This is a genomic window from Streptomyces sp. NPDC004629 (assembly GCF_042873595.1).
Lineage (GTDB): Bacteria > Actinomycetota > Actinomycetes > Streptomycetales > Streptomycetaceae > Streptomyces.
Window position 1 is genome coordinate 1 of sequence record NZ_JBIALO010000043.1, and the last position, 57,671, is coordinate 57,671.

At 71.2% G+C, this 57,671-nt stretch carries 47 protein-coding genes (1 of these 47 running past the window's edge); 26 read left to right on the plus strand and 21 right to left on the minus strand.

The annotated features are described in order from the left end of the window. Nucleotides 1-509 precede the first annotated feature (509 nt). The 3 genes from ACFYTE_RS38320 to ACFYTE_RS38330 all read left to right on the plus strand — a co-directional run bounded on the left by ACFYTE_RS38320 (nucleotide 510) and on the right by ACFYTE_RS38330 (nucleotide 3,865). Nucleotides 510-1,748 (plus strand): amidohydrolase, encoded by a 1,239-nt coding sequence (locus ACFYTE_RS38320; RefSeq protein ID WP_388720988.1) that lies wholly within the window; start codon nucleotides 510-512, stop codon nucleotides 1,746-1,748. Between the two features lie 321 nt (nucleotides 1,749-2,069). Then, nucleotides 2,070-2,663, plus strand: a complete 594-nt coding sequence (locus tag ACFYTE_RS38325; RefSeq protein WP_388720991.1) for a DUF5819 family protein — start codon at nucleotides 2,070-2,072, stop codon at nucleotides 2,661-2,663. After that, a complete protein-coding gene (locus tag ACFYTE_RS38330) occupies nucleotides 2,660-3,865 on the plus strand; it encodes an HTTM domain-containing protein (protein WP_388720994.1) in 1,206 nt (401 codons plus the stop codon). Before ACFYTE_RS38325 ends, ACFYTE_RS38330 begins: the two co-directional genes overlap by 4 nt. 59 nt (nucleotides 3,866-3,924) lie before the next feature. Here the strand turns inward: ACFYTE_RS38330 and ACFYTE_RS38335 are convergent, their stop codons facing one another. Continuing rightward, entirely contained in the window at nucleotides 3,925-5,244 is a 1,320-nt protein-coding gene (locus tag ACFYTE_RS38335) for an XRE family transcriptional regulator (protein WP_388720997.1), read from the minus strand. Between the two features lie 223 nt (nucleotides 5,245-5,467). On the opposite strand from ACFYTE_RS38335, the gene tgmA reads away from it, so the two are divergent. The 4 genes from tgmA to ACFYTE_RS38355 all read left to right on the plus strand — a co-directional run bounded on the left by tgmA (nucleotide 5,468) and on the right by ACFYTE_RS38355 (nucleotide 8,199). After that, entirely contained in the window at nucleotides 5,468-5,695 is a 228-nt protein-coding gene (gene tgmA, locus ACFYTE_RS38340) for a putative ATP-grasp-modified RiPP (RefSeq protein ID WP_388721000.1), read from the plus strand. Further along, a complete protein-coding gene (gene tgmB, locus ACFYTE_RS38345; RefSeq protein ID WP_388721003.1) occupies nucleotides 5,692-6,669 on the plus strand; it encodes an ATP-grasp ribosomal peptide maturase in 978 nt (325 codons plus the stop codon). The genes tgmA and tgmB overlap by 4 nt, the downstream gene beginning before the upstream one ends. Further along, entirely contained in the window at nucleotides 6,666-7,772 is a 1,107-nt protein-coding gene (locus tag ACFYTE_RS38350; protein ID WP_388721006.1) for a protein-L-isoaspartate(D-aspartate) O-methyltransferase, read from the plus strand. The genes tgmB and ACFYTE_RS38350 overlap by 4 nt, the downstream gene beginning before the upstream one ends. Nucleotides 7,773-7,917: 145 nt before the next feature. Next, a complete protein-coding gene (locus ACFYTE_RS38355) occupies nucleotides 7,918-8,199 on the plus strand; it encodes a type II CAAX prenyl endopeptidase Rce1 family protein (RefSeq protein WP_388721130.1) in 282 nt (93 codons plus the stop codon). Nucleotides 8,200-8,213: 14 nt separating this feature from the next. Here the strand turns inward: ACFYTE_RS38355 and ACFYTE_RS38360 are convergent, their stop codons facing one another. Beyond that, nucleotides 8,214-9,053: an SDR family oxidoreductase gene (locus ACFYTE_RS38360; protein ID WP_388721008.1), complete on the minus strand. Its 840-nt coding sequence runs from the start codon at nucleotides 9,051-9,053 to the stop codon at nucleotides 8,214-8,216. On the opposite strand from ACFYTE_RS38360, the gene ACFYTE_RS38365 reads away from it, so the two are divergent. Both ACFYTE_RS38365 and ACFYTE_RS38370 read left to right on the plus strand, forming a co-directional pair. Continuing rightward, a complete protein-coding gene (locus tag ACFYTE_RS38365) occupies nucleotides 9,042-10,115 on the plus strand; it encodes an AraC family transcriptional regulator (protein WP_388721010.1) in 1,074 nt (357 codons plus the stop codon). The genes ACFYTE_RS38360 and ACFYTE_RS38365 overlap by 12 nt on opposite strands. Before the next feature lie 183 nt (nucleotides 10,116-10,298). Further along, nucleotides 10,299-12,266, plus strand: coding sequence for an Ig-like domain repeat protein (locus ACFYTE_RS38370; RefSeq protein WP_388721013.1), 1,968 nt, complete (start codon nucleotides 10,299-10,301; stop codon nucleotides 12,264-12,266). Between the two features lie 12 nt (nucleotides 12,267-12,278). Here the strand turns inward: ACFYTE_RS38370 and ACFYTE_RS38375 are convergent, their stop codons facing one another. After that, nucleotides 12,279-13,337, minus strand: coding sequence for a hypothetical protein (locus tag ACFYTE_RS38375; protein ID WP_388721016.1), 1,059 nt, complete (start codon nucleotides 13,335-13,337; stop codon nucleotides 12,279-12,281). A 62-nt stretch (nucleotides 13,338-13,399) separates the two neighbouring features. Continuing rightward, nucleotides 13,400-14,587, minus strand: a complete 1,188-nt coding sequence (locus ACFYTE_RS38380; RefSeq protein ID WP_388721019.1) for a PP2C family protein-serine/threonine phosphatase — start codon at nucleotides 14,585-14,587, stop codon at nucleotides 13,400-13,402. Nucleotides 14,588-14,722: 135 nt separating this feature from the next. On the opposite strand from ACFYTE_RS38380, the gene ACFYTE_RS38385 reads away from it, so the two are divergent. After that, complete coding sequence (locus tag ACFYTE_RS38385) at nucleotides 14,723-15,163, plus strand: hypothetical protein (protein ID WP_388721022.1); 441 nt, start codon at nucleotides 14,723-14,725, stop codon at nucleotides 15,161-15,163. Nucleotides 15,164-15,546: 383 nt separating this feature from the next. Beyond that, on the plus strand, nucleotides 15,547-16,557 hold the full coding sequence (locus tag ACFYTE_RS38390) for a hypothetical protein (RefSeq protein WP_388721025.1): 1,011 nt from the start codon (nucleotides 15,547-15,549) through the stop codon (nucleotides 16,555-16,557). Nucleotides 16,558-17,323: 766 nt separating this feature from the next. Here the strand turns inward: ACFYTE_RS38390 and ACFYTE_RS38395 are convergent. Continuing rightward, nucleotides 17,324-19,390, minus strand: coding sequence for a PhoX family protein (locus tag ACFYTE_RS38395; RefSeq protein ID WP_388721028.1), 2,067 nt, complete (start codon nucleotides 19,388-19,390; stop codon nucleotides 17,324-17,326). Nucleotides 19,391-20,015: 625 nt separating this feature from the next. Here ACFYTE_RS38395 and ACFYTE_RS38400 point away from each other — a divergent pair. Together ACFYTE_RS38400 and metG are read left to right on the plus strand one after the other, a co-directional pair. After that, nucleotides 20,016-21,455, plus strand: coding sequence for a VWA domain-containing protein (locus ACFYTE_RS38400; RefSeq protein ID WP_388721031.1), 1,440 nt, complete (start codon nucleotides 20,016-20,018; stop codon nucleotides 21,453-21,455). 178 nt (nucleotides 21,456-21,633) lie between these two features. Next, nucleotides 21,634-23,349 (plus strand): methionine--tRNA ligase, encoded by a 1,716-nt coding sequence (gene metG, locus ACFYTE_RS38405; RefSeq protein ID WP_388721034.1) that lies wholly within the window; start codon nucleotides 21,634-21,636, stop codon nucleotides 23,347-23,349. A 164-nt stretch (nucleotides 23,350-23,513) separates the two neighbouring features. On the opposite strand, the gene aspS is transcribed toward metG, so the two are convergent. After that, entirely contained in the window at nucleotides 23,514-25,277 is a 1,764-nt protein-coding gene (aspS, locus tag ACFYTE_RS38410) for an aspartate--tRNA ligase (RefSeq protein ID WP_388721037.1), read from the minus strand. Nucleotides 25,278-25,434: 157 nt separating this feature from the next. On the opposite strand from aspS, the gene ACFYTE_RS38415 reads away from it, so the two are divergent. Beyond that, a complete protein-coding gene (locus ACFYTE_RS38415; protein WP_388721040.1) occupies nucleotides 25,435-27,570 on the plus strand; it encodes a SpoIIE family protein phosphatase in 2,136 nt (711 codons plus the stop codon). A gap of 78 nt (nucleotides 27,571-27,648) precedes the next feature. Here ACFYTE_RS38415 and ACFYTE_RS38420 read toward each other — a convergent pair whose 3' ends face one another. Further along, nucleotides 27,649-28,626, minus strand: coding sequence for a pirin family protein (locus tag ACFYTE_RS38420; RefSeq protein ID WP_388721042.1), 978 nt, complete (start codon nucleotides 28,624-28,626; stop codon nucleotides 27,649-27,651). A 121-nt stretch (nucleotides 28,627-28,747) separates the two neighbouring features. Further along, the gene (locus tag ACFYTE_RS38425) at nucleotides 28,748-29,221 is read right to left on the minus strand and encodes an SseB family protein (protein WP_351731154.1); all 474 of its coding nucleotides are present in this window, start codon (nucleotides 29,219-29,221) and stop codon (nucleotides 28,748-28,750) included. A 410-nt stretch (nucleotides 29,222-29,631) separates the two neighbouring features. Between ACFYTE_RS38425 and ACFYTE_RS38430 the strand changes: the two genes are divergently transcribed. The 4 genes from ACFYTE_RS38430 to ACFYTE_RS38445 all read left to right on the plus strand — a co-directional run bounded on the left by ACFYTE_RS38430 (nucleotide 29,632) and on the right by ACFYTE_RS38445 (nucleotide 33,968). Next, complete coding sequence (locus ACFYTE_RS38430; protein ID WP_388721045.1) at nucleotides 29,632-31,458, plus strand: acyl-CoA dehydrogenase; 1,827 nt, start codon at nucleotides 29,632-29,634, stop codon at nucleotides 31,456-31,458. A 197-nt stretch (nucleotides 31,459-31,655) separates the two neighbouring features. Further along, nucleotides 31,656-32,954, plus strand: coding sequence for a M18 family aminopeptidase (locus ACFYTE_RS38435; RefSeq protein WP_388721048.1), 1,299 nt, complete (start codon nucleotides 31,656-31,658; stop codon nucleotides 32,952-32,954). A 165-nt stretch (nucleotides 32,955-33,119) separates the two neighbouring features. Continuing rightward, nucleotides 33,120-33,377, plus strand: coding sequence for a DUF6458 family protein (locus tag ACFYTE_RS38440; protein WP_388721051.1), 258 nt, complete (start codon nucleotides 33,120-33,122; stop codon nucleotides 33,375-33,377). 96 nt (nucleotides 33,378-33,473) lie between these two features. Then, nucleotides 33,474-33,968 carry an LURP-one-related/scramblase family protein gene (locus ACFYTE_RS38445; protein ID WP_388721054.1) on the plus strand — a complete coding sequence of 165 codons (495 nt, stop codon included), beginning with the start codon at nucleotides 33,474-33,476 and terminating at the stop codon, nucleotides 33,966-33,968. A 65-nt stretch (nucleotides 33,969-34,033) separates the two neighbouring features. On the opposite strand, the gene ACFYTE_RS38450 is transcribed toward ACFYTE_RS38445, so the two are convergent. After that, entirely contained in the window at nucleotides 34,034-34,831 is a 798-nt protein-coding gene (locus tag ACFYTE_RS38450) for a carbon-nitrogen family hydrolase (protein ID WP_388721057.1), read from the minus strand. Between the two features lie 217 nt (nucleotides 34,832-35,048). Between ACFYTE_RS38450 and ACFYTE_RS38455 the strand changes: the two genes are divergently transcribed. Together ACFYTE_RS38455 and ACFYTE_RS38460 are read left to right on the plus strand one after the other, a co-directional pair. Continuing rightward, nucleotides 35,049-35,873, plus strand: a complete 825-nt coding sequence (locus tag ACFYTE_RS38455) for a maleylpyruvate isomerase family mycothiol-dependent enzyme (protein WP_388721060.1) — start codon at nucleotides 35,049-35,051, stop codon at nucleotides 35,871-35,873. Nucleotides 35,874-35,993: 120 nt separating this feature from the next. Beyond that, on the plus strand, nucleotides 35,994-36,788 hold the full coding sequence (locus ACFYTE_RS38460) for an SAM-dependent methyltransferase (RefSeq protein ID WP_388721063.1): 795 nt from the start codon (nucleotides 35,994-35,996) through the stop codon (nucleotides 36,786-36,788). 276 nt (nucleotides 36,789-37,064) lie between these two features. Here the strand turns inward: ACFYTE_RS38460 and ACFYTE_RS38465 are convergent, their stop codons facing one another. After that, entirely contained in the window at nucleotides 37,065-38,360 is a 1,296-nt protein-coding gene (locus tag ACFYTE_RS38465) for a nitrate/nitrite transporter (protein ID WP_388721065.1), read from the minus strand. Beyond that, nucleotides 38,357-39,028, minus strand: a complete 672-nt coding sequence (locus ACFYTE_RS38470) for a GntR family transcriptional regulator (RefSeq protein WP_388721068.1) — start codon at nucleotides 39,026-39,028, stop codon at nucleotides 38,357-38,359. The genes ACFYTE_RS38465 and ACFYTE_RS38470 overlap by 4 nt, the downstream gene beginning before the upstream one ends. A gap of 266 nt (nucleotides 39,029-39,294) precedes the next feature. Here ACFYTE_RS38470 and ACFYTE_RS38475 point away from each other — a divergent pair, with 266 nt between their 5' ends. Beyond that, on the plus strand, nucleotides 39,295-40,170 hold the full coding sequence (locus tag ACFYTE_RS38475) for a D-alanyl-D-alanine carboxypeptidase family protein (protein WP_388721070.1): 876 nt from the start codon (nucleotides 39,295-39,297) through the stop codon (nucleotides 40,168-40,170). A 78-nt stretch (nucleotides 40,171-40,248) separates the two neighbouring features. Here ACFYTE_RS38475 and ACFYTE_RS38480 read toward each other — a convergent pair whose 3' ends face one another. From ACFYTE_RS38480 to pdhA, 3 genes are read right to left on the minus strand one after another with little or no spacing between them, the layout of a single operon-like run. Next, complete coding sequence (locus ACFYTE_RS38480; protein WP_388721073.1) at nucleotides 40,249-41,643, minus strand: dihydrolipoamide acetyltransferase family protein; 1,395 nt, start codon at nucleotides 41,641-41,643, stop codon at nucleotides 40,249-40,251. 10 nt (nucleotides 41,644-41,653) lie between these two features. Next, nucleotides 41,654-42,634, minus strand: coding sequence for an alpha-ketoacid dehydrogenase subunit beta (locus ACFYTE_RS38485; RefSeq protein WP_388721132.1), 981 nt, complete (start codon nucleotides 42,632-42,634; stop codon nucleotides 41,654-41,656). A 17-nt stretch (nucleotides 42,635-42,651) separates the two neighbouring features. Further along, nucleotides 42,652-43,857, minus strand: coding sequence for a pyruvate dehydrogenase (acetyl-transferring) E1 component subunit alpha (gene pdhA, locus ACFYTE_RS38490; protein WP_388721076.1), 1,206 nt, complete (start codon nucleotides 43,855-43,857; stop codon nucleotides 42,652-42,654). A 545-nt stretch (nucleotides 43,858-44,402) separates the two neighbouring features. Here pdhA and ACFYTE_RS38495 point away from each other — a divergent pair. Next, the gene (locus tag ACFYTE_RS38495; RefSeq protein ID WP_388721079.1) at nucleotides 44,403-45,419 is read left to right on the plus strand and encodes a phosphotransferase; all 1,017 of its coding nucleotides are present in this window, start codon (nucleotides 44,403-44,405) and stop codon (nucleotides 45,417-45,419) included. A 212-nt stretch (nucleotides 45,420-45,631) separates the two neighbouring features. Here the strand turns inward: ACFYTE_RS38495 and ACFYTE_RS38500 are convergent, their stop codons facing one another. Beyond that, on the minus strand, nucleotides 45,632-47,203 hold the full coding sequence (locus tag ACFYTE_RS38500; protein WP_388721082.1) for a protein kinase: 1,572 nt from the start codon (nucleotides 47,201-47,203) through the stop codon (nucleotides 45,632-45,634). 328 nt (nucleotides 47,204-47,531) lie between these two features. Here ACFYTE_RS38500 and ACFYTE_RS38505 point away from each other — a divergent pair, with 328 nt between their 5' ends. Further along, nucleotides 47,532-49,178, plus strand: coding sequence for a protein kinase (locus ACFYTE_RS38505; RefSeq protein ID WP_388721085.1), 1,647 nt, complete (start codon nucleotides 47,532-47,534; stop codon nucleotides 49,176-49,178). A 62-nt stretch (nucleotides 49,179-49,240) separates the two neighbouring features. On the opposite strand, the gene ACFYTE_RS38510 is transcribed toward ACFYTE_RS38505, so the two are convergent. Beyond that, nucleotides 49,241-49,777 (minus strand): bacterial proteasome activator family protein, encoded by a 537-nt coding sequence (locus tag ACFYTE_RS38510; protein ID WP_388721088.1) that lies wholly within the window; start codon nucleotides 49,775-49,777, stop codon nucleotides 49,241-49,243. Between the two features lie 133 nt (nucleotides 49,778-49,910). Here ACFYTE_RS38510 and ACFYTE_RS38515 point away from each other — a divergent pair, with 133 nt between their 5' ends. After that, nucleotides 49,911-50,507 carry a hypothetical protein gene (locus ACFYTE_RS38515; RefSeq protein ID WP_388721091.1) on the plus strand — a complete coding sequence of 199 codons (597 nt, stop codon included), beginning with the start codon at nucleotides 49,911-49,913 and terminating at the stop codon, nucleotides 50,505-50,507. 270 nt (nucleotides 50,508-50,777) lie between these two features. Here ACFYTE_RS38515 and ACFYTE_RS38520 read toward each other — a convergent pair whose 3' ends face one another. After that, the gene (locus ACFYTE_RS38520) at nucleotides 50,778-51,761 is read right to left on the minus strand and encodes an NAD(P)H-quinone oxidoreductase (protein WP_388721094.1); all 984 of its coding nucleotides are present in this window, start codon (nucleotides 51,759-51,761) and stop codon (nucleotides 50,778-50,780) included. Between the two features lie 152 nt (nucleotides 51,762-51,913). Here ACFYTE_RS38520 and ACFYTE_RS38525 point away from each other — a divergent pair, with 152 nt between their 5' ends. Further along, nucleotides 51,914-52,930, plus strand: a complete 1,017-nt coding sequence (locus tag ACFYTE_RS38525; RefSeq protein WP_388721097.1) for an ATP-binding cassette domain-containing protein — start codon at nucleotides 51,914-51,916, stop codon at nucleotides 52,928-52,930. Next, nucleotides 52,927-53,775 carry an ABC transporter permease gene (locus ACFYTE_RS38530; protein WP_388721100.1) on the plus strand — a complete coding sequence of 283 codons (849 nt, stop codon included), beginning with the start codon at nucleotides 52,927-52,929 and terminating at the stop codon, nucleotides 53,773-53,775. Before ACFYTE_RS38525 ends, ACFYTE_RS38530 begins: the two co-directional genes overlap by 4 nt. Nucleotides 53,776-53,798: 23 nt before the next feature. Here the strand turns inward: ACFYTE_RS38530 and ACFYTE_RS38535 are convergent, their stop codons facing one another. The 4 genes from ACFYTE_RS38535 to ACFYTE_RS38550 all read right to left on the minus strand — a co-directional run. After that, a complete protein-coding gene (locus tag ACFYTE_RS38535; RefSeq protein WP_388721103.1) occupies nucleotides 53,799-54,905 on the minus strand; it encodes a potassium channel family protein in 1,107 nt (368 codons plus the stop codon). Continuing rightward, nucleotides 54,893-56,257 (minus strand): molybdopterin molybdotransferase MoeA, encoded by a 1,365-nt coding sequence (locus ACFYTE_RS38540; RefSeq protein WP_388721106.1) that lies wholly within the window; start codon nucleotides 56,255-56,257, stop codon nucleotides 54,893-54,895. Before ACFYTE_RS38540 ends, ACFYTE_RS38535 begins: the two co-directional genes overlap by 13 nt. After that, on the minus strand, nucleotides 56,254-57,174 hold the full coding sequence (locus ACFYTE_RS38545; RefSeq protein ID WP_388721109.1) for an NTP transferase domain-containing protein: 921 nt from the start codon (nucleotides 57,172-57,174) through the stop codon (nucleotides 56,254-56,256). The genes ACFYTE_RS38540 and ACFYTE_RS38545 overlap by 4 nt, the downstream gene beginning before the upstream one ends. A 99-nt stretch (nucleotides 57,175-57,273) precedes the next feature. Then, nucleotides 57,274-57,671, minus strand: partial view of a dihydrolipoamide acetyltransferase family protein gene (locus ACFYTE_RS38550; protein WP_388721112.1) — the 3' end only. 1,273 nt of this gene lie beyond the right edge of the window; 398 of the gene's 1,671 nt are visible here — the last part of the coding sequence; its start codon lies beyond the right edge, outside the window; its stop codon occupies nucleotides 57,274-57,276.

Here is a 57,671-nt window from a genome sequence, read left to right on the forward strand (position 1 = left end):
GGCGCCGCGACGAACCGCCAACTCACGCAACCTGACACAGCATCGGCAACACACTCACACCTTGACCGAGCCGCCTAAACGATCGACGTTGGCCCCTGGTCGGAGTGGACCGCCACTGGCCAGAATTCGGGGCCGTCTGGGACCCACGCCGTGGTCCCGCTGAACTACGGCGCCCCGCGCACCGCCGCCGACCTCGCCGCACGCGCCCGCCGCAGGCCGGGAACACACCCAGCGCCGCAGCGCTCGCAGCAGCCGTCGGCTCGCGAGTCCTGGCCGCCACCGGTGACCGGCGCGGCGCCCTGAACGCCGTCCGCGCAAGCCCGAGGAACGATCGAACAACTCGGCCGAACCGGGCTGGCCGACACCTGGTTCGGCTACCCGCCCAGAAGCACAGCGTGCACCTCTCCCAGGCATTCACCCGAGTTCGCGGATGTGCACCGTGTAGCGGAGCGTAACCGAGCCATTCCGGTCAGGTGGGGGAAACCACAGAACCGACCTACGCTGCTGTTGTGACCCCCGCCGCCCGCACTGCCCTGGACCTGACCGCCGACCTTCCCGTCCCCGACCTGGAGGACTTCTACCGGGATCTGCACAGGCACCCGGAGTTGTCCCGGCGCGAGCACCGGACCGCCGGCAAGCTCGCGGAGCGGCTACGCGCGGCTGGGTACGAGACGGCTGAGGGAATCGGCGGCACCGGGGTCGTCGGCGTACTGCGCAACGGCGACGGGCCGACCGTACTGCTCAGGGCCGACATGGACGCGCTTCCCGTCCAGGAGGAGACCGGACTGCCGTACGCGTCCCGGACGGACGGCGTCATGCACGCCTGCGGTCACGATCTGCACGTCACCTGGCTGGCCGGTGCCGCCGCCGCGCTGGCCGCGGGCCGGGAGACGTGGACGGGGACGCTGCTGGTACTGGGGCAGCCCGCGGAGGAGAACGGGCAGGGCGCCGCGGGCATGCTCGCCGACGGCCTGTACGACCGCTTCCCCCGGCCCGACGTACTGCTGGGCCAGCACGCGGCACCGGGTCTCGCGGGCCTGTACCCGCATGTGCCGGGGCTGGTGCTGTCCGCCGCGACGGACGTCGACATCGTGGTGCACGGGCGCGGCGGGCACGGCTCGCGGCCCGAGACGACGGTCGACCCGGTGGTGACGGCCGCCTACCTCGTCACCCGGCTCCAGAGCGTGGTCTCGCGGGAGATCGCCGCGCGGGAGCAGGCCGTGCTGACCGTCGGCCGTATCGAGGCGGGCGCCCGGCACAACATCATCCCGTCCGAGGCGCGCATCGCCCTGAACCTGCGGACCCAGTCGGAGGAGGTACGGGAGCGGATGCTGGCCGCGATCCGGCGCATCGCGCACGGGGAGTGCGTGGCCGCAGGCTGCCCGCGGGAGCCCGAGGTGACGCTGGGGGACAGCTTCCCGGTCACGGTGAACGACGCGGAGACCGACCGCAGGGTCGCCGCCGTGCACGGGGAGATGTTCGGCCCTGAGCGGGTCTTCGACCCGGGCCCGGCGATGGGCAGCGAGGACTTCGGCCGGCTGGCGCTCGGCTCGATCCCGTACGCGTACTGGTTCGTGACGACCACCCCGGCGGAGGTCTGGGAGCAGGCACCCGGCACGGACTTCTCGGAGAAGTTCCAGTCGGTCCCCAGCAACCACAGCCCCCACTTCGCCCCGGACCTCTCCACGATCGCCCCCGGCACCCAAACCCTGGTCGCGGGGGCCCTGACCTTCTTGTCGGCACCGTAGGCCGCGGCCTGTCCGTCCCCGGTCGACACTCCGGCGAACCCGAGGGACGATGAAGGGACGGGGCGCTTCCAGCCTTCTGTTCGCCGGCGGGATGACGCGGCGAGCGGAGTTCCAGGTGACGCGCCCCCGTCCGCGTCCAGGGCAACGCGCAATGCGGCGCGCAAGGCAACGTCCCGGGGCAACGTGGGGTGAGGCATGCGGCCCAGAAGTGACAGGCGCGCGCCGACCGGAGAAGCTGCGGGAAGCGTGGGCCACCGCACCGGATCGTCTTTGGAGCATGTCGACAGGGCGAGCCGTAAGCTCGGTCTCTCCTCTGTGTCGGTGAGCATCATCGCGCTCACGGTGGTGGGTGTCGTGGTCGCGGCCACCGCGCACCTGGCCATGCTCTTCCTCTACAACGCCCCCTCGAACTCCTTCTCCCAGCGGCACGCCGCGAACATCGACAAGTACGTCTCCCCCGAACTCGTACAGGAATGGCAGCTGTTCGCCCCCAATCCGCAATCGGTGAACACCCATGTGCAGGCTCGCACGAAAGTCCAGATGCCAGACGGACGTCTCACCGACACCGGCTGGGTGGACCTGACCGCGATGGATCAGAAGCGGATCGTGCACCATCCCCTCCCCAGCCACGCGCACCAGGACGAACTTCCGCACGCCTGGGCCAACTTCGCCGACTCGCTCGACACCGAGGGACGTCCGGTCGGCCTGTACGGGGAGCTGATGCGGCAGTACGTGCTGCGCATCGCCGCCCATCGTCTGGGACCGGAGGTCAACGGCGGCACCGTGCGGCTCATCCAGGTGCGCTCGGCCAACACACCGGTGGGAGAGCCCCCGTGGAGTGGTCAGCAGGCCGACACGCGGACCGGCTATGAGGTCCAACCGTGGTGGCCCGTCACGGCGGAGGACTTCAAGTGACCGCACACTCTCCACCGTCCCCGTCCCCGTCCCCGTCCGCCCGGCCGTCGCGTCGCATCGGCGCCGCTGTCAGGCGAGGTGTCGCGCGTATCACCGGCGATGCCATCGCGCCGTACCAGTCGGCCGTCGCTCGCATCGGCTTCTCCTTCACCTGGCTCGCCCTGCTGCTGCGCGAGTGGGTGCACCGTGACGAGCTGTACGGGGTGGACAGCCCGTGGAACTGGGCCATGGCCCGCGAATGGAACGCGACGAACCAGGCGTTCACCGTGCTCATGTGGCAGGACAGCCGATGGTGGTTCGAGATCGTCTACGTGGCGGCGATCGCCGCGTCGGTGATGCTGCTCCTCGGGTGGCGGACCCGCACCGCCTCGCTGCTCTTCATGATCGGCGTGCTGGCGCTCCAGAACCGCAACCCCTTCATGGGGGACGGCGGCGACAACGTCCTCCACCTCATGGCGATCTACCTGGTGTTCACCCGCTGCGGCCGGGTCTGGTCGCTGGACGCGCGACGTGCCGCACACGGCCGCGACGGTGGCCGGGACATGGTCGGGATCGTGCTGTGGGTTGTCCTCACCGCCGTGCTCGCCCTGGTCACCGGGCTGGGCAAACCGGACGCCGGCTGGGCGCTGTTGCTCTGGGGTTTCGTCCTCGCGCAACTGGCGTGGTGGCTGGTGCGACGCCATCGCCCCGGGGAGCCCCGCGCCGTCATGGAAATGGTCGGCAACGTGGTGCACGCGGGCGCGATGTTCGTGATCGCGGCCCAGGTGTGCCTCATCTATGCCGCTTCCGGCTGGTACAAGATCCAAGGCTCCCTCTGGCAGGACGGAACGGCGCTCTACTACGTGCTGCACCTCGACGACGTCACCCCGTGGCCCGCTGTGTCCCACGCCGTCGCCAGTAGCAGTCTGATCGTCCTGCTACTGACCTACGGCACGGTGATCGTCGAAGTCGCCTTCCCCTTCACGCTTTTCAACAGCCGCCTGAGAACCGTCATGGTCGCGATCATGATGTCCATGCACGCGGGCATCGGGATCCTGCTCGGCCTCCCCTTCTTCGCGTTGGCGATGATCGCCGCCGACGCGCTCTTCCTCCCCACCGCACTGCTGCGCCGGGCAGGCGACGGCGTGACGCGCACGGCCTCCCGAAGCCGACCCGCGCCCCCGACACCGCGACGCTCACCTTCCCGGACAGCAAGGCCCTAACGCCTGAACCGAAGCCCACCATCCCGCCTTCATGCACAGCACCGCCGGAGGAGACGGGCTCAGCTTGCGTGGACACGCTCCAGGAGATCGTCGACCCCGTCTGCACCGGCGTACTGCTTGAATCCGGGCGCGAGGTCGCGTACGAGGGCTACGCAGCGTGGGGCGCCGATCTTCTGGGCCAGGGTCAGCGACTGCATCGCGGCAGCTGCGGCCTGGTCGGCTTCGCCTGTCCGGAGGAAACTGCCGGCCTCGTAGCTGAGGAACACGGCCCTGGTCTTGTCTCGGGCGCCGGGGAGCAGAGCCGTGCCCTCCTCGATCAACGTGCGGGCGCGCTCGGGATCGCCGAGATCGAGCAGGCATTGCCCGGAGTCCACCAACAGGTCGGCGGGCGAGATCCACGCGCACCATGCCGGCGGTTCGCCCGCGGTTCGCGCCAGCTCTTGTTCGGCTGTGGCCAATGAGCGGCGGCAATGGTGTGCCTCGCCGAGCGCGGCCTGGGCACGGGCGAGGCGCAGGTGCAGCAGCGAGCGAGCGGCGGGGTGTTCCGTGCGCAGGACGGCGCTTTCCAGGATCTCCGTGGCGGTCTTCGGATCCTTCAGCCAGGTGGCCTGGTAGGCGAGGTCCGACATGATGCCGGCGCCGAGGTCTCGGTCTCCGGAGGCGTGGGCGCTGTGCAGGGCTCCGTGCCAGAAGCGGCCGGCCGCGGCGTGCTTGCCCTGGTCGAAGCGGTGCCAGCCGACGGTGGAAGACATGCGTGCCGCCAGGGTGTGCAGGCGCTGACCGACGGGTTGGGTGTAGGTGCCGCCGTCGATCAGGTCGGTGACGGTCGTCAGGTGGGCGTCGAGGAGCGTGCGCGTGTGCTGGCGCTGTTCGGTGACGAGGCCGGTGAGTTTCTGCCCGGTGGCTTCCAGCAGGTCGACGAGTTCGGCGTCGACGGGCTTGCCGTCCAGGGCGGCGGCCAGGGCCTGCGGTTCGGTGGACGCCCACTGGTGGGCGATGCCGACCAGTGCGGCGGAGCTGTAGGTCAGGAAGGTACGGCGGTCCATGGAAGTTCGCAGAGCCTCTCGAAGTGCGGGAACGGTGCTGTTGGGCCCGAGAGGTATCGAGCTGTCGCGTCCGGGCAGCCAGTGGGGCCAGCCGAGGGGGGCAACGAGGCGCTGGTCGATCTCGAACACGTCGGCGAGGAGCATCTGGGAGTCGTCATCGGGGGTGGCCCGGTTGTTCTCCCAGTTCCAGATCCGCTGCCGGTCCACGCCGGAGCGAAGTCCGCGCCGCAAGGCGGCCGTCCGCACCCGGCGGGCGAGTTCGGGCTGGGTCCATCCGCGCCCGGTCCGGGCGTGGGCGAGCGGGTGGCGGATCAGGTCGTCCACGAGGGCCATCCCATCATCCTGCGTGACCGGAAGCGTACTGCGCGTGGCGCGGGCCTACACCGGGACTACGCCCAACTCCTGTCCCTGGTCGAACTGTTGAGCTGTACTCCTGGCAGGTCCCCGCAACGGCTCCCCTACCGGGGGCGGAGCGGCCCGCAAGGCCCTCGTCCGACGCACCCGCGCCGGGCGAGACACGGAACAGTCCGAGCACCATCGCGAGGAGGAGGCAGACATGCCTACGGCAACGCTCGTCCCGTTCGGCGCCCGCGCCGAACGCACCCCGTACACCGTGACCCTGGAGGCGGGCTCGTTCGCGTACGACCCGGCTCGGCAGGTCAACGTGCTGACCGACGGCTCCGGGGCCCTGTGGAGCCGGTCCACGTATCTCGCCGGGAGTTGCACGAACACGAACTGGGACAGCAAGAACGACGACACGGCCGACCCGTACCTGATGCGGTGACCAAGCTCCTGTCCGGCGGCCCGGTGCTGGTCGTCACCAAGGAACTGGACCCCGCGGCGGACCTGGTGGTGGACGAGCTGACGATCCGGCGCGTGCCGGTGATGCGGTTCGACATGGGGGACTTCCCCCGGTCCATGGCCCTGTCCGTCGAGCATGTCGCAGCACCCTGGTCGGGGGTCCTGGCCGACGAGTACCGCTCCGTGCGGCTGGAGGAGGTGAGGGCCGTCTACTACAGGCGGCCCCGCCTTCCCGCCGTGTGCGAGCAACTGGCGGAGCCTCACCACACGTGGGCCAACGAACAGGCCCTGGCCGGCCTCCTCGGCATGCTGTACGCGCTGCCGGTGACCTGGGTGAACCGGCCGGAGGTCGACGGCATGGCCTCCCACAAGCCGGGACAGCTCCCGGTGGCCGCGGCGCACGGGCTCCACACCCCTCGCTCCCTGATCACGACGGACCCGGAGGCTGCCCGGAAGTTCTGCCACGCGGTGGGCGGCCGGGTGGTCTGCAAGCCGCTCATGGGCGGCCCGCTGGAGCACCCGGACGGCCGCCGCACCGGAGTCCCGACCCACCTGGTCGACCCCGACACCATCGACGACTCCGTGTCGCTGACGGCGCACCTGTTCCAGGAGTGGATCGCCAAGAGCCACGAGGTGCGGCTGACCGTCGTGGGGACGGAGATGTTCGCCGCGGAGATCCACGCGGGCAGCGACGCGGCCCGGGTGGACTGGCGTAGCGACTACGACGCACTCACCTACGACGTGGGCAAGGTACCGAACGACGTACGTGCGGGCGTGCTTGGCTGGCTGGAGCACTTCCGGCTCGACTTCGGCGCGTTCGACTTCGCCGTCACCCCCGCCGGCGTCTGGGTGATGTTCGAGTGCAACCCGTCCGGAGAGTGGTCCTGGATCCAGAACCGCACGGGCCTGCCCATCGCCGCGCACATCGCCGGCCTACTCGCCAGGGGACGACCATGACCATGCACACCGAGGAGCGTGCCGCCGAGCTGCGCGCGGCGCTCGCCGACGACCTGGAGGCCGGCGGCCGGCTCACCGACCCGGCGTGGCGCAAGGTGTTCGAGACCGTTCCGCGCCACCCGTTCGTGCCGGAGTTCTGGACCCTCGCAGGCGGCGAGCAGCGGCGCGTGACGTCCGCGGATCCGGACTGGCTCGACCTGGTGTACACAGATGACGCGCTGGCGACGCAGCTCACGAACAGCGTGGCCACCTCGTCCTCGACGGCTCCGGGGCTGATGCTCGTCATGCTCCAGGCCCTCGATGTCTCCGATGGACACCGAGTGCTGGAGATCGCGACCGGCACCGGCTACAACGCGGCGCTGCTGTCGGAGCGGCTGGGCAGTCACCAGGTCGTCACCGTCGAGGTCGACCCCGTGCTGGCGCGGCTGGCCGGGTCGCGGCTGCGGCGCAGCGGCTACACCCCGCTCGTCCGGGCCGGGGACGGCCGCGAGGGGTACCCGGACCGGGCACCGTACGACCGGCTCATCGCCACCTGCGGTTTCAGCACGATCCCGGCGGTGTGGCTGGAGCAGGTACGGCCAGCCGGCCTGATCGTGTGCCCCCTCGGCTGGGGCACGGTGCGACTGGTCGTGGCCGACGACGGCAGCGCCGAGGGCCGGTTCCTTCCCGCCGCCTCCTACTTCATGACCGTGCGCGACGCGGGCACCACCGGCGCCCCGGCCCACCCCGGCAGGCCGGAGGAGACGAGCGGCCGACTCACCGGCCTGGACCTGGCCACCGTCGCCGAAGACGAGGCGTTCCGCTTCGTCCAGTCCCTCGTCGCCCCTGACACCGCGTTCGCTTTCGAGCGCGCCGAGGACGGCAGCGTGACGGCCGTGGAGCTGTGGGGCGCTGACGGCGCGTGGGCACGCGCGGAGCACGGCAAGGCGCGGCAGGCCGGGCCCCGGCTGCTGTGGGACGCGGTGGAAGCCGCACACGAGCTGTACCTGGACAACGACCGACCCGGCCGGGATCGCTTCGGTGTGACCGTGACCCCCGAGGGGCAACGCACCTGGCTGGACTCTCCGAGCCGCCCGATGCCGAACGTGCCTGCCTCGGCCTGAGAGACCGGGTCAGGCCGCCTCGGCATAGAGGGGCGCCTCGAAATAGAGGGCCGCCTCGATATAGAGGGGCGCGCGCCACTCGATGAGCCGGCCACGGGCCACCGCGCTGCGGGCAAGCCGCCGGGAGCCGGGCGGTCAGGAGACGATGCGCTGGGCGAGCCGGTGGAGGGCCGTTTTCGCCGCGGGCAGATCGACGCGGTCGGGGAAGAGGCTGGTCAGTGTGCTCGTCGGCGGCGTGGTTTTTGCGATCGGGCGCGGCCTCGATCCGGTGCTGCCCGTCGCGTTCGTGGTCGGCGTCGTCGACGCCCTGCTGCTGCGGCGTACCGGCTCGGTGTGGCCCGGCGTCGTCGTCCACGGCGTCGACAACGCGCTCGCCATGTCGGTCCCCGTGAATCATCACGCCGGCGAGCAAGTGAGCCGCGACTGAATGGCCTTGCGTTGTCATCCAGCGGTGTACGTCGAAAGCGCCCAGTTGTTGTAGTCCTTCTCCGAGGTCTCCCGTCGCATCGAAGCCGCCACCTCGGTGTCCTCGCCGACCACGTAGCGAAGGTGCGTCGTGTTGTCCGACGCGGCGGTGACGATGGCGTCGGCCACCGTGCCTTCCGTTGCCAGCCGGTACGGAGAATCCTCCTGGAATCGGGCCACGATGCGGCGTACGTAGCCTTCGTAGGCGGGTGGGACGGGCACTGCTCGGGAGGTCTCGGCCGTGCGCTGTACGAAGTTGGTGTCCGGCACCAGGCCGGGCTCGACGAGCTTGACCACGACATTGCGGATGGCGAGTTCGTAGCGGAGGGATTCGGTGAAGCCCTCGACGGCGAACTTGGTCGCGGCATAGACCGACATGAGCGGCTCGGGCACGATGCCGGAGCCTGAGGACACATTGACCACACGGCCCTCGCCCTGCGCCGCGAAGTACGGCAGAACCGCGTGCGTGACCCGCATCATGCCGAAGACATTGGTCTCGAACAGTTCCCGCACGGCCGTCATGGGTGTGGCCTCGAAGACCGAGAGCAGCCCGGCTCCCGCGTTGTTGACCACGCAGTCCAGCCGGCCGAACCGCTCGACCGCCCGCTCGACCGCGGCGGCGACGGAGTCGGCGTCCCGTACGTCCATGGCACAGACCAGGAGGTTGTCGGCGGGTCCCTGCTGCCCTTGGGCACTCGGCTGCCGCGCGGTGGCGGCCACGTTCCACCCCTGTGCCAGGAACGACGCGAGCGCCGCCCTGCCGAAACCGGAGGAGCCGCCCGTCACCAGAACCGTCTTGCGCTGTTGATCAGTCATGTCTCCAGGGTGCGGCGGCACCGCGGGACTGTCTATCATCAATCGTCCGTCGATGATGAGCGAGTGTCCGACATGGCTGACCCTCTGGCTGACCTGATGCGCCTTATACGCCCTCATGCGGTCCTGTGGAAACGGATCGAAGGCGCCGACCGATGGGCGATCCGATTCCCCGCCAATAGCGACATCACCTTCGGGACGGTGACGCGGGGCCACTGCCTTCTCCTCGGCTGCGGCCCCGCACTCGAACTGGCCCAGGGAGACTTTCTCCTGCTCTCCGGGCCGCAGGCCGCCTTCACCTTCTCCAGCGACCCGGACACCGCACCCGTAGACGGTGAGATGCTGATGGCTCAAGCCCCCGACAAGGCGGTCACCGTCGGCGCCGGAGCCGGGCGCACCTGCCAACTGGTCGGTGGCCACTTCCTGATCGACGCAACCAATGCCCACCTCCTGCGCGCCCTGATCCCGGGCAGGATCCATTGCCGAGGCGCCGACCCCGGCACCGGACGCATCTCGCATCTCCTCGACCTGATCGGCGATGAGGCGGCTTCAGATCGTCCCGGCGCCGGCTACGTCCTCCCGCGCCTGGTCGAGGTGATGCTCGTCGAGGCACTGCGCGGCCATGGCCCTTCGGGACCGGAGATCCGTTCCGAGGGTCTGCTCAGCGGCTTGGCCGACCCACAGGTCTCAGCCGCTCTGCATGCCATGCACGCCGAAGTCCGCCGTCCGTGGACCGTGGCCGAGCTGGCGGCGACGGCGCACATGTCGCGCTCGGTGTTCGCGGAACGCTTCTCGGAACGGGTCGGCACCACACCGATGGAATATCTGCTGGCCTGGCGCATGGCGCTGGCCAAGGACGCTCTCCGCCGCGGCGACCAGACGCTCACCGGCATCGCCCATGCCGTGGGATACGGATCAGCGAGCGCCTTCAGCAACGCCTTCCGCCGCTCGACGGGCCTCCCCCCGGGCCGCTACGCCACCGCCCAGCGCACCCCCACGCCCCGAAACGCCGCCCACACCGGCGAGGATCCACACGGGACAACCCGTGGAGGAACAGAACGGTGACCACCTCGACGGTCGGACCCGGCGTCCGCGCCCTCGGCTTGGCGGCACCGGCCCTTTTGTCGGTGGCATGACCTAGTCGTCGGGCCCTAGTCTTCACACACACGCCACACCTGGCTCACAGACTGACCACAAGAGCCGGCACGTGGCGTCCACATCTCTTCGTTCCGGGGGGTTCGAATCAGCGTGCGTATGCGCACCCTTCCCGCCGCCACCGCCCTGGCGGTCCTGTTCAGTTCGGCGGCGCTCGCCGCCACCACTCCGGCGTACGCCGATTCCACCAGGATCCTGCCGGTCAGGTCGGCCGGCGACATCGTGGTGGACTCCGCCCACCAGCGGGTCTTCGTCAGCGATCCGACCGGCGGAAAGATCGTCGTCACCACCTACAGCGGGACCGTCGTGCAGCAGCTGACCGCCCTGCCGGGCGTCGCCGGCCTGGAGCTGTCGGCCGACTCGGCGACGCTGTACGCGGCGGTCGGCGGCGACGACGCGATCGTGGCCGTGGACACCGCGACCGGCACCGAGTCCGCCCGCTACGCCGTGGGCGACCAGCCGCGAAGCGTCGCCGTGGCCGGCGGCCGGATCTGGTTCGGCTACGGCGCCTCGGGCTACGGCGACCTCGGCTCGGTGGACCTGACGGGCGAGCAGCCCGTGATCACGCTGGGGCAGGCGACGCGCTCCTGGTACGGGGCGCCGATCCTGGACGCGGCCCCGGACTCGGGCGTGCTGCTGGCCGGCGAGACCGACAGCAGCCCGTCCTCGCTGGTCTCGTACGACGTCACCACGGGCGCCCCCGTGCGGCTCGCCGCCACCACCGCGGGCTCGTTCATCCGGGACGTCGCGGTCACACCGGACGGCCAGAACGTCATCACGGCCAGCGGATCCCCGTACCACCACCCGGTGTTCAAGACGGCCGACCTCACTCCGAACGGCAGCTACGCCAGCAACGCGTACCCGAACGCCGTGGCCATCGCCCCCGACGGCACGGTCGCGGCGGGCATCGACGGCTGGTACGACCCGGACGTCTACATCTACCGGCCCGGCGACACCACGGCGGTGCACGAGTACGACTTCCCGAACACGGGCGACACGACCGGCTCCGACGTGCTCGCCGACTCCGGCCTCGCCTGGACCACGGACGCCTCCCGCCTGTTCGCGGTGACGTCCAACAGCAACGACGTCTTCTCCCTGCGCGTGCTGACCAGCCCCACCAAGGCGGCCACAGCTGTCAAGGTCGACGCCCCCGCCACCGCGCCCCGCGCCAAGAAGCTCACCGTCAAGGGCAAGGTCACCTCAAGGGTGCCGCTCCCGGCCGGGTCCCCGCTGACGGTGACCCGCACCGACCTGGAGTCCCCGAGTGGCAGACAGCTGCCCCCGGCGACGGTGAAGGGCGACGGCACGTACTCCTTCACCGACACCCCGACGGTCGGCGGCAAGGTCACCTACAAGGTGACATACGCCGGTGACGCCGGGCACGCGGCAGGCTCGGGCAGCGACTCCGTCGACGTCTCCCGTGTCAAGCCGGCGCTGACCCTCACCAACAACGGCAAGGTGTATGCGTACGGCGCCGACGTGAAGTTCACGGCGCATCTCGGCACGACGTACAAGAACCGCAAGGTGGAGATCTGGGCCGACCCGTTCGGCGGGGACAAGCCGAACAAGCTGGTGAAGTCCGGCACGGTCAATTCCAGCGGGAACCTGTCCGTCACCCTGGACCTCAAGCGGGACACCAAGGTCACGGCGAAGTTCGCGGGCGACGCCCGCTACCAGCCGCGGACCGTGGCCAGCACGGTCGGCGCCCGGGTGAAGGTGTCCACGTCGGTCAGCGGCCACTACAAGACGAAGAGCACGTGGGGCCACACGTACTCCTTCTTCCGCAAGTCCAAGGACCCGCTGTTCACCACCACGATGTCGGCCTACCCGGGCCGCAAGCAGCGGCTCACGTTCCAGCTGTACTACAGCGGCCACTGGTACGACATCGGCACGGACTACTTCGCGCTCAGCTCCGCGGGCGTGTCCCAGGTACGGCTGGAGGGCACCCACGACACCGGCTGGCGCTTCAGGGCCCGCTCCTCCTACGTCAACGGCGGCTCCGGTGACACCGTGAACTCGACCACGCACGGCGCCTGGAAGTACTTCACCTTCACCAGCTGACGGACCGGGCGGTCAGCCCTGGGTCTGCAACTCCCGCAGATGCTGCCGGACATGGTCCAGGGCGCCCTGTCTGCGGCCCGGGACGCGATGGCGCAGGTCCGCGAGGGCGGGGCCGAGTTCCCGGGCGTGGGCCGCGTCGGCGATGCGGCCCCACTGGTGGTGGGCCCGGTCCACGGCCGCCTCCACCGCGGGCGCGTCGGCGGGCTGCCCGACGGCCAGCCGGGCCCCGGCCACGGTCAGCCAGGTGCGGCAGCTGCGCACCGCGTCGCCCGCGAACATCGCGAGGTCCGCGCGGACCTCGGCCCAGTGCAGCGCGCCCTCGGAACCCGGGCCGTGCGCGCGCACCGCGGCCTGCTCCCAGCGCGCGGCCAGTGCGTCCGCCTCGGCGTGCCGGCCGGCCTGTACGGCGGCGGCGATCGCGGCGTGCGGATCATCGCCCGCCGGGGCGGGCGCGGCCAGCAGGATGTTGCCGGCCGCCTCCTCGCCCAGCCGGGCCACCACCTGCTGGTGCAGCTGCTCAAGCGGCGGCCGGTGCCCGCTGCGCAGCACCGTCGCCACCGCCTTCATGTACGACGGCACGGCGATGGCGCGGCGGGCCGGGGGCGGCGCTATCCGGCCGTAGACCGGGTTGTTGCGGCCCGAGTCGAGCGGTGTGGTGCGCAGGTGCTGCCAGGTTTCGGCGTCCGCGTGCAGATCGACGACGAGGGTGGTCGCGCCGGACGGGCGCAGCCGCAGCTCCTCGCGGATCCAGTGCCAGGGGAAGGCGGTGTAGCGAACGGTCGCCGCGGTGGTGCGAGCCAGCGCCAGATGCGGCAGGCGCTGGCGCCGGTCGAGCTGGAGCTGGCCGGTGACGAACACGGTCAGCGGGCCGGGGGCCGCCGCGGCGGCGCGCAGCCGGGTCAGCACGGCCTGCGGCTCCAGCGGATCGGCGAGTTCGACCACGTTGGCGGTGTCCGTGCCCGCGAGCACATCGGGTGCGACGGCCGCGAGGACGGGGAGCACGGACGCCGCGTCGACCAGGCGCCCCCGACCCATCGGCGAGGCCGCGAGCAGCAGCACGGTTCCGGGCATCGTCCCTCCCCTGTCGATCACCTAGGGCAGCACGGTAACCGCTGCTGCTGCGCAGAAGGGCCTCAGGACGGCAAACGTCCCCGTACGGGAATCTGGGCGGGAGTCCAGCCCATCACCCGTCGTACCGCGAAAACCGTGGTGTCGTCCGCGAGATGACCGCCGGTGTGGCGGAGCGTGCCGCCCCGCACCACGGCCACCAGCCGCGCCGGCTCGGCCGTGCGCGGGTCCGCGGCCACCGCCCGGGTCACCTCCTTCGCCAGCGGATAGAACATCCCGGTCCCGTCCCTGGCCTCGGTCACCCCGTCGGTGACGAGCAGCAGGGTCTCCCCGGCGCCCAGCGCCACCCGGTGCGCCCGCGGCGGTCCGTCCGCGAACTCGCCCATGCCGAGCGGCAGATCGTCGCCGGGCGGGAGCAGCCGCACCCCGCCGGGGGCGACCGCAATCGGCGGTTCATGACCGAAGTTGACGATCTCCACGAAGCCCGACTCACGGACGGGGAAGCCGACCAGCACGGCGGTGGCGAACCGGTCACCCTCCTTGCGGCCGAGGCCGGCCGTGTACCGGCGGTGGCGCAGCATCCGGGTCTCCAGGAGGGCGGCCACGGCCGCGAGGTCCCGCTCGTGGTAGGCGGCCTCCCGGAAGGTGCCGAGCAGTGCGACGGCCGTGGCCACCGCGCCCAGGCCCTTGCCCTGCACATCGCCGACGAAGACGCGCGGGCCGTAGGGGCCGGGCTGGATGTCGTAGAAGTCGCCGCCGACCCGGGCGTCCGTGTCCGCGGACAGATAGACGGCCGCGTTCTCCAGGCCGGCCCAGGCCGGCGGCAGCTGACGCAGCACGGTGCGGCGGGTCGTGTCGACGGCGTCCCGCATGTGCAGCATGAGGCGTTCGGTGCGCAGCCGGACCGCGCACGCCAGGGTGGCGAGGACCCCGCCGAGGGCGATCAGGACGAAGTCGGGCAGGCCCGCCTGGTAGTGGCTCGGCCAGGCGGCGTCCACAAGGATGTACGCCAGCAGCGAGAGCACCGCGAACCCGGCCGTGGTCCACACCCCGCAGATCGCGGCGGCCGTGCCGGGCACGAGGACGATCCAGGAGATGATGCGGAACTTCTCGGTGGTGTTGATGTCGACCACGACGATCAGCCCGAGCAGCAGGAGCGGCACCACCCACGCCACGCCGAGCCCGCGGATCCGCAGCGGTTGCCGCGGCGGGGCGTCGTCGTCACCGCTCACGGCGTGCGGCCCGCCCTTCATGGACCTCAGACAAGCATGGGTGCGCACCGGCCGCATCCGGGCACCCGGCCCGTACGACTTGCCAGGCCCCCGGCCCAGGTGTGCGCTGGAAGCCCGGGGCGAAACCCGGGGGCGAAGAGGGAGAGGAGTGCTCTCATGGCTCATGCGGCACCCGCGTCCAAGGGCATGCCCCGCGAGGGCCGGACACCCGACGTCTTCGACGAGCGCACCCACGCCGTGGCCCGGCTGGCGTTCCCCGTCCTGCTCGGGCTGCTCTACGGCTACTGGGCCGCGGCCAACCGGCGGGACGGCGGGCCCATCACCGGCTCGAACCTGCTGTTCGGCTTCCTGACCGCGCTGGTGTTCGTCCTGGTGTACCTGGGCGTGCAGGCGCTGGCCCCGCGGATGCGGCGGGAGGTGCACGCGCTGCTGTGGACCGCGTTCGGCGGCATCGCGTTCGGCTTCCTGTACAGCCAGTCCGGGGAGTCCGCGCTGCGCTCCACCGGCATGTCACTGGCCATCGCCGCGGTCATCTTCATCGTGATCTTCTACCGCTACTACACCCACGAGGACGCAGAGGGCCACCGCATCCGCTGACCCCGCCTCCGGCGCGGGGCCGAAACGGACATGCGAGGTGCAGGCCCCCGCCGGGCGGGAACCACAGCCGAGACCGCCGCACGCCACCACGCCCAGGACCACCACAGAGCGGGGCTCAGTGCCGGCGCCGGGTCAGTGTGGCTCCGCCAGGGCCGGGCTGCGACCGGAACCGCTCCCGAAGCCGCGGCGGCGCGTCGCGGCCCGGGAGCGCCGACCCGATCGGGACCGTCGCCGCGTGCGGGGCGGTGCCGCCGTCGGGGCCCAACGACGGGGCCGTTGGTGGTGGGCGTCTGGTGGCGGTGGCGGGTTCGACACGGTCCGTGTTCCACCCGATTGCAGGCACAACGGTCGCCGTTCGGGGCCGGAGGCCGTTGCCTGGGAGGGTGCCCCCACGTCTCAGGAGCGCCCTGTCGGTGGCGCTGATCGGCCTGTCCTGCTTCCTCGTGCCGTTCGGTGCGCTGGCGGCCTGGGCGGCGTACGGTCTCACCGACACCGGCCGGTACGTCACGACGATGGCGCCGCTCGCCGCCGACCCGGACGTGCGTGACGCGGTCGCGGACACCGTCGGGGCCGGAATCATGCGCGAGGTCGACCAGAAGTTCGATGTCAGCCCGGTGCGGGGCGCCGTCGGGCCCTTTGTGCACGACGCGGTGCACTCCTTCACCCAGACCCGCGCCTTCCGTCTCGCCTGGGAGGAGGGCAACCGCGCCACCCACGACGCCGTACTGCGCGCGCTGCGCGACGAGGACGCCGAGGACGACCTGCTCGAACAGCCGGTCACCGTCGACCTCGCGCCCGTCACCGCCCAGGTCAAACGCCAACTCGCCGAGGACCACATGCCGCTCGCCGACCGGATCCCGGTCGAGCACACCACGTTCGCCGTCCTGCCCGCCCACGAACTGGCTCCGCTCCGGAAGGGATACCACGTGCTCGAAGTCGCCGGCTTCTGGCTCCCCGTGGCGGCCGTCGTCTTCGCCGTCGCGGGCATCGCCCTCGCCGTCCACCGCCGTCGTGCGATCACCGCGACCGCGCTCGGCACGGCCCTCGGCGGCGCCCTGCTCGGCGTCGCCCTCGCCATCGGCCGCCGTCTCACCCTCGCCGACCTGCCCGCCGACGTCCCCCAGCCGGCCGCCGGCGCCGTCTACGACGCCCTCACGGCCACCCTGCGCACGGTCTCCTGGCTGCTGCTCGGCCTCGGCCTCACGGTGGCCGTGGTCACCTGGCTGACCCGGAACGTACGCGCTCTGTCCCCTCGGCCGCGTGTCCTGCCGACCCGCCGGGACGCCGCCCGAACGCCGCGCCCCGCCGAATTCGACGACGAGCCCGTCCAGACCGAAGCCGGCGTCGGAGCAGGCTGGCCTCCGGGAGGCCCCACCGCCACCCCGGGAGCCTGACGACGGCAGACGTCGAGTCGGCGTTCCGGCCGGACGCCGACCCGGCCACGGGTGTCCGCAGGCGCCGCCGCCTCCACCGCGGCGTCTCGGTCATCCGCACCGAGTTCCGGCGCGCCCTGACATCGTCGCCGCCACGACGGCGACCCGGATGCGGATGCGGTACGGTGCCCCGCCCCCGTCCGCCGCCGAGGTCGACCAGGTGGTCCGCCGGCTCGGGGAGCGGCGGAGAGCGAGCGCCGGCTCAGGGAGCCGCGGAGGACGAGCACCGGCTCAGGGAACTGGCGGGCGCGTGCGCGGGCTCGGGGAGCCGGCGGACGGCGTGCGCCGGGCGGAGACGCTGATCGCGGCCCGGTACGGACCTCACCGGACCGCGGACGGCGTCCTGGAGCCGTTGCGCCAGGATGCCGCCGCGGCCCGCGCGATCGCGTCCCAGCACCGACACCGCCGAACCACCGACACCGCCCCGCGCCCCGCAAGACACCGACACCGCACCCCGCAAGACGCCGGCACCGCGCCGCCCCCGTCAAACGCCGACGTCGCGCCGCGCCAGACGCCGACACCGCGCCCGTCAAACGCTGGCACCGCGCCCCGCAAGACGCCGGCACCGCGCCACCCCCGTCAAACGCCGACGTCGCGCCGCGCCAGACGCCGACACCGCGCCCCCGTCAAACGCTGGCACCGCACCCCGCAAGACGCCGGCACCGCGCCGCCCCCGTCAAACGCCGACGTCGCGCCGCCCCCGTCGGACGACGAACGTCACGGCCCGTCAGACGCCGATGTCGCAGCCGTCCGCACGCCACACCGCGACCACGGCCGGCCGCACGATCTTCCCGGCCCCGTCCGGCCAGGCGCTCGCCGGCTTCTCCACGGACGCCCCGTCCACCTCGCCCGGGTGCTGCACGGCGACCAGGACGCGGCGCTCCTGGATGATCGGGCCGCAGGTCTCCGCGCCGTTCGGCATGGTCAGGAACTGCTTCAGCTCACCGCGCCGGTCACCCTTGGTGGCGACGCCGAACAGGCCGTCGTGCGTGCCGAGCGCGTTGCCGTCGGTGGAGATCCACAGGTTGCCGTGCGCGTCGAAGGCCACGTTGTCCGGGCAGGAGATCGGGCTCACCCGGTCCTTCGGGAAGCCCGCGAAGTAGGTGGCCGGGTCGCCGGGGTCACCGGCGACCAGGAACACCGACCAGCCGAAGGAGGTGGCGTCGGCCCGGTTGCCCCGCTCGGTGAGTTCGAGGATGTGCCCGTGCTTGTTGTTGGTGCGCGGGTTGGCCTCGTCGGCGGCGGGGGAACCGGTCTTGCCGCGGTTGGTGTTGTTGGTGAGCGCGACGTACACCTTGCCGGACTGCGGCGACGGCTCGATGTCCTCCGGGCGGTCCATCTTCGTGGCGCCCGCCTTGTCACCGGCGAGCCGCGTGAAGACGAAGACCTCCTCCGCGCTCATGCCCTCGACGTGCGAGACGGCGCCGTGCGCGGTGGCGGTGGCCAGCGGGATCCAGGTGCCGCGGCCGTCGAACTCGCCGTCGGCGGGGAGCGTGCCGCTGCCGTCGATCTCGCTCGCCGGGGAGTCACCGGTGAGCTTCGCGACGTACAGGGTGCCCTCGTCCAGCAGCGTCAGGTTGTGCTCGCGGGCGGAACGGCTGTTGCCGTGCCGCATCCGCTTGCTGCCGACGAACTTGTAGAAGTAGTCGAACCGCTCGTCGTCGCCGGTGTAGACGACGGGACGCCCGTCCGGCGTCATCCGCACGGTCGCCGCCTCGTGCTTGAACCGGCCGAGGGCGGTCCGCTTGCGCGGGGTCGACGTGGGGTCGTACGGGTCGAACTCGACGACGTAGCCGAACCGGTGAACCTCGTTGGGCTCCTGCGTGACGTCGAACCGCTTGTCGAAGCGCTCCCACTTGCGCTCGGTCTCGCCGGTGCCGATGCCGTAGCGCTTGTCGGTGTCCCGGTTGGCGTTGGCGAAGTACTGGTTGAAGTTCTCCTCGCCGTGCAGCGTGGTGCCCCACGGGGTGGTGCCGCCGGAGCAGTTGTTGAGGGTGCCGAGCACCTTGCGGCCCGTCGGGTCGGCGGAGGTCTTCAGCAGGCTCGACCCGGCGGCGGGCCCGGTGAGCCGGAACTCGCTGGTGGCGGTGATCCGCCGGTTGAGGTGGTGCCGGTTGACGACGGTCAGCCTGCCGCTCCTGCGGTCCTCCTCCACGACGACGGCCGACAGACCGTGCGCGGCCCAGGCGATCTCGACCTGCTCACGGGTGGGGTTGGCGGCGTCGTAGCCGCGGAACATCAGGATCTCGTCCGTGTACTCGTGGTTGGCCACGAGCAGCTGGCGGCGGTGCTCGCCGGGAACCGGCAGCAGGGCGAGGAAGTCGTTGTTGTAGCCGAACTGACCGGCCTGCGCGGCGGCCGTCTGGCGCTCCGGGTCGAAGGCGGGGGCACCGCGCAGGATGGGCTCGCCCCACCGGACGACGACGTTCTGCCGGTAGCCGCCGGGCACGGTGACCTGGTCGGCGGTGTTCGGGGCGACCGGTTCGAACCGCAGGCCGCGCGCGGCCCGGCCGGGTTTGACCGGCCTGCCCGGCTTGCCGTGCTTCGCGTCCACGGCGGCGGCCTGCGGGGCACCGGCGACCACGGCGGAGCCCGCGGCGGCGGCCACCGTGACCGCGGCGGCGGCGCGCAGCGCGCCACGGCGGCTCAGGGCACCGGCGATGACATCGCCGACGTACTCGTTCGAGCTGGTGTTGGGCACCTCGTGGAAGCAGGCGTCACCACACCGGAAACGACAGGTCATGGCGGAACGCCCGCCCGAATGCGAGCCGATGATCGGCAGCAGATTGCGCATTTTGCTCTCCCCTTGCGAACCCTTGGTATGGGCGTGACGGTATGGGCAGGCGTGTGCGAGCGGACAGCCTCCAGATGAACGAAAAGTGAATCGCGCGGAGCCTCAAGGGGGTTGGGGAGCGAGCCGCCGACGCGCTGCCGCGCTCGGCCGTGGACCCTCGCCCCTGCCCAAGATCACCATCTGGGGCCGCTAACCTTACGTGTCCGTCCTGGCCAGGGATCGACGGCATCAACTCACGCGAAGGGTTGCGCACATGGGCATTCTCACTCTCCTGCGGAACGCATTCGGCCGATCACGCAAGGGGCCCACGGCCGCGGCAGAGGGTGCGGACCAGTTCCCCGCGCAGCAACTGCCTGCGGCGCCGGAGCCGGAGCCGGCGGCACAGGGAGCCGACCCGCAGCCGGCCCCCGCTCAGGTCCCGGAACCCCGCCGCTCCACCCCCTCGGAACACGACCTGGTAACAGCGGCCTTCGACAACGTCACGACGCCGCCTCAGGAGACCCCACCGACCGACGCGGCCGGATCGACAGACGGGGATGGGCCGCCCGAGGGCGCTGGTTCCGCAGACACGGCCGAACCGACGGCGGAGGCGACTGCCGCGACCGACGCAACCGGATCGGCGGACGTGGCTGAGGCGACCGACGGGGCCGAGGCGGCGCCGTCGGTGGCTGCTTCGAACACCGAAACCCCGCAGGATCCCGAGCCGGAGGCGACGGCGACGGTCACCAAGGCCGAGGAGGAGCCGGTCGCGATTGCGGCCGAGTCCCAGCCGGAGGCCGAGACGGACCCTGCCGCCACCCCGGAGGAACCGGTAGCCGCCGACGACGAGACCCGCACGGGCGGTGCCGCTGGGAACCCGACCGCCGAAGGCGAAGCCGAGACGGATGCCGCCACCCCGAAGGAACCGGTAGCCGCCGACGGCGAGGACGCCCCGGTGGGGCCACCCGCAGCCGACGACGACACCCGCACGGGCGGTGCCGCTGGGAACCCAACCGCCGAAGGCGAAGCCGAGACGGACACTGCCGCCGCCCCGGTGGAACCGGTGGCCGCCGACGGCGAGGACGCCCCGCTGGGGCCACCCGCAGCCGACAACGACACCCGCACGGGCGGTGCGGGTGGGAACCCAACCGCCGAAGGCGAAGCCGAGACGGACACTGCCGCCGCCCCGGTGGAACCGGTGGCCGCCGACGGCGAGGACGCCCCGGTGGGGCCACCCGCAGCCGACGACGACACCCGCACGGGCGGTGCCGGTGGGAACCCAACCGCCGAAGGCGAAGCCGAGACGGACACTGCCGCCGCCCCGAAGGAACCGGTAGCCGCCGACGGCGGGCCACCCGCAGCCGACAACGACACCCGCACAGGCGGTGCCGCTGGGAACCCAACCGCCGAAGGCGAAGCCGAGACGGTCGACGGCGCCGCAGAGACGGACGGCACCGAAAACGGCTCAGGCACAGCGCAGCGCCCCGCCGCGGCCGCCCTGGCGAACGCCAACCTCACCGGCACCCGAGCCAAGCTGTACCTCGTGCTCGACCGCTCCGCCTCCATGCGTCCGTACTACAAGGACGGCTCCGCCCAGGCCCTCGCCGAGCAGACCCTCGCCCTCGCCGCCCAGCTCGACCCCGAGGCCACGGTCCACGTCGTCTTCTTCTCCACGGAGGTGGACGGCACCGCGGACCTCACCCTCACCGACCACGAGAACAAGATCGACGACGTTCACGCGACCCTCGGCCGCATGGGCCGCACCAGCTACCACGCCGCCGTGGAAGCCGTACTCGCCCACCGCGAGAAGTCCGGGGCGGCCACCACTCCCACCCTCGTCGTGTTCCAGACGGACGGCGCCCCCGACGCCAAGACCCCCGCCACCCAGGCCCTCGCGAACGCCGCGAAGAACCACCCGTCCGTCTTCTTCTCCTTCGTCGCCTTCGGTGAGCACGACAACAAGGCGTTCGACTACCTCCGCAAGCTGAAGACCGGCAACGCGTCCTTCTTCCACGCGGGCCCCACCCCCCGCGAGCTGACGGACGCGGAACTCTACGAGGGCGTACTGGCCGGCTGGCGCCCGTAACCCCCGCCGGGCCACCCCGCCCCGGCCATCCCGTCCCGCGCCGCCCGCTTCCACCCCGTAGAACGGGAGGCGGGCGGCGCACCCATGTCGGCTACGATTTCAAGGTTCGTAGACGGACGAAAGCGACCCGCAAAACGGCCGACCGTCACCCCACGTAGCGACTTGGGAGCAGCCCGCGATGGCTCGACACCTCATCACCAGCGCCCTTCCGTACATCAACGGGATCAAGCACCTGGGCAACATGGTGGGGTCCATGCTCCCGGCGGACGTGTACTCCCGGTATCTGCGCCGGCGCGGCCACGACGTCCTGTACATCTGCGCGACCGACGAGCACGGCACCCCCGCGGAGCTGGCCGCCAAGGAGCAGGGCCTGCCGGTCGCCGAGTTCTGCGCCCAGGCGCACGACGCGCAGAAGGCGGTCTACGACGGCTTCGGGCTGGCCTTCGACTACTTCGGCCGCAGCTCCAGCGCGCAGAACGTCGAGATCACCCAGCACTTCGCCCGCAGGCTCAACGAGAACGGCTTCATCGAAGAGCGCGCGATCCGCCAGGTGTACAGCCCCGCCGACGGCCGCTTCCTGCCGGACCGCTATGTGGAGGGCACCTGCCCCCACTGCGGCTACGACAAGGCCCGCGGCGACCAGTGCGAGAACTGCACCCGGGTGCTGGACCCCACCGATCTGATCAACCCGCGCTCGGCGATCTCCGGCTCCACGGACCTGGAGGTCCGCGAGACCAAGCATCTCTTCCTGCTCCAGTCGAAGCTGGAGAGCGAGGTCCGCGAGTGGGTGGCCCGCCATGACAAGGACTGGCCGCACCTGGCGTCCTCCATCGCCCACAAGTGGCTGACCGAGGGCCTGCACGACCGCGCGATCACCCGCGACCTGGACTGGGGTGTACCGGTCCCGGCCGACACCTGGCCGGAGCTGGCGGCGGAGGGCAAGGTCTTCTACGTCTGGTTCGACGCCCCGATCGAGTACATCGGCGCGACGAAGGAGTGGTCGGACCTGGACCCGGAGAGCCGTGACTGGAAGTCGTGGTGGTACGACGTCGACACGGACGTCCGCTACACCGAGTTCATGGCGAAGGACAACGTCCCGTTCCACACGGTGATGTTCCCGGCCACCGAACTCGGCGTCCGCGAGCCGTGGAAGAAGGTCGACTACGTCAAGGCGTTCAACTGGCTGACGTACTACGGCGGGAAGTTCTCCACCTCGCAGAAGCGGGGCGTCTTCACGGACCAGGCCCTGGAGATCCTTCCGGCCGACTACTGGCGCTACTTCCTGATCGCCAACGCCCCCGAGTCGGACGACGCGTCCTTCACCTGGGAGCACTTCACGGCCACGGTGAACAAGGACCTGGCCGACACCCTCGGCAACTTCGTCAACCGTGTGCTGTCGTTCTCGAAGAAGCGCTTCGGCGAGCAGGTCCCGGCGGGCGGCGAGCCCGGTGAGGCGGAGACGAAGCTCGGTACGGAGATCGCCCGCCTGCTCGCCGAGTACGAGGAGCACATGGAGGCGCTCCAGTTCCGCAAGGCAGCGGCGGCGCTGCGCGCCCTGTGGTCGGCGGGCAACTCCTACCTGGAGGAGAAGGCCCCCTGGCTGGAGATCAAGACCGACAAGGACGGCGCGGCCCTCACGCTGCGCACGGCGATGAACCTGATCCACCTGTACGCGGTGGTCTCGGAACCGCTCATCCCGTCGGCGTCGGCCGCCATGCGCGCGGCCTTCTCCCTGCCGGACGACACGGCGGCCTGGGTCACCGAGGACGAGGCCCGCGCGCTCGCCTCGGTGCCCGCCGGCACCCCCTTCACCGTCCCGCCGGTTCTGTTCGCCAAGCTCACGGACGACGACCTGGAGACCTACAAGGAGCGCTTCGGCGGCGAAGCCGGGTAGCGAGCAGCGGCAGGGCGAGCGGACGCGAGCGGGACACCGGCGGCATGCGTCACCGACGGGGCCCACGGAGCCGGTGGGACGGTTCCGTGGGCCCCGTCTCGGCCTCCGGAAACGGCACAAGGGCCGGAAACCGACGGTGGTTTCCGGCCCTTGACGCAGTGTGACTACTTCGGCTGCGGCTTGCGCACCGACAGGTGCAGCTCCTTCAGCCGGGCCTCCTCCAGCTCGGTCGGCGCGCCCATCATCAGGTCCTGGGCGTTGCCGTTGAGCGGGAAGGAGATCGTCTCGCGGATGTTCGGCTCGTCCGCGAGGAGCATGACGATGCGGTCGACGCCCGGGGCGATGCCGCCGTGCGGCGGGGCGCCGAAGCGGAAGGCGCGGAGCATGCCCGCGAACTTCTCCTCCACCGTCTCGCGGTCGTAGCCCGCGATCTCGAAGGCCTTGAGCATGATCTCCGGTTCGTGGTTCCGGATGGCACCGGAGGACAGCTCGACGCCGTTGCAGACGATGTCGTACTGCCAGCCGAGGATGTCCAGCGGGTCCTGGGTCTCCAGGGCCTCAAGGCCGCCCTGCGGCATGGAGAACGGGTTGTGCGAGAAGTCGATCGCGCCGGTCTCCTCGTCCTTCTCGTACATCGGGAAGTCGACGATCCAGCAGAAGCGGAAGACGTTCTCCTCGAACTGCCCGGCACGCTTGGCGGCCTCGACCCGCACGGCGCCCATGATCTTCGAGACCTCGTCGAACTCGCCCGCGCCGAAGAACACGGCGTGGCCGGCCGCCAGCGACAGGCGCTTGGTCAGCTCGCCGACGTTCTCCTCGGTGAGGAACTTGGCGATCGGGCCGGACAGGGACCCGTCCTCGGCGACCCGCACCCACGCCAGGCCCTGGGCGCCCTGCGCGACGGCGAACTCGCCGAGCTGGTCGAAGAACTTGCGGGGCTGCGCGGCCACGTCCGGCACCGGCAGGGCACGCACGTGCTTGCCCGCGAACGCCTTGAACTCCGAGCCCTCGAAGACGTCGGTGATGTCGGCCAGTTCCAGCTTGGCGCGCAGGTCCGGCTTGTCGGAGCCGTACTTGAGCATCGCCTCGCGGAACGGGACGCGCGGGAAGGGGGAGGTGACATGACGGCCGCCGCCGAACTCCTCGAACAGCTCCGTCATCAGCTTCTCGATCGGCTGGAAGACGTCCTCCTGCTCGACGAAGCTCATCTCGACGTCGAGCTGGTAGAACTCGCCCGGCGAGCGGTCCGCACGGGCGTCTTCGTCGCGGAAGCAGGGCGCGATCTGGAAGTAGCGGTCGAAGCCGGAGATCATCAGCAGCTGCTTGAACTGCTGGGGCGCCTGCGGCAGGGCGTAGAACTTCCCCGGGTGCAGCCGGGACGGCACGACGAAGTCGCGGGCGCCCTCGGGGGAGGTGGCCGACAGGATCGGCGTCGCCATCTCGTTGAAGCCCATCGCCACCATCTTGTGGCGGATCGCGGAGATGACCGACGTACGCAGCATGATGTTGCGGTGCATGCGCTCGCGGCGCAGGTCCAGGAAGCGGTACTCCAGACGCCGCTCCTCGTTGACCCCGTCCTCCGTATTGATGGTGAAGGGGAGGGGGGCCGCCGCGCCCAGCACCTCGACCGCCCCGACCTCGATCTCGACCTCACCGGTCGGCAGATCCGGGTTCACGTTCTCTGCACCGCGCGAGACGACCCTGCCGTCGACCCGGACGACCGTCTCCTTGGAGAGCTTGTCCAGCGCCTCGTACGACTCGGTCCCGGGGCGGGCGACGAGCTGAGTGATGCCGTAGTGGTCGCGCAGATCGATGAAGAGGATGCCGCCCAGGTCGCGCCGATTGTGCAGCCAGCCACTCAGCCGAACGTCGGTGCCGACGTCAGAGGCGCGGAGCTCGCCGCAGGTGTGGGACCTGTACCGATGCATCGTCGTTCATCCAGCCTTCGCGGATCGGGGGCTCGTTTCACGTGAAACTCTCCCCAAGCCTACCGGGCGAGCCAAGACCGACTCCCCATCGTTTCGGAGCCGGCGACCGATCGATGGCCGCTGGCACTTTTCGATCACTTCTTCTTAGAGTGGGGCAATGCGTACCGGTGATCCCATGCCCGCGGTGGAGCACGTCCTCACCACGCTCGCGACCGGGCTGTGGCACTGGGACACCGCCACCGGGCTGGTCACCGTGGACGCGGAGTCCGCTCGCCTGCTGGGACTGCCCGCCGAGCCCGCCACCCTCACCCAGGCCCAGACCCGGGCACGGCTGCACCCCGTCGACTGGAACGAGATCACCGGGGTCGTCCGGCTCGCCGTCGCCGAGGACACCCTCGCCGAGGTACGGATCCGGATCATGGACGAGCGGGGCCGGGTCGTACGCACCGTACGCAGCCGGTCCAAGCCGTCCTTCGACGCCGAACGGCAGACCTTCGATCTGATCGGCACCCTCCAGGAGGTCACCGAGCCGACCCCCGGCACCCCCGCGGGGCGGCGCGCCGTGCACGGCGACTGGCGGCGCTCCCGGGAGGCCTTCCTGCTGGACGCCGGCCGAGCGCTCGCCGAGGCCCCGTCCACGGCGGAGGTGCTGCGGGTCGCGGCGGGACTGTCGATGCCGGGCTTCTCGCCGGACGGTCTCGCGGTCTTCGCCAGGGTCGGCGACCACCTGACGATCATCGGCCACCACGGGCAGCAGCTGGGCGACGAGGCGCCCTTCTTCAACATGCCGCTGGACACCGACTACCCGGCCACCGAGGTGGTGCGCACCGGCCGCGCCGTCTATCTGTCCTCACCGGAGCAGTACCGCACCCGCTACCCGGTCACCTGGCCGCTCGCCGAGCCGTTCGGCCGCCGGTCCTGGGCATTCCTGCCGCTGACGGCCGGCGGCCGCACGATGGGCGCCTGGCTGGCGGCCTTCACCTACCCGGTCGCCTTCACCCCCGACGAACGGTCCGTGCTGACGACGGTGGCCCGCATGCTCGCCCAGGCGCTGTCCAGGGCCGAGGCCGCCGACTCGGAGCGGGAGCTGACCGACAGCCTTCAACGCTCCATGCTGCCCGACCTGGGCCCGGAGGTGCCCGGCCTGACCGTGGCCGCCCGCTACATCCCCACCGGCGGCGGACTCCAGGTCGGCGGCGACTGGTACGACATCATCCCGCTGCCCGGCGGCAGCTCACGGGACCAGCCCGGAGGCGGCAGATACGCGCTGGTCATCGGGGACGTACAGGGGCACGACGTGCGGGCGGCCGGGCTCATGGGACAACTGCGGATCGCGCTGCGCGCCTACGCCTGCGAGGGCCACCGCCCGGACGCGGTCCTCTCCCGGGCCTCCCGCTTCCTGCACGGCATCACCACCGGCACCGACGACGCCACCGACCTGCGCTTCGCGACCTGTCTGTATGTGGAGGCGGACCCGGTGTCCGGAGCCCTGGAGATCGCCCGCGCCGGGCATCCGGACCCGGCGATACGCATGGCGGACAAGACGGTGATGACCCGGCCGACCGCGGGCGGACTGCCGCTGGGCATCGACCCGGACGCCGACTATCCGACGACCCGCTTCGTGCTGGAGCCGGGCGAGACCATGGTGATCTGCACCGACGGTCTGATCGAGACCGGCGGCCATGACATGGACAGCGGCTGGCAGCGCATCCGCACCATCCTGGAGGAGCACGACGGCGACCTGGAATCGCTCGCCGACGCCCTGGTACAGGGCGTCCACGGGCCGTCCTCCCACCACACCACCGGGCCGCTGGCCGACCGGCGCGAGGACGACATCGCCCTGCTGCTCGTGCACCGGGCGGCCGAGGCCGGCACGGACGGCGCCCCCCTCATCCGGCCGACGGTCCGCCGCACGCTGCTGGCCGTGGCGCAGACCGAACCGGAGCGGATCGCCGAGGCCCGCCGGCACGTGCGCGGACTGCTGCACGACTGGGCCTCGGCCGAACAGGTCGACTCCGCGGTGCTCCTGGTCTCCGAGATGCTCACCAACGTGCTCCTGCACACCGACGCGGACGCGCTGCTGCTCGCCGAGGTCGGCGGCGGGCCGGACCGGCGTCGGCTGCGGGTGGAGGTCACGGACGCCGGCGACGACCTCCCGCACCGGCGCCGCCCCGGCGAACTGGCCTCCTCCGGCCGCGGCCTGCTCCTGATCGAACTGCTCGCCGACGCATGGGGCGTCACCCCACGCGGCGAGAGCAAAAGCATCTGGTTCGAACTGCAGGAACAGACATGACACCGGGGGATACGGACACGGAGCACCCGTCCGCACCCCCGAGCCGCCGGCCGGAACGGGCCCCGGCCGGCGCTCCGGTCAGTCCTGCGGACCGGCCTCGGTCATCCCGTGCACGGCCGGCACGGTGCCGAGCCGCCCCTTCTGGAAGTCCTCGAAGGCCTGCATCAGCTCGTCCTTGGTGTTCATGACGAACGGACCGTAGTGGGCCATCGGCTCCCGGATCGGCTGCCCGCCGAGCAGCACGACCTCCAGGTCCGGCGTGTGGGAGTCCTGCTTCTCGTCCGCGCGGACGGTCAGCGCGCCACCCGCGCCGAAGACGGCGGTCTGGCCCAGCTGGACCGGCCGGCGCTCGGCGCCGACGGTGCCGCGGCCCGCCAGCACGTACGCGAGACCGTTGAAGTCCTCCCGCCACGGCAGGGTGATCTCCGCTCCCGGCGCCAGCGTCGCATGGACCATGGTGATCGGCGTGTGCGTGATGCCGGGACCGGCGTGGCCGTCCAGCTCACCGGCGATGACCCGCAGCAGCGCGCCGCCGTCGGAACTGGTGAGCAGCTGGACACTGCCGGCGCGGATGTCCTGGTACCGCGGGGCCATCATCTTGTCCTTGGCGGGGAGGTTCACCCACAGCTGGAGCCCGTGGAACAGGCCGCCGGACACGACCAGCGCCTCGGGCGGCGCCTCGATGTGCAGGAGGCCCGAGCCCGCGGTCATCCACTGGGTGTCGCCGTTGGTGATGGTGCCGCCACCACCGTTGGAGTCCTGGTGGTCGAAGATCCCGTCGATGATGTACGTGACGGTCTCGAAGCCCCGGTGCGGATGCCAGGGCGTACCCTTGGGCTCGCCGGGCGCGTACTCCACCTCACCCATCTGATCCATCATGATGAACGGATCCAGATGGCGGTAGTTGATCCCGGCGAAGGCCCGGCGCACCGGGAAGCCCTCGCCCTCGAAACCGCTCGGCGCGGTCGTGACGGTGAGCACGGGACGGGCCACCGCGTCGGCGGGCGCGGCCACACGGGGCAGCGTCAGCGGGTTCTCGACGGTCACTGCAGGCATGTCGGTACCTCCTTGTGCGGTCACTTTAGTTGAGCGTTGAACTTTCTGCCACCCCCAACGGAGAAAGCCCGGAGGGAATTCCCTCCGGGCTCGCACGGGTGCGGCGCTGATCGGCCGGTCGTCAGCCGTACATGCGGCGCATGGCGAAGTCGACCATCTGCTCGACCGCCTTGGCGTCGAAGACCATCCGGTGCTCGCCCTCCATGTCCAGGACGAAGCCGTAGCCGGTCGGCAGCAGGTCGATCACCTCGGCGCCGGTGATCACGAAGTACTTGGACTCCTTGCCCGCGTACCGGCGCAGCTCCTTGAGCGAGGTGAACATCGGGATCACCGGCTGCTGGGTGTTGTGCAGGGCGAGGAAGCCGGGGTTGTCGCCGCGCGGGCAGTAGACCTTGGACGTGGCGAACACCTGCTGGAAGTCCTCGGCGGCCATCTGGCCGGTGGTGAACGCACGCACCGCGTCCGCGAGCGAGGGCGGGGACGGCTCCGGGTAGAGCGGCGGCTGCTGCCCGTACCCGCCGGGCATCTGCTGCTGCGGCGGGGCGTACTGCTGCTGCGCGGCGCCCCCGTCCATGGGCTGGCCGTATCCGTACATGCCCGCAAGCGTACCGACCCCCACGCACCCCCAGCAGGACCACCAACCGTTCCCCACCCACCCAACACCACCCCCAGTGGGGCACGAGGAACTGCGCAATCAGCCACGACGGCGCCGCAGCCAACAGCCGGCAAATGCCCCCGAAGGGGCGCGGGGAACTGCGCGACCGGCCACGACGGCGCCGCAGACGACGGACGGCAGGCGCACGATGGCGCGCGACGAGCCACAACGGCACCGCACCGTCGATCCTCGCCCACCGTCGGCGACTGACCGTCGGCGACTAGCTCACACTTGGCCCAGCAGGGGTTGCTTGTTATTACCGACGGGTAGCATCATCGTAGCTACTTGTTGGTATGTGAACCAGATGCGAGGAGTCAGTGCCTCGCCGAGTCCGATACGGAGCCGTCACCATGGGGCACTACAAGTCGAACCTCCGCGACATCGAATTCAACCTCTTCGAAGTACTCGGCCGGGACAAGCTGTACGGAACGGGCCCGTTCGCCGAGATGGACGCGGACACCGCCAGGAGCATCCTCGAAGAGCTGACCCGGCTCGCCGAGAACGAACTGGCCGAGTCGTTCGCGGACGCCGACCTCAACCCGCCCGTCTTCGACCCCGAGACCAACACCGCGCCCGTCCCGGCCTCCTTCAAGAAGAGCTACCGGGCCTTCATGGACTCCGAGTACTGGCGCCTCGGCCTGCCCGAGGAGATCGGCGGCACCACGGCTCCCCCGTCACTGATCTGGGCGTACGCCGAACTGATCCTCGGCGCCAACCCGGCGGTGTGGATGTACTCCTCCGGCCCGGCGTTCGCCCGCATCCTCTTCGACGAGGGCACCGAGGAGCAGCGGAGGATCGCCCGGATCGCGGTCGAGAAGACCTGGGGTTCCACCATGGTCCTCACCGAGCCCGACGCGGGCTCGGACGTCGGCGCCGGCCGCACCAAGGCGATCCAGCAGGAGGACGGCTCCTGGCACATCGAAGGCGTGAAGCGCTTCATCACCTCCGGTGAGCACGACATGGAGGAGAACATCCTCCACTACGTCCTGGCCCGCCCCGAGGGCGCGGGCGCCGGCACCAAGGGCCTGTCCCTCTTCCTCGTCCCGAAGTACCTCTTCGACGTCGAGACCGGCGAGCTGGGCGAGCGCAACGGCGTCTACGCCACGAACGTCGAGCACAAGATGGGCCTCAAGGCGTCCAACACCTGCGAGATGACCTTCGGCGACCGGCACCCGGCCAAGGGCTGGCTGATCGGCGACAGGCACGACGGCATCCGCCAGATGTTCCGCATCATCGAGTTCGCCCGCATGATGGTCGGCACGAAGGCGATCTCCACGCTCTCCACCGGCTACCTCAACGCGCTGGAGTACGCCAAGGAGCGCGTCCAGGGCCCCGACCTGGCGAACTTCATGGACAAGGCCGCGCCCAAGGTCACCATCACCCACCACCCCGACGTGCGCCGCTCGCTGATGACACAGAAGGCGTACGCGGAGGGCATGCGCGCCCTCGTGCTGCACACCGCCGCGGTCCAGGACGCGATCGCCGTCAAGGAGGCGAACGGCGAGGACGCCTCCGCCGAGCACGCCCTGAACGACCTGCTCCTGCCGATCGTCAAGGGCTACGGCTCCGAGAAGGGCTACGAGCAGCTCGCCCAGTCGCTGCAGACCTTCGGCGGCTCGGGCTTCCTTCAGGAGTACCCGATCGAGCAGTACATCCGCGACGCCAAGATCGACACCCTGTACGAGGGCACCACCGCGATCCAGGGCCAGGACTTCTTCTTCCGGAAGATCGTCCGCAACCAGGGCGCCGCGCTGAACTCGCTCGCCGAGGACATCAAGAAGTTCCTGGCCCTCGCCACCGGCGGCGAGGAGCTGGCCGGCGCCCGTGAGCACCTCGCCAAGGCGGCCGTGGAGCTGGAGGCGATCGTCGGTCTGATGCTCACCGATCTCGCCGCCACCGAGCGGGACGTCAAGAACATCTACAAGGTCGGCCTGAACACCACCCGCCTGCTGCTCGCCTCCGGCGACGTGATCGTCGGCTATCTGCTGCTGCGCGGCGCCGCGGTCGCCGCCGAGAAGCTGGAGACCGCCGCCGCCAAGGACAAGGCGTTCTACCAGGGCAAGATCGCGGCGGCGAAGTTCTTCGCGGCCAACGTCCTGCCCGGCGTCACCCTGGCCCGCAAGGTCTCCGAGAACGTCGGCCTCGACCTGATGGAGCTGGACGAGGCCGCCTTCTAGCCGACGGCCGCATGGGACGAGGCCGCCTTCTAGCCGACGACAGCATTGGACGAGGCCGCCTTCTAGCCGACGACAGCATTGGACGAGGCGGCCCTCTGGCCGACGGCCGCATCAGCGGCCTCACCCGCCACTTCACCCGCCTGGGCCCGCCCTCCCGACCGGGAGAGCGGGCCCACGCACGTCGTTAAAGTGAACCCATGAGCGAACCATCCCGCTTCGACCGCGGCCACACCGACGACCTGATGTCCTTCCTCAGCGCGAGCCCTTCGCCGTACCACGCCGTGGCCAACGCCGCCGAGCGGCTGGAGAAGGCCGGCTTCAGGCAGGTCGCGGAGACGGACGGCTGGGACGGGACGGCCGGCGGCAAGTTCGTGCTGCGCGGCGGGGCGATCGTGGCCTGGTACGTCCCGGAGGGCGCCGCCCCGCACACGCCGTACCGGATCGTCGGCGCCCACACCGACTCGCCCAACCTGCGGGTCAAGCCGCTGCCGGACAGCGGCGCGCACGGCTGGCGCCAGGTCGCCGTGGAGATCTACGGCGGGCCGCTGCTCAACTCCTGGCTCGACCGCGACCTCGGCATCGCGGGCCGGCTGACGCTGCGGGACGGCTCGACCCGCCTCGTCAACGTCGACCGGCCGCTGCTGCGGGTGCCGCAGCTCGCCATCCACCTCGACCGCTCGGTGACCGCCGAAGGGCTCAAGCTCGACAAGCAGCGCCACCTCCAGCCGGTGTGGGGTCTGAGCGACGCCGTGCGCGGCGGCGACCTGATCTCCTTCCTGGAGGACGAGTGCGGGCTGCCCGCCGGTGCGGTCACCGGCTGGGACCTGATGACGCACTCCGTGGAACCGCCCGCCTACCTGGGCCGGGACCGGGAGCTGGTCGCGGGTCCGCGCATGGACAACCTGCTGTCCGTGCACGCGGGCATCGCCGCGCTGACGGCCGCCGCCGGCTCCGGGCGCGACCTGGCCCACATCCCGGTCCTGGCCGCCTTCGACCACGAGGAGAACGGCTCGCAGTCGGACACCGGCGCGGACGGGCCGCTGCTCGGCTCCGTACTGGAACGCTCGGTGTTCGCACGCGGCGGCGGCTACGAGGACCGCGCCCGGTCCTTCGCGGGCACCGTCTGCCTCTCCTCCGACACCGGTCACGCCGTCCACCCCAACTACCCGGAGCGCCACGACCCGACGCACCACCCGCGCGTCAACGGCGGGCCGATCCTCAAGGTCAACGTCAACAACCGGTACGCCACGGACGGTTCGGGCCGTGCGGTGTTCGCCGCCGCCTGCGAGAAGGCCGGCGTCCCCTTCCAGTCCTTCGTCTCCAACAACTCGATGCCCTGCGGCACCACCATCGGCCCCATCACCGCCGCCCGGCACGGCATCAGGACGGTGGACATCGGCGTGGCGATCCTGTCGATGCACAGCGCCCGCGAACTGTGCGGCGCCGACGACCCGCACCTCCTGGCCAACGCCCTGGTCGCATTCCTGGAGCAGTGACCTTCCACCCGACGCCGGCTCCCGGAGTACTGCTCCCCGGGAGCGTCGGCCGTCGTGATCCGGTCACGCGGCCACCGGTCGGGCGGCGGCATGCCCGGAGCGGCCCCGGGTACCCGATGTCATCCGGAACGACCCCGGAGACCGGACCGGAAGGGGAGGCACCTCATGGGCCTCGGTGGCTGCATCGTCCTCATCGCCGTCGGAGCGATCCTCGCGTTCGCGACCGACTGGCACCTGGCAGGGGTCAACGTCCCTCTGGTGGGCTTCATCCTGATGATCGTCGGGCTGATCGGTACCGTCACGTTCACCAGCATCGCCCGTCGCCGCCGCGTGGTGGTGCCGCCCTCGGCCACCGTCGTGGAAGAAGAGCGGCACCACCATCGTCACCACGGTGACGGCTACACCGACGGCTACGGCATCTGACCAACGTCCGTGCCGGCCGGCACCGGCGCGTCCGACACGCCGCCCGTCGGACTACGGACGGCGTGTCAAACGCGCCGCCGGGGAAGCGCTAGGAGCATGAGATTCCTCGTACGCGACCGGCTGCTGGGCATCGGTGACGACTACTGGATCGAGGACGAGCACGGCTCCAAGGTGTTCCTCGTCGACGGCAAGGCGATGCGCCTGCGGGACACCTTCGAGCTGAAGGACACGCACGGGCGCGTGCTCGTCGACATCCGCCAGAAGATGTTCGCGCTCAGGGACACCATGGTCATCGAGCGGGGCGGTGAGCCGCTGGCGACCGTCCGGCGCAAGCGGCTGTCCCTGCTGCGCAACCACTACCGGGTGTCCCTGGCGGACGGCACCGAACTGGACGTCAGCGGCAAGATCCTCGACCGGGAGTTCGCCGTCGAGTACGACGGGGAACTGCTCGCGGTGATCTCCCGGCGGTGGCTGCATCTGCGCGAGACGTACGGCGTCGACGTGGTGCGCGAGGACGCGGACGCGGCGCTGCTGATCGCGGTGACGGTGTGCGTGATCCACCTGGCGGAGAAGGAACGCGCGGACGGCTAGGGCCGACGGCATGCCAAGGGGCGCAGGGCGTGCAGAAGTGCGCGGCATGCAGAGGTGCAGGGGGTTCAGGGACGCGTTGGCGGATCGAGGCCGAGGACCCGGTCCTTCAGGGCCGGGAACCGGTCCCTGGTCGTGGCCACCTGCGCCGGGTCGAAGTCCACGGTGAGGACCTGCTCGCCGGGCCCCGCCTCCGCGAGTACGTCGCCCCAGGGATCCACCACGATCGAGTGACCCGCCTGGGGAACTCCCGCATGCGTCCCGGCCGTTCCACACGCGAGCACGAACGCCTGGTTCTCGACCGCCCGCGCCCGGGCCAGCAGCGTCCAGTGCGCGCGGCGGCGCTCGGGCCAGCCGGCCGGGATCACCAGGGTCTCGGCTCCGGCGTCGACGAGGGCGCGGAAGAGTTCGGGGAAGCGCAGGTCGTAGCAGGTGGCCACGCCGAGGACGGTCTGCGGCAGCCGGACCGTCACCGGCTCCCGCCCCGCGCCCATCAGCACGGCCTCGCCCTTGTCGAAGCCGAAGCGGTGGATCTTGCGGTAGGCGGCGGCCAGGTCGCCGGAGGGGGAGAAGACGAGAGAGGTGTTGTAGAGGGTGCCTTCGGGGTCCCGTTCCGGGATGGAGCCCGCGTGCAGCCAGACGCCCGCGTCGCCGGCGGCCTTCGCCATCGCCTCGTACGTCGGTCCGTCGAGCGGTTCGGCCTCGGTCCCGAACTTCTCGTACGCGAAGGCGCCCGTCGTCCACAGCTCGGGGAGCACGACGAGATCGGCCCCTGCCTGCTCCCGTACCGCCGCGGCCATCCGCCGCCTACGGGATTCGACCGATTCGTCCTCGTCTACGGCGATCTGAATCAGCGAAGCGCGCACACTACCACCGCCCTGGCATTCGAGCCGTCCATACGGGCCTACGATCGTCACACGAAAGCACTGCCGGGGTGCCTCACAGCAGCGTAACTTGGGGGTCCCCCCTGTTCGAGCGAAGCCGATAGCTTGGGGGAGTTCCGAGACACCCGCCGACAGCCACCTCCCACTGGCAACGCCGCCACCAACCGCCCGTGTACCGACCGCCGAGGGGTCCCGTTCCGTGAGTCTGCATCCCACCCTCCAGCCCTACGCCGACGCCTGGACCCACTCCATCGAAGCGATATCCGAGCTGGTGCAGCCGCTTGTGGAGGGTGAGTGGAACCGGCGGACCCCCTGCCCCGGCTGGTCCGTCCGTGACGTCGTGTCGCATGTGATCGGTCTGGACTGCGAGATGCTCGGCGATCCACGGCCCATCCACACGCTGCCCCGGGACCTGTTCCACGTCACCAATGAACACCAGCGCTACATGGAGATGCAGGTCGATGTGCGCCGGCACCACACGGCGCCGGAGATGACCGCCGAGCTGGAGTACACGATCATCCGCCGCAACCGCCAGCTGCGCAACGAGTCCCGTGAGCCGGGCACCAAGGTGCGCGGCCCGCTGGGCGCGGAGATCACGCTCGAAGAGGCCATGCGGAACCGGGCGTTCGACGTGTGGGTGCATGAGCAGGATCTGCGCACCGCCCTCGGCCAACCCGGCAACCTCGACTCGCCGGGTGCCCAGGTCGTCCGGGACGTACTGCTCGCCGCCCTGCCGAAGATCGTGGCCAAGGACGCGGGCGCCCCGCGCAGTTCGGCGATCGTCTTCGACGTGCACGGACCCGTGGAGTTCCTGCGCACCATCCGCGTCGACATCCAGGGCCGCGGCACCCTGGAGACCGCCCCCGCCCTCGGTCCCGCGGCCACCCTCACCCTGGACTGGGAGACCTACGTCCGCCTGGCCTGCGGCCGGGTCACCCCGGAGGCGGTCGCGGACCGGGTGAAGACGGAGGGGGATCCCGAGCTGACGACGGCGATCCTGCGTCACTTCACGGTGACGCCGTAGACGGGGCGGGTCGCAGGCGGGCGGCGCCATCGAGCGTCGGCCGCCGGGCGTCGGCCGCTGACCGGCGGCCGCCCCGATAATCGGTGTGCGGCGGCGCATCGGCGAACTAGCGTGCGCGGCATGACTGACACCACCCAGCACGCCGACGGTGCCGCCAAGACCGACGACCGTCCGCCTCGGCTGACCCGGCTCACCTTCCACGGCCCGCTCTCCGAGGCGCGCGCCGCGGGGATGGTGGCGCGGCTCGCCGGTACGGAGCCGGCCACCGTGCTCGACATCGGCTGCGGCTGGGGCGAGTTGCTGCTCCGTGTCCTGGCCGCCGTACCGGGTGCCCGCGGCACCGGGATCGATCTGAACGGCGAGGACCTGGCCCGCGGGCGGCGCAACGCAACGGCGCGGGGGCTCGCGGACCGGGTGGAGTTCGTCCAGGAGTCGGGCGTGGACTCCCGGCGCGGGCCCGCCGACCTGGTGCTGTGTCTGGGCGCCAGCCAGGCGCTGAGCGCGGCCGAAGCGCCCGCGCACACGGCCGAGGCCCTGCGCGAGCTGCGGCGGCTGGTCGCGGACGACGGCCGGGTGCTGCTCGGCGAGGGCTTCTGGGAGCGGACCCCGACGCCCGCGGAGCTGTCCGGCATCTGGCCCGGCGCCTCCGCCGACGAGTACCACGGCCTGGCGGGCCTCATCGATCTCGCGGTGGCGGCCGGGTTCCGGCCGGAGTGGACGGAGACCGCGAACGCCGACGAGTGGCAGGAGTTCGAGTCGGGCTACCAGGCGGACACCGAGGTATGGCTCGCCCGGCACCCCGGCCATCCGCTGGCGGCCGAGACCCGTGACCGACTCGACCGGCACCGGACCCAGTGGATGGGCTACCGCAACCTCCTGGGCATCGCCTACCTCACCCTCGTCCCAACCCACTAGTTCCCAGCGCCCCCAAAGCCACAACGCCCCCGCAGGGGGGCGCGGGGAACAGCCCGCCCAGCCACAACGCCCCCGGAGGGGGGCGCGGGGAACTGCGCGACCAGCCACAACGGCGCGCCAGCCGAGGAACCTCCGACGTCCCCGGAGGGGGGGCGCGGGGAACTGCGCGACCAGCCACAACGCCCCCGCACCCGACCACCGACCCACCCCACCCCGAACGCACCGCAGGCACCGCACGCACCGCACGCACCGAACGCCCCGCCCCGGCCTGCCGGATCAGGCGGGGACGTGGACCGTCTCCACCCGGCTGGCGACCAGCCGTTCCCGTTCCCGGCGGGCCGCCCGCCTGCGCAACCGCAGTATCTGGCTGAGGCCGAGCGCCTGGAGGACGAACACCACCGAGAACGCGACGGTGTAGTCGTCGTCGGTGGCGTCCAGCAGCACCCCGATGACGAACAGGGTGGTCATCGAGGCGACGAAGCCGCCCATGTTGGTGATGCCGGACGCCGTGCCCTGCCGCTCCGGCGGATTGGCGGGGCGGGCGAAGTCGAAGCCGAGCATCGAGGCGGGTCCGCACGAGCCCAGCACCGTGCACAGCACCAGCAGCAGCCACATCGGCGCCCGCTCACCCGGGTAGGCGAGGGTCGCCGCCCAGACGAGTGCGGTCGCGCCGACGGTGCCGAGGGCCAGCGGCAGCCGGGCCGCGTGGTGCCGGGCGACGATCTGGCCGTAGACCAGGCCGACCACCATGTTGGACAGCACGACGAGGGTCAGCAGTTCGCCGGCCGTGGCGCGGCTGAGGCCCTGGGCCTCGACCAGGAAGGGCAGGCCCCACAGCAGCAGGAACACCATCGCCGGGAACTGGGTGGTGAAGTGCACCCACAGGCCGAGCCGGGTCCCCGGCTCCCGCCAGGCCGCGGCGATCTGCCTGCGCACATAGGCGGAGCCCCGGTGCGGGAACGGCTCCGGCTCATGGCCCTCCGGGTGGTCCTTCAGGAAGAGCAGCAGAAGCACGAGGACCACCACGCCGGCCAGGGCGCTGCCGGCGAACGCCGGGGTCCAGCCGATGCCGTGCAGCAGCCGGGCGAGGACCAGCGTGGAGACCAGGTTGCCCGCCATCCCGACGAGGCCGGCGAGCTGGGCGACCAGCGGGCTGCGGCGCACCGGGAACCAGCGGGTGCCCAGCCGCAGCACGCTGATGAACGTCATCGCGTCGCCGCAGCCGAGCAGGGCGCGCGAGGCGAGCGCCGTGCCGTACGACGGGGAGAAGGCGAAGCCCAGTTGGCCCGCCGTGAACAGCACCGCGCCCAGGCCCAGCACCTTCTTGGTGCCGAGCCGGTCGACGAGCAGGCCGACGGGTATCTGCATGCCCGCGTAGACGAGGAGTTGGACGATGGAGAACGTCGACAGGGCGGAGGCGTTCACATGGAAGCGGTCGATCGCGTCCAGGCCGGCGACGCCCAGGGACGTGCGGAAGATCACGGCGACGAAGTAGACCGCGACGCCTATGCCCCAGATCGCGATCGCGCGACGGCCGCCCGGCGGGTCGCCGGGGAGGGTGGCGTTGCTCACCGCACCTCACCCCGTGCGAGGTGGGAGAACCAGCTCACGTGCCGGTGCACGATGCCGACGGCCGCCTCCGCGTCACCGGAGCGCAGCGCGTCGAGGATCTCCCCGTGCTCGGCGAGGGTCTTGGCGATCCGGTCCGGGTGGGAGTGCAGGACAGCGACGCCCATCCGCAGCTGGCGGTCGCGGAGCTGGTCGTAGAGGCGGGAGAGGATCTCGTTGCCGCCACTGCGCACGATCTCGGCGTGGAAGCAGCGGTCGGTGACCGCGGCGGCGGCCAGGTCGCCGGCCGCCGCCTGCTCCTTCTGCCGCGCGAGGAGTTCCGTCAGCCGCTCGACCAGCCCGGGCGGCGCGGGCACGGCCTTGCGTGCGGCGTGCTCCTCGACCAGCAGCCGGGTCTCCACGACGTCGGCGATCTCCTGCGCGGAGACGGGCAGCACCAGGGCGCCCTTCTTCGGGTAGAGCTTGATCAGCCCTTCCACTTCGAGCCGCAGCAGCGCCTCGCGCACCGGTGTGCGGGAGACGCCGACGGCCTCGGCCAGTTCGCCCTCGGTCAAAAGGGTGCCGCCCTCGTAGCGGCGGTCCAGGACGCCCTGCTTGATGTGGGCGTAGACGCGGTCGGCGGCGGGTGGCTGCTTCACGGGAGCGGACGGTGCGGGCGGCGCTGAAGGCATGCGCACATCATAGATACATCACGTACGCATGACACGAGCCGTCCACGATGCGGACCGCCCACGGCGCGCCGGCGTCTCCTGGATCACCCCGACAGACACCCCGCAGGGAAATCCGGGTGTCCCCGGCGGGAGAGCACAACCTTCTGTGCTACTCACGTGTCACACACGTGCGGCCCTACTCCCGTGCCACCTCAACCCGGCCGCACACCAGGCGCATTCACACAATCGGGGTACCTAACTTGATAAACGGCACCAAGGGCATCCGCATGCGCAGAGCCGTCGCCGTCGCCGTCACGTCCGGCGCCATGCTCGCCACCGGAGCCCTCACCGCGGCGCCCGCGCAGGCCGTGACCACGCCGTCGATCGCGGCCAAGGGCGGCTATGTCATGAACAACGCGAACGCCAAGTCGCTGTACACCAAGGCGGCGGACACCCGGCGTTCGACGGGCTCCACCACGAAGATCATGACCGCCAAGGTCGTGCTCGCCCAGTCGAACCTCAACCTGAACGCCAAGGTCACCATCCAGAAGGCGTACAGCGACTACATCGTGTCGAAGAACGCCTCCTCGGCCCGCCTGATCGTCGGCGACAAGGTCACCGTGCGCCAGCTGCTGTACGGCCTCATGCTGCCGTCCGGCTGCGACGCCGCCTACGCGCTCGCCGACAAGTTCGGTACGGGCTCGACGCGGGCCAAGCGCGTGAAGTCGTTCATCGGCAAGATGAACTCGACCGCCAAGAACCTCGGCCTGACGAACACGCACTTCGATTCGTTCGACGGCATCGGCAACGGCTCCAACTACTCGACGCCGCGCGATCTGACGAAGCTCGCCAGCAGCGCGATGAAGAGTTCCACGTTCCGCTCGATCGTCAAGACCAAGAAGTACACGGCGAAGACGATCACCAAGACCGGCAGCACCCGCACGATGCAGCCGTGGACCAACACGAACACGCTGCTCAGCAGTTACAGCGGTGCGATCGGCGTGAAGACCGGATCGGGCCCGGAGGCCAAGTACTGCCTGGTCTTCGCGGCCACCCGGAACGGCAAGACGGTCATCGGCACCGTCCTCGCCTCCACGAGCGCCACCCAGCGCGGCAAGGACGCCACCAAGCTCCTCAACTACGGCTTCGCAAGGCTGGGCTGACGCCGCACCCTGCGACGACAGGGCCCGCCGCACCCAGCGGCGGGCCCTGTCGTCCGGAACCGGTCGGGCGCTCTTGTGTCACGCCCAGGTGATCAGGCGCTTCGGCTGTTCCAGGACGGCCGCCACGTCGGCGAGCACCTTGGAGCCCAACTCGCCGTCCACCAGGCGGTGGTCGAAGCTCAGCGCCAGGGTGGTGACCTGCCGCGGCTTCACCTTGCCCTTGTGGACCCACGGCTGGAGCTTGATCGCGCCGACCGCGAGGATCGCGGACTCGCCGGGGTTGAGGATCGGCGTGCCGGTGTCGACGCCGAAGACACCGACGTTGGTGATCGTCACCGTCCCGCCCTGCATCGCCGCCGGGCTGGTCCGTCCCTCGCGCGCCGTCGACACCAAGTCACTCAGCTCCTGCGCCAGTTGCGGAAGCGTCTTGAGGTGCGCGTCCTTGATGTTCGGGACGATCAGGCCGCGCGGAGTCGCCGCCGCGATGCCCAGGTTCACATAGTGCTTGAGGACGATCTCCTGGGCCGCCTCGTCCCACGAGGCGTTGATGTCCGGGTGGCGCTTGACGGCGACCAGCAGGGCCTTGGCGATCAGCAGCAGCGGGGAGACCCGCAGCCCCTGCATCTCCTTGTCCTGCTTCAGCTCCTCCACCAGCTTCATCGTGCGCGTCACGTCGACCGTCACGAACTCCGTGACATGCGGTGCCGTGAACGCCGAGCCGACCATGGCCTGCGCGGTCGCCTTGCGCACGCCCTTGACCGGGACGCGGGTCTCGCGCGCGCCGTCGTAGGTCACGACCCGAGCCGGGGCGGCGGGGGCCGGGAGCGGGGCCGCGGCCTCGGGCCCAGGCGCCGTGGCGGTCACCGCCGCGTGCACGTCCTCGCGGGTGATGACGCCGTCCGGGCCCGACGGGGTCACCGTCGCCAGGTCGACGCCGAGGTCCTTCGCCAGCTTGCGCACCGGGGGCTTGGCCAGCGGCCGCGGCGCCGCGGGCACGCCGCCGCGGCCGTTCAGCTCGGGCTGGACCGCCCGGGCGGCCTCGGGGGCGGCGGTCTCGGGGGCCTTGCGCGGGCGGCGTCTGGTCGCGGAGGTCGCGACGCCGTACCCGACGAGCACCGGCTGGCGGGCCGGTGCCTCAGGCTCCGCCGCGGGCGCCTCGGGCCGCTCGGGCTCGGACTCCTGCGGCGCGGCGGGCACGGGCACGGAGGCACCGCCGGCCACGTCCACCGCGATGATCACGGTGCCCACGTCGACCGTGGTGCCCTCGGGGAAGTGCAGCTCACGGACCACGCCGTCGTAGGGGATGGGGAGTTCCACGGCCGCCTTGGCGGTCTCGACCTCGCACACCACCTGGCCGTCGGTCACCGTGTCGCCCGGCTGGACGTACCACTTGAGGATCTCGGCCTCGGTGAGCCCCTCGCCCACGTCGGGCATCTTGAACTCGCGTACGGACGCGTCCGTCATCGTCGTCACGACCCTCTCCTCAGTACGCCAGGGCACGGTCGACGGCGTCGAGCACCCGGTCCAGGTCCGGCAGGTACTCCTCCTCCAGGCGCGCCGGCGGATACGGGGTGTGATAGCCGCCCACCCGCAGGACCGGGGCCTCCAGGTGGTAGAAGCAGCGCTCCGTGATCCGGGCGGCGATCTCCGCGCCGGAGCCGAAGAACACCGGCGCCTCGTGGACGACGACCAGGCGGCGGGTTCTCTCGACCGACGCCTGGATCGAGTCGAAGTCCAGCGGGGACACCGAGCGCAGATCGAGGACTTCCAGGGACCTGCCCTCCTCGGCCGCCGCGCCGGCGACTTCCTGACAGAGCTTCACCATCGGGCCGTACGCGGCGAGGGTCAGATCGGTGCCCGCCCGCACCACGCGCGCCTTGTGCAGCGGGTCCGGGATCGCCTCGGTGTTGACCTCCGCCTTGTCCCAGTAGCGCCGCTTGGGCTCGAAGTAGATCACCGGGTCGTCGCTCTGGATGGCCTGCTGCATCATCCAGTAGGCGTCCGAGGCGTTGGACGGGGAGACGATCTTCAGCCCCGCCACGTGCGCGAACAGGGCCTCGGGGGATTCGGAGTGGTGCTCGACCGCGCCGATGCCACCGCCGTAGGGGATGCGGACGACGACGGGGAGCTTGACCTTGCCCAGCGAGCGCGCGTGCATCTTCGCGAGCTGGGTGACGATCTGGTCGTACGCCGGGAAGACGAAGCCGTCGAACTGGATCTCCACCACCGGGCGGTAGCCGCGCAGGGCCAGCCCGATCGCCGTACCGACGATGCCCGACTCGGCGAGCGGGGTGTCGATGACGCGGCTCTCGCCGAAGTCCTTCTGCAAGCCGTCGGTGACCCGGAAGACGCCGCCGAGCTTGCCGACGTCCTCGCCCATGACGAGGACCTTGGGGTCCGCCTCCAGGGCGCGGCGCAGCGACTCGTTGATCGCCTTGGCCAGAGGCATGTTCTTGGTGGCCATGGTCTCCGCTGCCATGATCAGACCCCCTCTGCGTCCGCGAACGACGCCTGGTAGGCGGCGAACTGGGCTCGCTCCTCGTCGACGAGCGCATGCCCGTCCGCGTACACGTTCTCGAAGATGGCGAAGGTGTCCGGGTCCGGCATGGCGCGGACCACTTCGCGCACTCGTCTGCCCAACGCTTCGCTCTCCGCCTCAAGTTCCGCGAAGAATCCCTCGTCCGCGTGGTTTGAGGCCTCCAGATAGCGGCGAAGGCGCAGGATCGGGTCCTTCGCCTCCCAGGCGGCGCGCTCGTCGTCGTGCCGGTAACGGGTGGGGTCGTCGGAGGTGGTGTGGGCGCCCATCCGGTAGGTGTACGCCTCGACCAGCGTCGGGCCCTCGCCGTTGCGGGCGCGGTCCAGCGCCCAGCGGGTGACGGCGAGGCAGGCCAGCACGTCGTTGCCGTCCACCCGGACACCCGGGAAGCCGTAGCCCTGCGCACGCTGGTAGAGCGGGACGCGGGTCTGCTTCTCGGTCGGCTCGGAGATCGCCCACTGGTTGTTCTGGCAGAAGAACACGACCGGTGCGTTGTAGACCGCGGAGAAGGTGAACGACTCGGCCACGTCGCCCTGGCTGGAGGCGCCGTCGCCGAAGTAGGCGATCACCGCGCTGTCCGCGCCGTCCTTGGCGATGCCCATCGCGTAGCCGGTGGCGTGCAGGGTCTGGGAACCGATGACGATCGTGTAGAGGTGGAAGTTGTTGCTGTTGGGGTCCCAGCCGCCGTGGTTGACGCCGCGGAACATGCCGAGCAGGTTGGTCGGGTCGACGCCCCGGCACCAGGCGACGCCGTGCTCGCGGTAGGTCGGGAAGACGTAGTCGTCCGGCCGGGTGGCCCGGCCGGAGCCGATCTGGGCGGCCTCCTGGCCCAGCAGCGACGCCCACAGACCCAGTTCGCCCTGGCGCTGCAGGGCGGTGGCCTCGGCGTCGAAGCGGCGGGTGAGCACCATGTCGCGGTACAGCCCGCGCAGCTCGTCGGGGGTGATGTCGGCCACGTACTGGGCGTACTGGGCGTGTTGCGCGTTCTTCGCGTTCTTCGCGATCCTGACACGCTTGCCCTCCGGGGTGAGCAACTGAACCAGCTCCGGTTCGGTGCCCCTCGTCGCGCCGGTGCTGGCGTTGCTGGTGGTGCCGGCCTTGCCTGCGGCGCTGCGTCGCGGCTTGCGCGCGGCACTGCTGTCCACGGTCACGTGTGCTCCTCCGTCGGTCCGGCTCCCGGGGTTGCCGGGTAACCAGTGCGGCTCACCGATTCCAGACCACCGGGCACGGGGTGGGTGCCGCTCGGCCGGGAACTGGCGGGACAGGTGCCCCGGCGAGCGCCCTGCAAGGTCACGTTACCCAGTGCACCACATTTCTGTGAAACCCCTCCTGACCTGCGTTTTTGCTTGGATTTCCAAGTAAATCGGCGCGGACCGGAAGGTCGCTGGTCACAGCCTTGCAGGAGGCCGGAGCAACGGCACGTTATCCCGGCCGACCAGGCCACGGGAAGACTCCGTGGGTGACACCGCCCGCGTTCACGGAGACGGAGAAGGACGAGAAAGGGACGGGAAAGGGACGGGAAAAGGGGCGACATCGAGGTGGCCGGCGGGGCACCTCGTCGTTTCGATCACTTACCGCGATCGAAAGCGACTGTCTGTGACAAGCCCCAGCTCACTGGCCCTTTCCGTGCCCTAGCATCTGGCGCGTGCCGCGCTCTTGTGTACCACCTCTTGCACCACCTCTTGCACCATCTCTCGTGCCCAACGTGCCCCCGCTGGGCGCCCTGCTGCGCCTGTACGCCGCCGGTTCCGCCGTCACCTGCGAGCCCGTCGACCAAGGCCTACTCAACCGCGGCTACCGCCTGCTCACCACCCGTGGCCGCTACTTCCTCAAGCACCACTTCGACCCCGACACCGCCGACCCGGCCGCGATCGAACGCCGGCACCGGGCCACCCAGCGCCTCGCCGACCTCGGCGTGCCGGTGGCCCCGCCGCTGACCCACCGCGAGGGCCGTACGGTCGCCGTCGTCGGCGGCCACGCCTACGCCCTGCATCCCTGGATCGACGGCAGACACCGGCACGGCGGCCAGCTCACGCCGGGTCAGTGCGGCCGGCTCGGGGCGCTGCTCGGGGCCGTGCACGCCTGCCTGGAGCGGGTGATGCCACCCAAGGCGGGGACCCGCCCCGCCACGAGCCCCCATCCGGTGGAGAGCGCCGACCCCACCGACACCTTCGCCGTCATCGACGACCTGCTCGCCCACGTGCGCCGGCACCGGCCGTGCGACACCTTCGACGCACTGGCCAGACGCCGCCTCCTGGAGCGGCGTGCGCTCCTCGAACAGCACGCCGACCGGCGTCCCCCGCGCGGCGGCTCGGTGGGCTGGGTGCACGGCGACTTCCACCCGTTCAACCTGCTCTACAAAGGAGACGCGCCTGCCGCGATCGTCGACTGGGACCGGCTCGGCGTGCAGCCCCGCGCCGAGGAGGCGGTCCGCGCCGCGGCGATCTTCTTCGTCCGGCCGGCGGGCGCCCTCGACCTGCCGAAGGTGCGTGCCTACGCGCGCGCGTACCGGCGCGCGGCCAGGGCGACGCCTTCGCAGTTCGCCGCCGCCGTGCACCGCGTGTGGTGGGAGCGGCTCAACGACTTCTGGATGCTGCGCTGGCACTACGAGCGCGGCGACACCCGTGCGGACCCCCAGTTCCCGGCCGCCTCGGCGCTCGCGGTGTGGTGGACGCGGGAGTACGACGCGGTGCGCGACGCCTTCATGGAATAACCAGCATGACCAGCATAACCAGCATGACCGGAATGCCCGGCATGACGGATGCGCGAAGTCCCCCGGGCGCGGACGCTGCGAACATCACAGGCATCACAGACCCCTCAGAGACCACGGGCACCGCACACGCCGTGCGCGCAGGGACCGTCACGCGCGCGCGGGGCGTCGTTGTGCTGTCACGCGCGCGGGGATGCCGCTTCGGACGCCGTCCTTCAAAGGCCCTCGCCCGTGTCGCCCGTGCTGCCCTGGTCCGTGCTGCCCGGGTCGGGCTGCGTGTCCGACGGCTCCGGCTGCGACGAGGTCCCCGGGTTCGACGGCTCCTGGCTGGTCTGCGGGTTCGAGGGCGACGGGCTCTGCTCGCGGCTCTCGGTCGCGGACGGGGTGAACGAGGGCTGGGGCGGTGGAACGTAGTCCGAGTTGTCGCCCGAGTCCGAGGAGTCGCCCGTGGCCGTGTCGGTCGACGTGTCGGTCGTCTCGTCGGTCGGGCTCTCGTCGGCCGTCTCGTTCTTGGTGGTCTGCGAGGTGGTCGGCGACTCGGTGGTGTCCGAACCGCCCCCGCCGCCGCCCGTGTTGTTCAGCGCGAGCGCCACGCCGGCGGCGATGGCGATCACCGCGAGCACGGCCAGGATCCACAGCTTGCCCCGGCCGCTGCCCTTGTTGCCGTGCCCCTCGAAGCCGCCGTCGTCGCCGCCTCCGTACCCGGAGGGCAGGATCGGCTGCGGGATCTGTGTGGTGCCGGCGCCGTACTCGCCGGGGTGCTGCATCGCCGTCGTGCCCGCGAAGCCGCCCGCCGGGGTGTGCCGGCCCTCGTGCAGCTCCACCGGGCCGGTGTTCCAGGTGCCCGTGTGGCTGCCCTGCTCGTACAGCATCTGCAGGCCGTACTGCACCAGGCCGCGCATCTCCTCGGCCGTCTGGAAGCGGTCGTCCGGTTCCTTGGCCAGCGAACGCATCACCAGGCCGTCCAGCTCCGGCGGCGAGGCGTCGGACACCTCGGACGGGGGCGTCGGGATGTCCTGGACGTGCTGGTAGACCACGGAGAGCGGGGTCTCGCCGACGAAGGGGGGCCGCAGGGCGAGGAGTTCGTACAGCAGGCAGCCGGTCGCGTACAGGTCGGAGCGGTGGTCGACCGCCTTGCCGAGCGCCTGTTCCGGCGACAGGTACTGCGGGGTGCCCATGACCATGCCGGTCTGGGTCATCGTCGTCGACGCGCCGTGCAGGGCGCGGGCGATGCCGAAGTCCATCACCTTGACGGCGCCGTTGTGGGTGATGATCACGTTGGCCGGCTTGATGTCGCGGTGCACGATGCCGTGCTGGTGCGAGTAGGCCAGCGCCTCCAGGACCCCGGAGACGATGATCAGGGCCTGCTCGGGGCCGGGCGCCTCGGCGTTGATCAGCAGATCGCGGATGGTGCGGCCCTCGACCAGCTCCATGACGATGTACGGCACGGACTGGCCGCCCACGACGTCCTCGCCGGAGTCGTACACGGCGACGATGGCGTGGTGGTTGAGGCCGGCCACCGACTGGGCCTCGCGCGTGAAGCGGGCCTTGGAGACCGGGTCCTCGGCCAGGTCGGAACGGAGCAGCTTGACCGCGACGGTGCGTCCCAGACGCACGTCCTCGGCGGCGAAGACCTCGGCCATGCCGCCCCGGCCGAGTCTGCGGGTCAGCCGGTACCGGCCGTCGCCGACGAGCCCTCCGTTGCCCCACATCTCCGGCGTGTCTGACATGCCGCCGCCAGTCGCCTCGGGGTCGGACGGGCCCTGGGCGCTGTGCGTCTGTGCCATCGGTCCTCGCCGTCGTTTCTGCCCGCGGTGCGCGCGGTGTTGTCACGGTCTCCGTCGGCCACGCTACAGCCTCCGCGCAAGCCCCCGGTCCGGCACCGGTACCGTGGCCGGTCCGAGACGGACCGGCCATGAAACCCGCTACCCACGCCGTCGTGCAAATTCTGTGCACCGGTCGTACAGCGGCTGTAACGCTTCCGCGACGCTTCTTTCGCGTACGGTCACGGAACGGGCACCGAGCTTGACGTGTCAGTGCCCTCGGGCAGACTTGGGCGGGAATGAGACATTCGATCAACGGGGCGCCTGACGGCCTACTGGGGGACGCGGAAACATGAGCCAGGACGGCGCACAGGGCCGGTACGCGGGGAGGGCTCTCGCGGGCGGCCGCTACCAGCTGCGCGACTTGCTCGGCGAGGGCGGCATGGCCTCGGTGCACCTGGCGTACGATGCCGTGCTGGACCGCCAGGTCGCGATCAAGACACTGCACACCGAACTGGGCCGGGAACAGGCATTCCGCGAGCGCTTCCGCCGCGAGGCGCAGGCCGTGGCGAAGCTCACGCACACCAACATCGTCTCGGTCTTCGACACCGGCGAGGACGATCTGGACTCCATGACCACGCCGTACATCGTCATGGAGTACATCGAGGGGCGCCCGCTGGGCTCGGTCCTGGAGGAGGACATCCGGCAGCAGGGCGCGATGCCCGCCGACAAGGCGCTGAAGATCACCGCGGACGTGCTGGCGGCCCTGGAGATCAGCCACGAGATGGGGCTGGTCCACCGCGACATCAAGCCGGGCAACGTGATGATGACCAAGCGCGGCGTCGTCAAGGTGATGGACTTCGGCATCGCCCGCGCCATGCAGTCCGGTGTCACGTCCATGACACAGACCGGCATGGTGGTCGGCACCCCGCAGTACCTCTCGCCCGAGCAGGCGCTGGGCCGGGGCGTGGACGCCCGCTCGGACCTGTACTCGGTCGGCATCATGCTGTTCCAACTGGTCACCGGGCGCCTGCCGTTCGACGCGGACTCGCCGCTGGCGATCGCGTACGCGCATGTGCAGGAGGAGCCGCCGATACCCTCCGCGATCAACCGCGCGCTGCCGCCCGCGGTGGACGCACTGGTCTCCCGCGCGCTGAAGAAGAACCCGAACGAGCGTTTCCCGACCGCCGAGTCGATGCGCGACGAGTGCCTGCGGGTCGCCGCGTCCTTCCAGGCGGCCCCGCCGAGCATCGTCCCCGGCGCCCCGGCGCAGAGCGGCGCGGGCGTCGGCTCCGCGGTGTTCCCGCCGGTCGACCGGACCACCCCGGCGCCCACCGGCCCGGTGCAGACGCCGTACCAACCGGCCCCGGGCCCGAACCCGTACGGCACGCCGGCGCCCTCCCCGGCGTACGGCTACCCGCAGCAGAGCGGCTACCAGACGCCGGCCCCGGTCGGGTACGCCCAGCAGGCCCCCTCGACCCCACCGCCGTACAACCTGACGCCCCCGTCCTCGCCCCGGTCGCCGGGCTCGGGCGGCGGCAAGGGGAACAGACCGGTGATCATCGGCTCGATCGTGGTGTCCCTCGTCGCGGTCGTCGCGCTGGTCGTGGCGCTCACCCTGAACAACGGCGGCACAAGCGACGACGACGCCAAGGGCGGCGGCAGCGCCGGCGCCTCGGTCTCGGCGTCCCGCGCGGAGGGCTACCGCGGCCCGGACCCGTCGAAGACGATCGAGACGTCCGAGTGCACGGAGCCGCGTGAGTCGTACGACGACCCGGACAAGATCCGCGTGCCCAGCTTCAAGTTCAAGTACATCAAGTCGGTCAAGGCATGCTTCCAGGCCGCGGGCTGGGAGATGAAGGTGGTCGACGTCGACGAGAACACCTACGGCGACGGCACGATCATGGACCAGTTCCCCGCCGCCGACACGGACGTCGACCCGAAGGACATGCCCACGATCCAGCTCAAGGTCTCCACGGGCAATCCGGCCACCGGCTGAGCCGCGCGGCATGACGTCGAGGGCCCGGCGGCACACCGCCGGGCCCTTCGTGGTCAGGTGATCTACAGGTACGGCCCGCCCGCGCGGCCACCCGGTTGCTTGTCGTCGCCCTCGTGACCCACGCCCGGCGGCAGCGCACGGCGCATCTGCTCCAGCTGGGCACGGGCGGCCATCTGCTGGGCGAACAGCGTCGTCTGGATCCCGTGGAAGAGACCCTCCAGCCAGCCCACCAGCTGCGCCTGCGCGATGCGCAACTCCGCGTCACTGGGCGTCGCGCCGTCGGTGAAGGGCAGGGAGAGCCGCTCCAGCTCCTCGACCAGCTCCGGGGCGAGACCGTCCTCCAGCTCCTTCACCGAGCTGCGGTGGATCTCCTTGAGCCGGGCGCGGCTCGCCTCGTCCAGCGGAGCGGCGCGCACCTCCTCCAGGAGCTGCTTGATCATGCTTCCGATCCGCATGACCTTGGCGGGCTGCTCCACCTGCTCCGTCACCGGGATCTCGCGGGAGTCGTCGTCTCCTCCGCCGCCGAGCGCCATGCCGTCCTGGCCCACGACCAGGATCTGGGGGTTCTCGGGCGACCTTTCGTTCCTCGGCATCTCCATGCCGCCATTGTCGCGCACGCCCGCACCTCACCACGGTGGCGCCCCCCAGTGCGCCCGATCCGGCGTTTAGACCTGTCGGCGGAGTCCGGAATGCCAGAAGTATGAGCACATGTGAGGCTGGGTTGCGTCGATCTTGGCGACCGGGCTCCGGGAGGTCACCGACGTGACTCCATGGCTGCGTTCCACACTCCGTCTCGTACGGCTGCTGCTCGTGCTGGCGGCGGTCCTCGTGCCGTGCGGCACGGCCACCGCGTACGCCCCCGAGGCCACGCCCCCGGACACCCCCGGTCCCTCGGCCTCCGCCGAACCGTCCCGGGCCGGCAGCCGGCCGGCCGAGGGCCGGCCACGGCCGGGGCGGCACGACGGTCCCGCGGCGCGCACCGAAGGCATGGACGGCATGGACGACAGGGACGACGCGGAGCGCGAGGCGGACAGGGAGCACGGCGAGGACGACGGCCACGACGGGACCTCGCCGGACTCCGGCCGGCGGGGGCACCACCACGACGGCCATGACGGTCACGACGACGCCTACGACGACGCGGCCCCCACCGCCTCCGAGTCCACCCAGCAGGCCGGCCTCGCCCCCTCCGCGACCCCGCCGACCGCGGACGCCGCCGGTGGCCGGGCGACCGAGCCCACGCTGCGGCTCCTGCCGCTGGGCAGCGGCCTGGTCCTCATCGGCCTGGGCCTCGCCCTCGCTTTCGTGGGCCTACGCCTGCGACGCGGCTGACCGAAGACAAGCCCCTGCGGGGGGCTTGGCCCGTCCTTCGAGTGCGGCAGCGCCGTGGCTGATCGCGCAGTTCCCCGCGCCCCTAGTCAGGGGCACCCGCCGTCTCTCCTGTGCGGCAGCGCCGTGCATCGCGCCGTTCCCCGCGAGCCCCTGCGGGGAGCTTGGCCCGTCCTTCGAGTGCGGCAGCGCTGTGGCTGTTCGCGCCGTTCCCCGCGTCCCCCTCGGGGGCAGCCTCGTCGGTCAGGGGCGGCAGTGTCGTGGCTGGTGGTGTTACGGGGTGATCAGGAGGACCTTTCCGATGTGGCCGCTCGCCTCCACCACCCGGTGGGCCTCGGCCGCCTCCGGCATCGGCAGCTCGCGGTCGACGACCGGGCGTACCCGGCCCGCGGCGAACAGCGGCCACACATGCTCGCGTACGGCCGCCACGACGGCCGCCTTCTCGGCGAGCGGCCGGGCGCGCAGCGAGGTCGCGCTGATCGCGGCCCGCTTGGTCAGCAGCGCGCCGAGGTTCAGCTCCCCCTTGGCACCGCCCTGCAGGCCGATCACGGCGAGCCGCCCGTTGACGGCGAGCGCCCGGACGTTGCGGTCCAGGTACTTGGCGCCCATGTTGTCGAGGATGACGTCCGCGCCCGCGCCACCCGTGGCCTGATCGATTTCGGCGACGAAGTCCTGCTCCCGGTAGTTGATCAGGATGTCCGCGCCCAACTCGGCGCAGCGCTCCAGCTTCTCCTTGCTGCCCGCGGTGACGGCGACCTTCGCACCGGCCGCCTTGGCCAGCTGGATCGCCATCGTGCCGATGCCGCTGGACCCGCCGTGCACGAGCAGCGTCTCGCCCGGGCGCAGATGGGCGATCATGAAGACGTTGGACCAGACCGTGCACACCACCTCGGGCAGCGCGGCGGCCTGCCTGAGGTCGATGCCCTCGGGGACCGGCAGCAGCTGTCCCGCGGGGACGACGACCCGCTGCGCGTAGCCGCCGCCCGCCAGCAGCGCGCACACCTCGTCGCCGACGGCCCAGCCGGAGACCCCGGGCCCGAGGGCGGCGATCCGGCCGGAGCACTCCAGGCCGGGGTAGGGGGAGGCGCCCGGCGGCGGGTTGTAGAAGCCCTGCCGTTGCAGGATGTCGGCGCGGTTGACGGCACCGGCCACCACCTCGACCAGTACTTCGCCCTCGCCGGGCGGCGCCGGATCCGGCACCTCGTGCCACACCAGCGCCTCGGGTCCACCAGGTTCGGGAATCGTGATCGCATGCATGCCCCGGACGCTACTCCTCGGCCGTGGGCGCGGTCTTGGACGCAGGGTGTGCGGGGCCCGGGAAAAATTCGGTGGGCCCGGCGATGAGTTCTTGCGAAGGTAAAGGTCTTCCCATACGTACCCCAAGACCGCAGCAGCGGAAGGACCGACGTATGAGCACACAGACGTCCGGCCTCGCGATCGAAACGGCCGGCCTGGTGAAGAGGTTCGGCGAGACGCGGGCCGTCGACGGAGTCGACCTCGCCGTACCGGCCGGCACGGTCTACGGCGTCCTCGGCCCGAACGGCGCGGGCAAGACGACCACCGTGAAGATGCTCGCCACGCTGCTGCGCCCCGACGCCGGGGAGGCGCACGTCTTCGGGCGTGACGTGGTGCGCGAGGCCGACGAGGTGCGGGCCCGGGTGAGCCTGACCGGGCAGTACGCCTCCGTGGACGAAGACCTCACCGGCACCGAGAACCTGGTGCTGCTCGGCCGCCTCCTCGGGCACGGCAAGAAGGCCGCGCGGCAGCGCGCCGAGCGGCTGCTGGAGGCCTTCGGCCTGACGGACGCGGCCGGCAAGCAGGTCAAGCACTACTCGGGCGGCATGCGGCGCCGCATCGACATCGCCGCCTCCATCCTCAACACCCCCGACCTGCTCTTCCTCGACGAGCCCACGACGGGTCTCGACCCGCGCAGCCGCAACCAGGTGTGGGAGATCGTGCGGGCGGTGGTAGCGCAGGGCACGACCGTGCTGCTGACCACCCAGTATCTGGACGAGGCCGACCAGTTGGCGTCCCGGATCGCCGTGATCGACCGGGGCCGGGTGATCGCCGAGGGCACGAAGGGCGAGCTGAAGGCGTCCGTCGGGACCGGCTCCGTCCATCTGCGGCTGCGCGATCCGGGACAGCGGTCGACGGCCGCGGAGGTGCTGCGGCGCACCCTGGACGCCCAGGTGCAGCCGGAGCCCGACCCGGTGGCGCTGACCGCCCGGCTGAACACGGAGACGAGCGGTACGGCGGCCGAGCAGGCCGCCCGGGCCCTGGGCGAACTCGCCCGCACCGGCATCACCGTCGACACCTTCGCGCTGGGGCAGCCCAGCCTGGACGAGGTGTTCCTCGCCCTGACCGGACACGACACGCACGAACCGGCCACGGGCCACCAGCCGACGAAGGACGAGGTGACGGCATGAGCACCGCGACGACCACCGACAGCAAGGAACTCGCCCCGGTCAGCGCAGAGTCGCTGGCCTCGCTGCTGGTCGCCGAGCGCCGTCCGCCGCGGCCCAGCGCCCTGTCGGCGTCGATGACCTTCGGCTGGCGCGCGATACTCAAGATCAAGCACGTGCCGGAGCAGCTTTTCGACGTGACCGCCTTCCCCATCATGAACCTGCTGATGTTCACCTACCTCTTCGGCGGTGCACTGGCCGGTTCGACGCGGGAGTACGTGCAGTTCCTGCTGCCGGGCATCATGGTGATGTCGGTCGTGATGATCACGATGTACACCGGTGTCTCGGTGAACACGGACATCGAGAAGGGCGTGTTCGACCGGTTCCGCACCCTGCCGGTGTGGCGGCCGGCCACCATGGTCGGCTATCTGCTCGGCGACGCCCTGCGCTACACGATCGCCTCGCTGGTGATGCTCACGGTCGGTCTGATCCTCGGCTACCGCCCGGACGGCGGGGCACCGGGCGTGATCGCCGGGATCGCGCTGCTGCTGGTCTTCTCGTTCGCGTTCTCGTGGATCTGGACGATGTTCGGGCTGATGCTGCGCACCGAGAAGTCGGTGATGGGCGTCAGCATGATGGTGATCTTCCCACTCACCTTCCTGTCCAACGTCTTCGTCGACCCGAAGACGATGCCGGGCTGGCTGCAGGCGTTCGTCAACAACAGCCCGGTCACCCATCTGTCCTCCGGGGTGCGGAAGTTGATGGCCGGTGACTGGCCGGCCGCCGAGATCGCCTGGACGCTGGGCTGGTCGGGTCTGTTCCTGCTGGTCTTCGGCCCGATCACGATGCGGCTGTACAACCGGCGTTAGGGACCGCCCGTCCGGCCTCCGGCTCAGGCGCGGGGCATCGGGCGGATGTCGGAAGTGATCTGCGCCGCCGGCGTCGCCCGCACGATCGTGATCAGACGATCGGTCAACTGGAGCGTGCCGACGGACGGATCGTCGTAGCCGAGCACCCGGTGCCCTCGTACGACGCTGACCACCAGGTCGTCCGTCTGCCGCGGGGTCTTGCCGACCTCGGCCTTGACCACCGGGCGCTCGATGAGGTCGAGTCCGCTGCCCTGCTGGATCAGGTCCTCCATGACCATGCCCGCGGCCGGGCTGAGCACGGACAGACCGAGCAGCCGGCCGGCCGCGCTGGCGCTGGTGATGACGGCGTCCGCGCCGGACTGCTTGATCAGCGGCGCGTTCTCCTCCTCGCGCACCGCGGCCACGATCTTCGCGCCACGGTTGAGCTGCCGGGCCGTCAGCGTGACGAGCACGGATGTGTCGTCGCGCTGCGGGGCGATGATGATCTGCCGGGCCTTGTGCACCTCGGCCCGCTTGAGCACATCGCTGCGCGTGGCGTCGCCGACGATCCCCGCGTACCCCTCGGCGGTCGCCGCGTCGATCACCTTGGAACTGGGGTCGACCACGACGACCTGCTCCTTCTTCAGGCCGGTCGCGCAGACGGTCTGGATCGCCGACCGCCCCTTCGTGCCGAAGCCGATGACGACGGTGTGGTCACGCAAGGTGGCCCTCCAGCGGTTCAGACGCCATTCCTCCCGGGTGCGTTCGGTCAGGACCTCCAGCGTGGTGCCCACCAGGATGATCAGGAACAGGACGCGCAGCGGTGTGATGACGAAGATATTGGTCAGCCGGGCGCCGTCGCTGACCGGGGTGACGTCACCGTAACCGGTGGTCGAGAGGGTGACCGTGGCGTAGTAGAAGGCGTCGAGGAGGTCGACGGAACCGTCCGAGTTGTCGGTGTAGCCGTCACGATCGGCATAGACGATCAGCGCGGTCACGACCAGGACCACCAAGGCCATGACCAGCCGCTTGACGACCTGGCGGATCGGGCGCTCGACCACCTTCCTCGGGAGTTTCACCCGATGGGTGACCAGGTGCTCGTCCGCCTGGCGGGCTATGGCGTCGTGGCCGGGAAGTTTCACGTGAAACACGCCCCGATCCCGGCGGACGCCCACGGCAGGTCGAGCAGCTCCGTCTCCTGGCCCTGCTGCGCCCCGCCCGGCGGCACGACCGCCAGCGCGTCGGCGGCGGCGATACCGCGCAGCATCGCGGGGCCGTTGTAGTGCAGCGGCACGGCACGGTCACCGCGCACCGCGACGGGGACCAGCCGGGTGTCGTGCGGATGCCCCTGCACCGTCTCCCGCAGGGGCATCGCATAGGGCTCGGGGGCGGGGTGGACGGCCAGGGTGCGCAGCAGGGGCTCGGCAAGCGTGAGCAGGCCGGAGACGGCCGCGAGCGGGTTTCCGGGGAGACCGACGACGTGCTGGTTCTCCTTGATGCGGGCCAGCAGCATGGGATGGCCGGGGCGCACCTTGACCCCGTCGACGAGGAGTTCGGCGCCGATCCGGTCCAGGGTCGGGTGGAGATGGTCGACCGGGCCGGCCGCGGTGCCGCCGGTGGTGACGACGAGATCCGCGTCGGACAGGGTGAGGGCCTTGCGCAGGGCGTCGGCGTCGTCCCCGAGCCGCCGCAGCGCGATGACCTCGGCGCCGAGCGCGCGCAGCCAGGGCGGCAGCATCGGGCCGAGCGCGTCACGGATCAGACCCTCGTGCGGCAGTCCCTTGGTCAGCAACTCGTCACCGAGGACGAACACTTCGACGCGGGGGCGGGGGACGACGGTGACCGCGTCGTATCCGGCGGCGGCCGCCAGGCCCAGGACCGCGGGAGTGACCAGGGTGCCGACGGGCAGCAACTGGTCGCCGGTGCGGCACTCCTGGCCGCGCGGCCGGATGTCCTGGCCATGGCCGACCTCGCGTGCGGCGTGCAGCCGCCCCTTGGGGTCCGTGCGGCCGTGCTCGGAGCGCAGGACCGCGGTGGTGTCGGCCGGGATGCGGGCGCCGGTCGCGATGCGCACGGCCTCGCCGTCCGTCAACGGCTCGGGCTGTGCCTGGCCGGCCAGGACTCCCTCGTCCCGGACCGACCAGGGGCCGGGCCCGGCGACCGCCCAGCCGTCCATCGCGGAGCTGTCGAAGGAGGGCAGGTCGGTGAGCGCGTCGAGAGGGGCGGCGAGGACCAGGCCGAGAGCGTCGGCGAGTGGCACGGAGACCGGGGCCCTGCGGGCGCCGGACCGGGCGGCGCGGGCGGCGATCTCCCGGGCGCGGGGCCAGGGGGTGGCCCGGTGCCCGTCCGCCGGTGCGGGCTCCTGGCCCGCGGGGGTGGAGCCGCGGTCGCCGCCGGGCTCTCCGAGTTGCCTGTGCTCCCTCACGAGGGCAAGCGCCTCCTCGACGTCGAGGTCGTCGGTGTCCTCGGCGGGCCCGTCGGCCCGGATGCCATGGGCGCTCATCCGGCGTCGGGGCCCGGATCGGGCCGGTCGGCGGGGCCCGCGTCCCCGGTCCCGGCGGCGTCGTTCTCTTCCTCCCAGCGCAGCGCCAGCGCGGCGGCCTTGCGGGCGGCGTCGGCGACCGCCTCGGGTCCGCCCTTGCCCTGTGCGGCGGCGTAGCCGACGAGGAAGGTGGTCAGCGGTGCGGCGGGGCGGGCCACCCCGTGGGCGGCGTCGCGGGCGAGGTCGAGCAGGGCGCCGGTGTCGACGTCCAGGTCGATGCCCAGCTCGTCCTTGACTGCAGAGATCCATTCATCCAACACGTGCCCATGCTCCCTGATCCGTGCTCTGGCCGTGGCGATGTCGTCCCAGGTGTCGCAGTCGAAGGACGCCAGCGGGTCCGGGACGCGGGTGAGGTCGAGTGCGCCGGTGAGCCGACGGAGCGGCAGCCCGGCGAGATCGCCGTGGGCATCGCCGAGCGCCGTCAGTTCGCGGCGCAGCGCAGCCGTGCCGTACGCGGCCACGAGCGGCTGGTCGCGGCCGTCCGCGTCGGTGAGCAGCGCGCCTTCGGCGCCGGTGGTACGCAGAGCCGTCAACAGCCCGCTCACCGTGGTGCTGTCGAGGAACGGCAGGTCGGCGGAGAGGACGACCGCATACTCCGCGTCGGTGTGCCGCAGCCCGGCGTCGAGCGCGGCGACCGGTCCGGCACCGGCGGGCTCCTCGCGCGCCCAGCACACCGGGCGCCCGGTGGGGCGGGGGTCGGCCACGACGACGGTCGTGCGGGCCGTGGCACAGGCGGCGAGCACCCGGTCGAGCAGGGGGCGCCCGCCGACCCGCAGGCCGGGTTTGTCGACGCCGCCGAGCCGCCGGGCGGCGCCGCCTGCCAGGACGACGGCGTCGTACGGCTCGGTCGTCCCGGCGGCGGGGGCGTTCTCGGTCACACCCCGAGTATGCGTGCCGAGCTGATCACAGGGAACCGACGGGGGTGGTCGTGATCTCCGGGGAGGGCCTACGCGGGCCCCTGGTGGCCGCCCGCCCGGTCACAGCGTCCGCAGCAGGACCACCGGTTGCTCGACGCAGTCCGCCACCCGGCGCAGGAAGCCGCCCGCGGTGCCGCCGTCGCAGACCCGGTGGTCGAAGGTGAGCGAGAGCTGGACGACCTGCCGCACCGCCAGCTCGCCCTGGTGCACCCAGGGCTTGGCGGCGATGCGGCCGACGCCGAGCATGGCCGCCTCGGGGTGGTTGATGATCGGTGTGGAGCCGTCGACGCCGAACACTCCGTAGTTGTTCAACGTAAAGGTGCCGCCGGTGAGTTCCCCGGGGGTCAGCGTGCCGGACCGGGCGGCCTCGGTCAGCCGGGCGAACTCCGCGGTCAGCCCCTCGGCGTCCCGCTCATGTGCGTCGCGTACGACGGGTACCACCAGTCCGCGCTCGGTCT

What these genes read in the sequence shown, in the direction of transcription:
- ACFYTE_RS38335 (WP_388720997.1), bottom strand. Translation starts at nt 5,244, where the DNA reads ATGGCCCTCGTGGACGACCTGATCCGCCACCCGCTCGCCCACGCCCGG.
- tgmA (WP_388721000.1), top strand. Translation starts at nt 5,468, where the DNA reads ATGCCTACGGCAACGCTCGTCCCGTTCGGCGCCCGCGCCGAACGCACC.
- ACFYTE_RS38350 (WP_388721006.1), top strand. Translation starts at nt 6,666, where the DNA reads ATGACCATGCACACCGAGGAGCGTGCCGCCGAGCTGCGCGCGGCGCTC.
- ACFYTE_RS38355 (WP_388721130.1), top strand. Translation starts at nt 7,918, where the DNA reads ATGCGCTGGGCGAGCCGGTGGAGGGCCGTTTTCGCCGCGGGCAGATCG.
- ACFYTE_RS38360 (WP_388721008.1), bottom strand. Translation starts at nt 9,053, where the DNA reads ATGACTGATCAACAGCGCAAGACGGTTCTGGTGACGGGCGGCTCCTCC.
- ACFYTE_RS38375 (WP_388721016.1), bottom strand. Translation starts at nt 13,337, where the DNA reads ATGCCCGGAACCGTGCTGCTGCTCGCGGCCTCGCCGATGGGTCGGGGG.
- ACFYTE_RS38380 (WP_388721019.1), bottom strand. Translation starts at nt 14,587, where the DNA reads ATGAAGGGCGGGCCGCACGCCGTGAGCGGTGACGACGACGCCCCGCCG.
- ACFYTE_RS38385 (WP_388721022.1), top strand. Translation starts at nt 14,723, where the DNA reads ATGGCTCATGCGGCACCCGCGTCCAAGGGCATGCCCCGCGAGGGCCGG.
- ACFYTE_RS38395 (WP_388721028.1), bottom strand. Translation starts at nt 19,390, where the DNA reads ATGCGCAATCTGCTGCCGATCATCGGCTCGCATTCGGGCGGGCGTTCC.
- metG (WP_388721034.1), top strand. Translation starts at nt 21,634, where the DNA reads ATGGCTCGACACCTCATCACCAGCGCCCTTCCGTACATCAACGGGATC.
- aspS (WP_388721037.1), bottom strand. Translation starts at nt 25,277, where the DNA reads ATGCATCGGTACAGGTCCCACACCTGCGGCGAGCTCCGCGCCTCTGAC.
- ACFYTE_RS38415 (WP_388721040.1), top strand. Translation starts at nt 25,435, where the DNA reads ATGCGTACCGGTGATCCCATGCCCGCGGTGGAGCACGTCCTCACCACG.
- ACFYTE_RS38420 (WP_388721042.1), bottom strand. Translation starts at nt 28,626, where the DNA reads ATGCCTGCAGTGACCGTCGAGAACCCGCTGACGCTGCCCCGTGTGGCC.
- ACFYTE_RS38425 (WP_351731154.1), bottom strand. Translation starts at nt 29,221, where the DNA reads ATGTACGGATACGGCCAGCCCATGGACGGGGGCGCCGCGCAGCAGCAG.
- ACFYTE_RS38430 (WP_388721045.1), top strand. Translation starts at nt 29,632, where the DNA reads ATGGGGCACTACAAGTCGAACCTCCGCGACATCGAATTCAACCTCTTC.
- ACFYTE_RS38435 (WP_388721048.1), top strand. Translation starts at nt 31,656, where the DNA reads ATGAGCGAACCATCCCGCTTCGACCGCGGCCACACCGACGACCTGATG.
- ACFYTE_RS38440 (WP_388721051.1), top strand. Translation starts at nt 33,120, where the DNA reads ATGGGCCTCGGTGGCTGCATCGTCCTCATCGCCGTCGGAGCGATCCTC.
- ACFYTE_RS38445 (WP_388721054.1), top strand. Translation starts at nt 33,474, where the DNA reads ATGAGATTCCTCGTACGCGACCGGCTGCTGGGCATCGGTGACGACTAC.
- ACFYTE_RS38460 (WP_388721063.1), top strand. Translation starts at nt 35,994, where the DNA reads ATGACTGACACCACCCAGCACGCCGACGGTGCCGCCAAGACCGACGAC.
- ACFYTE_RS38470 (WP_388721068.1), bottom strand. Translation starts at nt 39,028, where the DNA reads ATGCCTTCAGCGCCGCCCGCACCGTCCGCTCCCGTGAAGCAGCCACCC.
- ACFYTE_RS38475 (WP_388721070.1), top strand. Translation starts at nt 39,295, where the DNA reads ATGCGCAGAGCCGTCGCCGTCGCCGTCACGTCCGGCGCCATGCTCGCC.
- ACFYTE_RS38485 (WP_388721132.1), bottom strand. Translation starts at nt 42,634, where the DNA reads ATGGCCACCAAGAACATGCCTCTGGCCAAGGCGATCAACGAGTCGCTG.
- ACFYTE_RS38500 (WP_388721082.1), bottom strand. Translation starts at nt 47,203, where the DNA reads ATGGCACAGACGCACAGCGCCCAGGGCCCGTCCGACCCCGAGGCGACT.
- ACFYTE_RS38505 (WP_388721085.1), top strand. Translation starts at nt 47,532, where the DNA reads ATGAGCCAGGACGGCGCACAGGGCCGGTACGCGGGGAGGGCTCTCGCG.
- ACFYTE_RS38510 (WP_388721088.1), bottom strand. Translation starts at nt 49,777, where the DNA reads ATGGAGATGCCGAGGAACGAAAGGTCGCCCGAGAACCCCCAGATCCTG.
- ACFYTE_RS38520 (WP_388721094.1), bottom strand. Translation starts at nt 51,761, where the DNA reads ATGCATGCGATCACGATTCCCGAACCTGGTGGACCCGAGGCGCTGGTG.
- ACFYTE_RS38525 (WP_388721097.1), top strand. Translation starts at nt 51,914, where the DNA reads ATGAGCACACAGACGTCCGGCCTCGCGATCGAAACGGCCGGCCTGGTG.
- ACFYTE_RS38530 (WP_388721100.1), top strand. Translation starts at nt 52,927, where the DNA reads ATGAGCACCGCGACGACCACCGACAGCAAGGAACTCGCCCCGGTCAGC.
- ACFYTE_RS38540 (WP_388721106.1), bottom strand. Translation starts at nt 56,257, where the DNA reads ATGAGCGCCCATGGCATCCGGGCCGACGGGCCCGCCGAGGACACCGAC.